This window comes from Streptomyces hygroscopicus subsp. hygroscopicus (assembly GCF_001553455.1).
Taxonomy (GTDB): domain Bacteria; phylum Actinomycetota; class Actinomycetes; order Streptomycetales; family Streptomycetaceae; genus Streptomyces; species Streptomyces hygroscopicus.
Genome location: NZ_BBOX01000158.1, coordinates 1 through 48,363, shown reverse-complemented (window position 1 = coordinate 48,363; position 48,363 = coordinate 1). Strand labels below are relative to the sequence as shown.

The following is a 48,363-nucleotide window of genomic DNA, read 5'->3' as shown; positions in this document are numbered from 1 at the left end:
CACATCGAGACCGGGACGTCCTGGCAGCGCAGCGAGAACCTGCCGCAGACCGCCGAGTTCGACCTCGGCCCCGGGAAGGTCCGGCTGTCCACCCGCACCGGCCAGGACCACGACCTGGGCTGGCTCAGGAACCGCCCCGCCGATTCGCAGGAGCCCGGTGTCACCGCCACGCTGCTGCCCGGACTGCCCGCGCTCACCCTGTTCGTGTCCCGGCCCGCCGAGGACGGGCGGGTGCATGTGGTCGTGGACGGCGCCGAGTCGCGGCAGTGGATGCTGAGCCGTGGGGACGCGCCGAAGCAGATCGCCTACGGGACCTACGAGCTGACGCTGCGGTTCACTCCCGGCAGCGAGCCACCGGCCGTCGAGATCGGCATCGCGACCGTACCGGAGCCCGCCAACCGGTACGTCCTGCCGCTGGATTCGGTCCAGGACTCCATCACGGTCGGCGGCTGGGTGGCCATCGAGCGCCCCCGCAAGGGCTCCGGCGAACCGGACGGCATCCCCGGCGACGACAAGCTCGCCCTCGTCACCACCCGGGTCACCGCCGTGCGCACCGCCGCGTACACCAACTACGGCATCACCGGCCGGGGCACCCTGCTGACCCTCGCCGACCCCTGGCTCGACGAACACGACGTGCTGCTGTCCGCGATCCGCGACACCACCGTGCACGCGGGCGGTGAGCCGCTGCGCCCGGCGGACGAGCCGATGGGCGAGGATGTGCACGGCAACGAGATCGAGCTGGCCGAGCTGTACGACGGGCTGCGGCCGGGCCGCCGGATCGTGGTCTCCGGTGAGCGCACCGACATCCCCGGGCCCACCGGGGCGACGGGGGTCCGGGGCACGGAACTGGCGGTGATCGCCGCCGTGGACCAGCGCCTCGACCCCGACCTGCCCGGCGACCACGTGCACACCACCCTCACCCTCACCGCCGACCTGGCCTTCCGCTACCGCCGCGAGACGGTCCGGATCCAGGGCAACGTGGTGCCCGCCACGCACGGCGAGAGCCGTGACGAGCCCATCGGCAGCGGCGACCCGGCCCAGGCCAACCAGACCTTCACGCTGTGGCAGTCGCCCCTGACCTGGCTCCCCGCGGACAACCCCCTGGGCGCCACCCCCGCCCTCGACATCCGCGTCGACGGGCTGCGGTGGCACCGGGTGGACAGCCTCGCCGGACGCGGCCCGCACGAGCGCGTGTACGTCACCGGCACCACCGGCGACGGGCGCACCACGGTGACCTTCGGCGACGGGGTGCACGGCGCCCGGCTGCCGGGCGGCCACGAGAACGTGCGCGCCCGCTACCGCTTCGGCACCGGCCGGGCCGCCAACGTCCCCGCGGACCGCATCACCCAGGCCCTGACCCGGCCGCTCGGCGTCACCGCCGTCACCAATCCGCAGCCCGCCACCGGCGGCGCCGACGGCGACGGCCCGGGCCTGACCCGCCGTACCATTCCACTCGCGGTCTCCGCGCTCGACCGGCTGGTCTCCCTCCGGGACTACGAGGACTTCGCCCGCTCCCGCGCGGGTATCGGCCGGGCCGCCGCCCGCGAACTGTTCGACGGGCGGCGCAGGGTGCTCCATGTGACCGTGGCCGGAGTGGACGACGCGCCGATCGGTGCGGACTCCCAGGTGCTGCGCGCCCTGCGCGCCTCGCTGGCCGCCTACGGGGACACCCGGCTGCCGGTCAGGGTGGATGTGCGCGAGCTGGTGCTGCTGGTGCTGGTGGCGCGGGTAAAGGTGGCGCCGGACCACTCCTGGGAGCTGGTCGAGCCCCGGCTGCGTCAGGCGCTGCTGCGTGAACTCGGTTACCCCGGGCGGGAGTTGGGTCAGCCCGCCGTGCTGTCCGAGGTGCTGGCCACCGCCCAGTCGGTGCCCGGTGTGGACTATGTGGACGTGGACGCCTTCACCGGTGTCCCGGCCTCCGCCACCCCGGGGGAGCTGGCCGGGCTGACCGGCCGGCTCACCGAGCCCGGCGCCGTGGTCCCGGCCCCGCCCGCCGCGTACGCCGAGGACACCTACCGCGTCACCGCACCGGACGGCGAGACCCTCACCGACGTCGCCGGGCGCCACGGCATCCCGCTCGCCGAACTGCTGCGCCTCAACCCCGATATCACCGACACCCGACGGCTCCCCCGGGGCCGCACGGTGTGCGTCTTCCGCGGCATCCGCCCGGCGCGGCTCGCGCTGTTCTCGCCGGACGTCCCGGACACGCTGATCCTTACGGAGGTCACCTCATGAGCAGGGAGCCGGACGGGCTCGCGGAGCTGCTTCCGCAGTGGCATCGCCTCAGGGACGCCGAGGCGGGCGAACCCCTGCGCGCCCTGCTCGCCGTGATCGCCGAGCAGGCCGACCGGATCCGCGACGGGGCCGGGCGCAGTTACGACGACTGGTTCGTGGAAACCGCCACCGCGTGGGTGCTGCCCTACCTGGGCGACCTGGTGGGCTACCGCCCGCTGCCCGGCTACGAACGCGTCCTGGCCACCGGACTGCGCGACGGCGGGCCGCCGGACACGTCCCGGCTGCGGCTGGCCGAGGCGCTGGCGCCGCGCCGCGACGTGGCCGCCACCGCCGCGGCCCGGCGGCGCAAGGGCACGCTCGGGCTGCTGGAGGAGCTGTCCGCGTCGGTGGCCGGATGGCCCGCCCGCGCCGTGGAGCTGTCCCGGCTCACCGCGCACCATCAGCCGGTCCGGCTGTACGGCGGGACGGGCGGCGCGGCGGCGGACATCCGGCGGCTGTCCCGGGGACGGCTCGCCGATCTGCGGGACGGTGCGGCCCTGGACCTCGCGGGCGGGCCGTTCGGGACGGTGGCGCGCTCGGTGGACGTACGGCGCGCGGGCTCCCGCCGCAGACCGGGCGGCCACACCCCGGCCGGGGTCGGGCTCTACGTCTGGCGGCTGAGGCCCTACCACGTGACCAGGGCGCCCGCGTACTGCGTCGACCGGGCCCGCAACCTGTTCACCTTCTCCATCCTCGGCAACGACACCCCGCTGGTGACCCGCCCCGAACCCGAGCCGTCCGCGGCGCACACCGCCGCGCCGGACAACGTGCCCGGCTACATCCGCCGCCGGCAGCTCGCGGACCGGCTCCTCGACCACTACGGGCCCGGCAAGTCCTTCACCGTCTGGCGGGACGGCCATGACGAGCCCGTGCCGCCGTCGGACATCGTGGTGGCCGATCTGACGGACTGGCGCTACCGCGCCCGGCGCGGCCAGGTGGTCATCGACCCCGAACTCGGCCGGATCGCCTTCGGCTCGCGCACCGCCCCGCGCCACGGCGTATGGGTCACCTACCACTACGCGTACGCGGACGACCTGGGCGGCGGGGAGTACGAGCGGGAGGACCGCGAGACCTCCCCGGCCGCGGCGGTCTACCAGGTCGGGCCGGGCCGCGCCCATCAGCGGATCATGGACGCGTACCGGCAGTGGCGGCACGACCGGCGGGCTGGGCGGTGCGGCCCCGAGGGCGTCATCGAGATCACCCACAGCGGCGCCTACCAGGAGCAGCTGGACTTCGACCTGGACCCGGGCGACCGGCTCGAACTGCGCGCCGCCGAGGGGACCCGGCCGGTGATCCGGCTGCTGGACTGGTACAGCAACCGCCCCGACGCGCTCAACATCCGGGCCCGGGAGGAGCACGGGAACACCGGTGGCGAGGCGCCGCGCATCGTGCTGGACGGGCTGCTGATCGCCGGGCGCGGCCTGAACGTCACCGGACCGGTCGGCGCCGTGGCGCTGCGCCACTGCACCCTCGTCCCCGGCTGGTCCCTGGAGCCGGAGTGCGCGCCGCGCTCGCCCGACGAGCCGAGCCTGGTCCTGGAGCGCACCACCGCGTGCGTCCAGATCGAGCGCAGCATCCTCGGCACCATCGAGGTCATCGGCGAGGAGGTGCACACCGACCCGCTCGCCCTGCACATCCGCGACTCCATCCTGGACGCCACCGGACACGACCGTCCGGCGCTGTCCGCCCCGGACTGCCGCCACGCCCACGCCGTGCTGTACGCCCACCGCACCACCGTGATCGGCGAAGTGCGCGCGCACGCCGTCGAGTCGGGCGAGAACAGCATCTTCACCGGGCGGATGCACGTGGCCCGGCGCGGGGTCGGATGTCTGCGGTTCAGCTATGTGCCGCCGGGCTCGCGCACCCCGCGCCGCCACCGCTGCCAGCCGGATCTGGTGGGGGCCGAGGAAGCGTGGCGGGTGCGGCCGAGGTTCGGCGGCGAGCGCTACGGCACACCGGCGTACGGGCAGTTGGCGGCCGGATGCGCGGAGGAGATCCGCCGGGGCGCGGAGGACGGCGCCGAGATGGGCGCCTTCCACGACCTGTACCGGCCACAGCGCGAGGACAGCCTGCGGGCGCGGCTCGCGGAGTACACGCCGGCCGGCACGGACGCGGGAGTCATCGCCGTGACCTGATCCGACGCGACACCGGCACCCCAGTCCGCCCGCCCGCGCCCGCAGACCTTCCGAACCTTTTCGAGGGGGACCCCTTCCATGCACGCCGATCTCTCCCGTGTCACCTTCCGGCCCGGCCGGCACTACTCCGCCGTCGTCGCCCAGCAGGGCCGGGCGCAACTCGACGCCGACGCCAACGAGCAGACCGCCATCCAGCTCCACCAGGTCCGTACCCTCGCCGCCGATCTGATCGGGCAGCACGGCGGTCCGGCCGCGGACGCCGGCTTCCACATCACGTTCCAAGGCGGCAGCCGCGACCTGGACGACCTGACCATCGGGGGCGGCCGCTACTACGTCGACGGCATCCTGTGCGACGCGACCCGGCCGCTGCCCGGTGCGGCGGTCGGTGAGGAGGCGCCGGAAGGAGCCCCGGGCGACGAGGGCGAGGCGGACCCGCCCGGACCGGACGAGCCGCCCGCCACCTGGACCTACTGGGACCAGCCCGATGCCTACCGGGACCCGGAGCGGCCGGGCGACCGGCTGCCGGAGCGGCGTCCGTTCCTGGTCTACCTCAAGGTGTGGGAGCGGTCGGTCTCCGCGACCGAGGATCCGGCGCTGCGTGAGGTGGCCCTCGGCCCGGCGATGCCGGACACGGCGGCGCGCGTCAAGGTGGTCTGGCAGGTGCTGCCGCTGGAGGGGTCGGCCCTGGAGCTGGAGGACCCGGAGGGGGCGACCAAGGAGCAGGTCGGCAAGGCGTTCGGCGCGTGGGCGCGGAAGGCGGCGGCGCCCGCGTCCCGGCTGGCGGCCCGTGCCGAGCGGCCGGAACACGCGGACGAGGACCCCTGCCTGGTGCGGCCGGACGCCCGCTACCGGGGGCCGGAGAACCAGCTGTACCGGGTGGAGATCCACGAGGGCGGCACGGCGCGGGAGGCCACCTTCAAATGGTCCCGGGAGAACGGTTCGGTGGTCTTCCCGGTCGACGAACTGGACGGCACCTGGGTGGAGTTGGCTTCCCTCGGCGGTGACGACAAGCTGGATCTGAACGTCGGGGACCGGGTGGAGTTCGTGGACGCCGCCTACACCGGCCGCGGTGAGCCGCTGCCGCTGCCGCGGGTGGAGGAGGTCGATCTGCCGGGGCGGCGGGTGCGGCTGTCCGGTGAGCCGGCGCCCGGCGTCGGGCGCCGCCCCGAGCTGCGGCCCTTCCTGCGCCGCTGGGACCACCGGGAACCCACCCGGCGGCCGCGCAAGGGAGCGGCGGCACGGCCCCGGCACGGCGCCCTCGCGGTCGAGGAGGGCCGCTGGCTGCCCCTGGAGGACGGTGTCGAGGTGTACTTCGCCCCCGGGGGCACCTACCGCCCCGGGGACCACTGGCTGATCCCGGCCCGGACCGCCACCGGCGCCGTGGAGTGGCCGGTGAACACGGCCCGTCAACCCCTGCTCCAGGCCCCGGCCGGGATCCAGGTGCACTACGCGCCCCTGGCGTGGGTGACGGCCGAGCAGGCGGAGCTGGATCTGCGGATGGTGTTCGGGCCGCTGGCCACGCCCGCCCCGGCGGCGGACGCGGAGGCGCTCGCGGCGGAGGCCGCAGCGGAGGCCGAGGCCCGGGCCGCGGCGGAGGCGGAGCCGGAGGGGTAGGCCGGGTGCGGGGCCGATTGAGCTCCGCGCCCCCCGTATCCGTACATCACCGTGCCTCATCCTTAAAGGAGTACATCACCATGGCCACACCTCTCACCGCCGGCCGTCTGCTCAAGGCGCTTCGCGACGAGGGACTGGACGTCCGTGAGTACCGCGACTGGCGCACTCACAACCGCAACGCCAAGGGCCCCTGGGGCCCGGTCAACGGGGTGATGATCCATCACACCGTCACCCAGGGCACGGCCTCCTCCGTGGAGCTGTGCTACGAGGGACACGCCTCGCTGCCGGGGCCGCTGTGCCACGGGGTCATCGACAAGTCCGGCGCGGTCCACCTGGTCGGCAACGGCCGCGCCAACCACGCGGGCCTCGGCGACGGCGATGTGCTCAGAGCCGTCGTCGACGAAACCGCGCTGCCCGACGACAACGAGGCCGACACCGACGGCAACCGCCACTTCTACGGCTTCGAGTGCGTCAACCTCGGCGACGGCGAGGACCCCTGGCCGGAGGCGCAGAAGCTGGCGATCGAGAAGGTGTCCGCCGCCATCTGCCGCGCCCACGGCTGGACCCAGCGCTCGGTGATCGGCCATCTGGAGTGGCAGCCGGGCAAGGTCGACCCGCGTGGCTTCTCCATGGACACCATGCGCGGCCGGATCGCCAAGCGGCTCGGCGCGGGGCCGGACGGCCCGGCCCCCGAGCCGCCGGCGTCCTATGAGCCGTTCCCGGGGGCCGGCTTCTTCCGGGCCGGCCGCGAAAGCAAGATCATCACGGCGATGGGCAAGCGGCTGGTGGCCGAGGGCTGCGGACGCTACGAGGAGGGACCGGGCCCGGAGTGGACCGAGGCGGACCGGAAGTCCTACGCGGCCTGGCAGCGCAAACTGGGCTACTCCGGCGATGACGCGGACGGCATTCCCGGCCGGACCAGCTGGGACAAGCTGCGCGTGCCGGACGTGTAGCCGCCGCCACGCCGGCTGGTCCCGCTGCCCCGGGGCCGGAACGAGAAGAGGGTCAGTGGCCCTCGCCGCACTCGTTTCCGGCCTCGGGGCAGCCCGCGTTCAGCAGCGGGTCCAGACTCGCCCGGAGATAGCGCAACAGCGTGTCGTGCGACGCGGAGGACAGCGCCGGTGAGCGGATGGACAGGCGCATGAGCGTGACGCCCATCAACCACGCGCCCAGCAACTCGGCCCGCACCTCGGCGTCCTCGCCCTCCAGACGCCGGGCGAACCGCTCCGAGAACACCTCGGCGATGTCCTCGCGGAGCCGCCCCAGGCTCTCCTCCCGGTTGGAGGAGCGCAGCTTGGTCAGCAGCGGATGCGGGGCCTGCTCCTCGGTGGGGGCCTTGGACACGATCTCGCAGATCCACTCCGGCACCTCGTCCAGCGGCAGGTGGTCCAGCGGTTCGAACACGCTGATGGTCTTTCCCGACACCGCGTCGAACAGCGCCTTTTTTGAGCCGAAATAGCGGTAGACCAGGGCGGCGTCCACTCCGGCGTCCTTGGCGATGTCGCGCACACCGCAGCCGTCGTAGCCGTACCGCGCGAACCGCAGCGTCGCGGCACTCAGCAGCGCGGTGCGGGTGCCCGCCGCGTCGTATTTGCGCACGCGTGAGGGGAGTGCGTCGCCCCGTTGTCTGTCGTTTGCTGGGTTCACCTGTCGTACCTCCGCCTGGACCGTGCCCCCCATGCTGCCGGTTCAGCGCCGCATGTCCAGAAGTCATCCCTTGTTGTCATCACATGTTGACCAAGATCGGATCCAGCGCGTTATGTTTTGTCAACGCTTTTGTCAACGCGTGGTGACTTTGGCTACCCGCATCTGACCCCCAGCAGAAGTGGTGATCCCCCTTGCAGATACAACGCGTCGCCGTGGTCGGCACCGGTTACGTCGGACTGACCACCGGCGCCTGTCTGGCCACCCTCGGCCACCGGGTGGTGTGCGCGGACACCGACCGCCACAAGGTCGAACGGCTCCGCCAGGGACAGGTCGACATCCTCGAACCCCGCCTGCCCGAACTCGTCCGGGAAGGGCTGGACAACGGACGGCTGGAGTTCGTCCAGGACACCCGGGCCGCGGTCGCCGAGGCCGACGTGGTGTTCCTGTGCCTGCCGACCCCGATGGGCGTCGGCGGCGCCGCCGACCTGGCCGCCGTCGAGGCCGTGGCGGACGAGATCCGCGGCGATCTGCCGCACGGCAGCGTGGTGGTGAACAAGTCCACCGTGCCGGTGGGCACCGCCGAGCGCGTCGCGGCGCTGCTGGACCGCCCGGATGTGACCGTGGTGAGCAACCCGGAGTTCCTCCGGGAGGGTTACGCGGTGCGCGACTTCCTCAACCCCGACCGCATCGTGGTCGGCGCCGCCGACCGGGACGCGGCACGGCGGGTGGCCGACCTGTACGCCGATCTCGACGCCCCGCTGGTGCTCACCGACGCGGCGGGCGCCGAACTCGCCAAGTACGCGGCCAACTTCTTCCTGGCGATGAAGCTCTCCTTCGCCAACAACCTCGCCACCCTGTGCGAGCACTTCGGCGCCGAGGTGGACGATGTGCTCACCGGCATCGGCCACGACCCGCGCATCGGCTCGGCCTTCCTCAAGCCCGGCCCCGGATGGGGCGGCTCCTGCCTGCCCAAGGACACCCACGCGCTGCTGACCATCTGCCAGGAGTCGGGGGTGGAGTTCCCGCTGCTGCGGGCCACCATCGAGACCAACGTCGAGCACCAGCGGCGGCTCGTGGACCGGGTGGTGGCCGGATGCACCCCGGGCGACGGCTCGCTGCGCGGCGTACGGCTGGCCGTGCTGGGTCTGGCCTTCAAGGCGGGCACCTCCGATCTGCGCGACTCGCCGGCCCTGGCCATCGCCCGGCTGCTCAAGGAACAGGGCGCCGAACTCCACGCCTACGACCCCGCCCTCAGCGAGTCGCGCCCCGACCTCAGCGATCTGCTCACCCTCGCGGACACCCCCGAGGAGGCGGTCCGGGGAGCCCGCGCCTGTCTCGTCCTCACCGAGTGGCCGGAGTTCCGCGACCTCGACTGGGAGCGTGTCGCCGGGCTGCTGCAGGCCCCGGTCGTCTACGACTTCCGCAACCTCCTGGACCCGGACGAGCTGCGCCGGGCCGGACTGACCTGTGAGGGCATCGGCCGCTCGCTCGCGATGGCGAGCTGACCGGACCCGCCCCTTCCTCGCCGTACGAGAACCTTCCACAGAAAGGCCCCTGCGTTGCGGGTTCTGTTCACCACGCTCGGCAGCCCCTCCCACGGCCGCGCCCAGCTCCCTCTGGCCCGCGCCCTCGCGGCGGCCGGCCATGAGGTGCTGGTGGTCACCACCCCCACCCTCGCCCCGGTCTTCGAACGGGACGATGTGCGGGTGACCGCGGGCTTCGACGACCTCAACCCCGGAACATTCCTCGGCTCCGCGATGGCCGAGGAGGCCGGCCCGGACGGTCCGCCGGACCTGAACGCCATGGACGAGCAGGAGCGCCAGGAGCTCCTGTCGCGCGTCCTCACCAAGGTGATGTCCGGCCCGATGGCCTCGACGCTCCTGGACGCGCTGCTCCCCGCGGCACGCGACTTCCGCCCCGACCTCATCCTGCGCGACGGCATGGACCTCGGCTCCTGTGTCGTCGCCGAAAGCCTCGGCGTACCCCAGTTGTCCACCCCGTCCGGGAGCGCCAACTCCTACGACCCGGCCGTGCTGCTGCCGGGCCTCAACGTCCTGCGGGAGCGGCACGGAGTGGCCACCTCCGACGACCCGGGCTCGCTCGTTCCGCACGGGCGCATCGACTACGTACCGCCGGCCTTCACCTTCGCCAAGTACCTGCCGGCGTCCTGGTCCTACCGGCAGACGGTGGACGTGGACCGCGGTGCCTCGCTGCCGCGCTGGGTCGCCGAACTGCCCACCGACCGGCCGCTGGTGTTCGCCGCCATCGGCACCGCGATCCCCATGCTCCGCGACCAGGCACAGGACGCGGGCGCCGCCGCCACGCCGCTGCCGATGCCGGATCCGGAGGACACACTGCGCGCCATGGTCCAAGCGGTGTCGCGGCTGGAGGACTGCACCGTCGTCCTCGCCACCTCGGGCATCCCCGTGGACACCGACGGGGTGCCCTCCCATGTGCGCCTGACCGATCGGCTGCCGCAGCCCCTGCTGCTGGAATCCGTGGACCTCTTCCTGACCCACGGCGGCTTCAACAGCATCCGCGAGGCGATGCGCACCGCGACCCCGATGGCGGTGCTTCCCCAGTTCGGCGACCAGCCCGGCAACGCACAGCGGGTCCAGGAGCTCGGTCTCGGCCGGCACATCACCGACACCACACCGGACGGCATCGTCGCCGTCTGCCGTGAGGTGCTGGCCGATGACGGCATCCGGGCCACTGCCCGCCGGGCGCGGCTGGAGATGCTGGCACTGCCGGAGATCGGCAGCGCCGTCCCCGACCTGGAGAAGATCGCCGGGTAGCACCCGTTCCCGGAGCCCGGCGCCCCGCGCCCGGGCGCCCCGTTCCCGGAGCCCGGGCCGCCGCGCCCGGGCTCCGCTCTCCCCCCGCTCTCCCCGGTCCCCCGCGCGGCAGAAAAGGTTCGCAGGTACGTATGCCGTCCTCATCCACCACCACCGAGCCCGAGGCCCCCACCCGGCTGACTCACCGTCAGGTCGTCACCGTGCTGTCCGGGCTGGTGCTCGGCATGTTCCTCGCCGCGCTCGACCAGACCGTGGTCTCCTCGGCGCTGCGCACCATCGCCGACGATCTGCACGGACTCACCGCCCAGGCGTGGGTGACCACCGCCTATCTGGTCACCGGCACCATCGTCACCCCGCTGTACGGGAAGCTCTCCGACATCTACGGCCGACGGCCGGTCTATCTGTGCGCGATCGTGCTGTTCACCTTCGGATCGCTGCTGTGCGGATTCGCCACCTCGATCCACCAGCTCGCGGCCTTCCGGGCGGTCCAGGGCCTCGGCGGCGGCGGGCTGATGTCCCTCGCCATGACGATCATCGCGGACATCACCTCGCCCCGGGAGCGCGGCCGCTACCAGGGCTACATCACGGCGGTGTTCGCCGCCTCCAGTGTGGTCGGCCCGCTGGTGGGCGGGGTGTTCGCCGAGCGCGCCAGTCTGCTGGGGATCGCCGGATGGCGCTGGATCTTCCTGGTCAACGTACCGCTGGCGGCCCTGGCCATCGTGGTGATCCTCCGCGTGCTGCACGTACCCCACCAGCCCGTACGGCACCGGCTGGACTACGGCGGGGCGCTGACCCTCGCGGTCGGGATCGTGCCGCTGCTGGTCGTCGCCGAACAGGGGCGCAGCTGGGGCTGGGGCTCGCCCCAGGCGCTGGTGATGTACGTGGTCGGGCTGGTCGGCCTGGTCTGCTTCGTGCTGCTGGAGCGGCGGATGGGGGACGCCGCGCTGCTGCCGGTCAGGCTGTTCCGCATCCGGGCGTTCCGGCTGGGCACGGTGCTGCACTTCACCGTCGGCATCGCCATGTTCGGCGCCATGACCACGCTTCCGCTCTACCTCCAGCTGGCCAAGGGCATGAGCCCGATGGGGGCGGGCCTGGCCACGCTGCCCACCGTGGCGGCGAACGTGACGGTGACCCTGGTGGTGGGCCGGCTGATGTCCCGGACCGGCCGGTTCAAGGTCCACCTGGTCGCGGGCGTCGGCTCGCTCACCGCCGCCATGCTGGTGTTCGCCACGCTGAGGGACGACAGCCCGCTGTGGTACGTCGCCATCGGCATGGTGTTCATGGGCGCGGGCCTCGGCGCGTCGATGCAGACGATCACCACCCTGTCCCAGTCCGACGTGCCCCGCCGGGACATGGGGGCGGCCACCGCGTCGGTGAACTTCTTCCGCTCCAACGGCGGCACGGTGGGCGCCGCCGCCTTCCTGTCCATCCTCTTCTCCCTGGCCGGGACGCGGATCAGCGAACGCGTGGCCGCCGCCTTCCACGAGGCGTCGTTCCGCCGGCTCGCCGAGGAACCGGCGAACGCCGACGCGCTGAAGGGCGTCCTGCGGGCCGACGGCGGGGTGAACCTGGAGGACTCCGCCTTCCTCCGCCACCTCGACCCGGGCGTGGCGCAGCCGTTCCTGGAGGGATACGTCAGCGCCATGCGCGTGGTCTTCCTCACCGGCGCCGCGGTGGCCCTGCTCGCCTTCGTCATCGCCGCCTGGCGGGTGCCGAACACCCAGCTCTCCGCCGACTGACCGGTCGGCGGGAGCGGGCGGGGACGGACACCAGGGTGGAGGCCCGCGCCGGGCCGCGGGACGCTTGGTGTTACCGGGCCGCCGGATGCCCGGCGCTACCGGGCCGCGGGACGCCTGGCGCTACCAGGCCGCCGGTGTGCCGTCCCAGGAGAAGAACCCGCCGGTGGGCCCGGTGTCCGGGAGGAGCGCCAGCCGGACCGCGCCCGCCGCGCCCTCGGCCGGGTCCCCGTCGCTCGCGGCGGCGCGGGCGTTCAGATCGGTGGACCGCAGCCCGGGGGCCAGGGCGTTGACCTTGAACCCTTCCGGAGCCAGGGTCTGGGCGTAGAACAGGGTGAGGGCGTTCAGGGCGGTCTTGGACGAGCGGTAGGCCGCACCCGCTCCGGCGGAGACGGCGAACTGGTGGCCCGGGTCCGCGCTCCAGGTCAGCGAGCCGGTGCCGCTGGAGACATTGACGATCCGGGGCGCCGCCGAGCGGCGCAGGGCCGGCAGAAAGGCGTTGGTGACGGCGAGGACGCCGAAGAGGTTGGTCTCATAGGTCCGGCGGAAGCCGTCCAGGTCCGCCTCCGGCGCCGTACGGCCGTCCACCATGATGCCCGCGTTGTTGACCAGGACGTCCAGCCGTTCCACCTGTGCCGCGGCCGTGGCGACGCTGTCGGCGTCGGTCACGTCGAGCACCAGGAGCCGGGCGCCGCCGCCGATCTCCTGGACGGCCCGCCGCCCCCGTTCGGCGTCGCGGGAACCCACGTGGACGGTCAGGCCCTCGGCGACGAGCTGGCGGGCGATTTCCTTGCCGATGCCCTTGTTGGCACCGGTGACCAGTGCTGTGCGATCGTTCATGACAGCAACGATTCCCCGTCCCCTGACGCCCCCGCCAGGGACAAGCTGTACCAGGCAGCCGGAGGAAACAGCCGAGGGAAGCAGCCGGGGGAAGCAACCGAAGGAGAACCCAAGGAGGCAGCATGGCGAGGCAGGAGCTGGCCCGCTTCCTGCGGGACCGCCGCGAGCGGCTGCGCCCCCAGGACCTCGGTCTGCCCGACGACCCCCACCGCCGTACGCCGGGTCTGCGGCGGGAGGAGGTCGCGGAGCTGGCCCATATGTCGGTCGACTACTACGTCCGCCTCGAACAGGCCAGGGGACCCCGGCCCTCGCCGCGCATCCTGGACGGGCTGGCGCGGGCACTGCGGCTCGCGCCCGCCGAGCGCAGCCATCTGTTCCGGCTCGCGGGGACGAGCGCGCCTCCCGATGTCCGGGCGGAGCGGCGGGTCCGCCCGCAGGTGGCCCAGTTGCTGCGGCGGCTGCCCGACACCGGGGCGATCGTCACCGACGCCGCCTATGACGTGGTCGCCTGGAACCCGCTGGCGCAGGCGCTGCTCGGCGACGACCTCGGGCGGCACCCCAACCTCGCCCGCCGTCGTTTCCTGGGTCAGGGCCACGCCTATGAGAGCTCCAGTGCCGAGGAGTTCGGACACGTCGTGGTCGCGCGGCTGCGCCGGGCCGCCGACCGCTACCCGCACGACGCCGCGCTCGCCGGGCTGCTGGGCGAGCTGCGCGCGGGCAGTGAGGAGTTCCGGCAGATCTGGGAGGAGCGTCCGGTCCACGCGCCGGGGCACCGGACCAAAACCGTCGAGCACCCGGTGGCCGGGCCGCTCCGGCTCAACTGCGATGTGCTGCTGGTCCCCGAGGACGACCAGGAGGTGGTCCTGATCACAGCCGACCCCGGGTCCCCGTCCGCCCGTACCCTCCGCGGGCTGGCGGGCGCGGCAGTACCCTGACGGCCCGGCGTCCGGCCAAGGCGCGGGGCGGGGTCCGGGGCGTTGCCGCGGGGGCCGCGCCGTCAGTCCCGTGAGTGGCCGAACAGGATCCGGTACACGACCAGCAGGACGAAGGAGCCGCCGATGGCCGCGCCCCAGGTGGTGAGGTCGAAGAACTCCTTCTGGACCGGTCGGTCGAAGAACTTCGCGGAGATCCACCCGCCCACGAACGCCCCCGCGATGCCGATGAGCGTGGTGCCGATCAGCCCGCCGGGGTCACGTCCCGGCAGAATGATCTTGGCAATGACCCCGGCGAGCAGGCCGAGGATGATCCAGCTCACGATACTCACGTTGGCGTTCCCTTCGTTGTACAGGCGTCATGGAAGACGCCGCTCGGCCGGTGGCGGTTGCCGGCCGGTTTGATCTTCGGATGCCCGGGGTGCGGCATGCCATGCCTGTCGGCCGGTCCGCGGGTCCGCAGGGCGGGAGCCGGGGCTCCGGCCTTGCGGACCGCCACCTGGCGAGGGGATCAGCCGATGGCGGGGACGGGCGGCTCACGGGACGGCCGCGTGGTCTTCCCGGGAGCGATGTCCGTAGCGGTGTCGTCGGGGGTGAAGGGCAGCTCCCCGCGGAACACCGCAGGGCCCGGGCGGTGCCCAGCTGCCCTCCCAGCGGGCCACGGCCAGAGGGGCGACACCCACCGTTGCCGACCAGGCCGGGCGTGGCCCCGGCCTTGGCCGTGGCCTGGCCTCGGGCCCGGCCCCGGGACTGGCCTTGGCTCCAGGCCTGGCCCTGGCCCTGGCCCCGGCCCTGGCCTCGGGCCCGGCCCCGGGCCCGGCCTCGGGCCTGGCCCTGGCCTTGACCCCGGGCCCGGCCTCGGGCCTCGGGCCTCGGGCCTTGGCCCCGGCCCGGGCCTGGCCCGGCCCCGGAGGGCATCCGTCCGCACCGGTGCGCCGCATCCTGCTGGTGCGCATGGCCGACCACGCCCTCACCCCGGCTGCCGGGGCGGTCACCGGTTCGCTGCGCGCGAGCGCCGCGGCCCCGGCGAACCGGCGCGGGGGAACGAGCGGACCGCGTGTCATGACGATCCGTCAGGCGGCGCGTCCTGGATGGCCGGTCACAACGAGGAGATCACCCGCCCTCGGTCCTCCATGGCCCGGCGCGCCAGCACCGAGGCGGGGGCGAGACGATCGAACTCGTGGACGGCCCCGCCGCGGACGTGCAGTTCGACGGGGATGCCCGCGCCGGCGAGCCGCTGGGCGTGCACAACGGCCTCGGCGCGGAAGATGTCCAGCTCGCCGACCTCGACATAGGCGGGCGCCAGGCCCTCGACGGAGGCGACGCGGGCCGGGGCCGCCGCCGGCGGGACGTCGTCGGTGCCGAACGCCCCGCCGAGCAGGGCGTGCCAGCCGGTCCAGTTGTCGTCCCAGGTCCAGGCCACATAGGGCAGCAGCCGTGGGTCCGGGGCGAGGTTGCGGTCGTCGAGCATGGGATACAGCAGGATGTGGCGGGCGAGCGGAACCCCCCGGTCGCGGGCGAGGACCGCCGTGCCCGCGGCGAGTCCGCCCCCGGCGCTGTCCCCCATGACGGCGATGCGCCGGGGATCGACCCCGAACTCAGCCGACCGGTCGCGCAACCAGGCCAGCGCGGCGAACACGTCCTCGACCGGGCCGGTGCCGGTCGCCCCGTCGGGAGCCAGGCGGTAGTCCACCGACAGGAACGGCACCCCGGTCGCCTCGACGTACCCGGCGACGACGGAGTCGTAGAGGTCGACACCGCCGGAGACCATCCCTCCGCCGTGGGCGAAGACGACCGCGGAACCCGGCGCGGAATCGGCCTTCTCGTACCAGCGGACGAGGATCTCCGCCCCGCCCCGGGACCGCACGGTGTGCGAGGCCGCCTTCACCAGGGGGTAGCCGGAGGGAAAGGCCGGGAGCTGGGAGGCCATCCACTCCATGGAGGCCGTGCCCCGGGCGCGCAGCGCCCGCCAGTCGTCGCGCTTGGGTGGGGGAGGAGTGGGGCCGCTCCGCCCGGCGAGCGCCCGCAGCACCGCGGCGAGTTCGGGGTCGAGCGTATAGGCCATGGTCGACTCCGTTCGAGGACGGCGGGGCGGGTGCCCCGACTGTCCTCACAGCCTCCTGTGCCGCGCTCGAGCGCCGGTACACCAGCCCTGCGGCGCGAGGCCCCCAGCCCTGCGGCGCCTGCCCCCGGGGGCAGGCGCCCCTTCGCCCCGGTGTGCCCGGCCCCGGCTGCGGCTCCGGGCTCTCCCGGTCACCGTTTTCCCTGCGTCTGGTGCCGTTTCGCGGAGCGGTTTGGGGCCACCGGGCCTGTCCCCGGCTGCCCGGCGGGCCGAGGAACCGCCGCCGCTGCCCGGAGCCTCCCATCGGGCTGGTGGCCGGACGGTGGGACGGGGCGCGGCCAAACCCCGTGGACGGGTTCGTGGATAAGTCCGTGGACGGGTTCGCCGACCGGTGCTCCCGGTCTCCCCGTCAGGCCGGTCCTCCGCACGGCGACCGGGCACCGGGACGAGACCCTCAGCCGGTGGACGGACACCGCCGTTCCACCACGGCGCCCGTCCGCTGGGACATGCGGTACGAGGGGGCCAGGTCGCGCACCTCGACCGTGCAGAGCACACCGGCCGTGGCGGGGCCCGCGGGCAGGTGCCGGTGCAGCAGGGCGAGCACGGCCTCGGACAGCCGCTCCTTGAGCCGGCCGGTGCGCCCCGGCAGCAGCCCCACCTCGACGTGCACGAACGGAGTCTGCCCACCGTTCCGCGGCCCGACGTAGGTCTCGGCCGCGGGACGCAGGAACGTCTTGCACACCCCCTGGGAGCGCGCCGCCTCGATCACCATCGCGTGCAGTTCCGCCACGAGGGAGGGCCCATCGAAGACGTCGGCCAGCTGGGGGGAGTAGTCGATGGTGAGGTGCGGCATGCCGTTTCCGTAAGTCTCGTCGGGCGGCCCCGGAGGGTCGGATCGGTGTGCGGGGGCCTGGGCCGGCGCTGGCCACTTCCCCACTTTTATAGGTAGCCTAACTATAAATTATCGACCGATAGGGCCGAGCCATGGACGAGTTGACGGACGAGACTCGTAAGAGACTGCTGCGGATCAGCCAGGCGATCCGACGCGACGCGGCCGGTCTGCCGGTCACGACCGCGCAGGGCGCCGTGCTGAGTCTGCTCGGCGGCGGCCCGATGAGCGTCGGTGAACTCGCCCGCGCCGAGGGCGTCCAGCCGCCCAGCATGACTCAGCTCGTCAACCGCATGGAGGCGGCGGGGTGGGTGGCCCGTTCCGGACCCGCCCGCAAGGGCAGCACCGTGCGGATCACCGCCCTCGGGCGACGGATCGCGGCGGACGTGTGCAAGAGCCGCAACGAACTGCTGGAGGAGCGGATGGCCGAGCTGACCGCCGAGGACCGTGAAGCCCTGCTCGCGGTCCTGCCCGTCTTCGACAAGATGTTCGGCCCGCCGGTTCCCGGCGCGGCGCCCGGCCCGCCGGTCGGTGACGGGCCGACCGGGGGCCATGACGCCGGTGTCCGGCGCCCGGCGCCCGGCGCGACGCCCAGTGGGGTCAGCGGGCGAAGCTCCGGCTGATGACGAGGCGCTGGATCTGGTTCGTACCCTCGAAGATCTGCATGATCTTGGCCTCGCGCATATAGCGCTCGACCGGGAAGTCGCGGGTGTAGCCGTAGCCGCCGAGAACCTGGACGGCGTCGGTGGTGACCTTCATGGCGGCGTCGGTGGCGACGAGCTTGGCGACGCTGGCCTGCCGGCTGTAGGAACGGCCGAGGTCGCGGCGGCGGGCGGCGTCGAGGTAGGTGGCGCGGGCGGAGTCGACGGCGGCGGCCATGTCGGCCAGCAGGAATCCGAGCCCCTGGTGGTCGATGATCTTCTTGCCGAAGGTGGTGCGCTCGTTGGCGTAGTCGACGGCGGCGTCGAGGGCGGCCTGGGCGAGCCCGGTGGCACAGGCGGCGATGCCGAGCCGGCCGGAGTCGAGCGCGCTGAAGGCGATCTGCAGACCCTGGCCCTCGGCGCCGATGAGGCGGTCGTGGTCGATCAGGGCGCCGTCCCAGTGGGCGGTGGTGGTGGGGATGGCGTGCAGGCCCATCTTCTCCTCGGGCTTGCCGAACGACAGGCCGTCGGCCCGGCCGGGGGCGAGCAGGCAGGAGACGCCGTGGCCGCCCTCGCTGGTGCGCGCGAACAGCGCGTAGAAGTCGGCGCGCCCGCCGTGGGTGATCCACGCCTTGGTACCGGTGATCCGGTAGCCGTCGGTCTCCTTCTCGGCGCGGCAGGTCAGGGCGGCGGCGTCGGAGCCGGCCTGGGGCTCGGAGAGGCTGTAGCCGCCCACGGCCTCACCCGCGAGCATCCCGGGCAGCCACCGCTGCCGCTGCTCCTCGGTGCCGAACGTGGCCAGGGGGAAGCAGGCGAGGCCGTGCACGCTGGTGGCCACGGCGACCGCGGCCCACCGGGCGGCCAGCTCCTCGAGGACCTGGAGGTAGACCTCGTACGGCTGACCGCCGCCGCCGAACTCCTCGGGGTAGGGCAGGCCGAGCAGACCGGCCTCGCCCAGGATCGAGAACAGTCCCTCCGGATAGGTCTCCTGGCGTTCGTGCTGGTCGACCCGGGTGGCGAGCTCCTTGTCGGCGATCTCGCGGGTCAGCGCGATCAGGTCTTCGGCCTCTTGGGTCGGAAGGAGTCGGTCGACGCTCACGGAAGCCTCCTTATCGGTACCGCCATCGGTACTGACGTATTGATAAGAGTACCGTTAGCGGGTGGCCGGCGTCCATGGAGACGGATGTTCAGGGGAAGAAAGGCCCGGTCGGGGCCGTGAGAAGATCGGAGGGTGACCAGCACTACCCCTGTCCGCCGGGGGGAGGCCCGCCGCGCCGAGCTCGAGAACGGCGTCGTGCGGCTGATCCTCTCCGAAGGCTTCGCCCAGCTGACGCTGGACGACGTCGCCGCGCGCCTGCACTGCTCGAAGCGGACCCTCTACACGCTCGCCGGCAGCAAGGAACAGCTGGTCCGCGCGGCCGTGGTGCGGTTCTTCCGCTTCGCGACCGAACGGGTCGAGCGGGCCGTCGCGGCCGACGGCCTGTCGCCGGCCGCCCGGATCACCGCATACCTGAACGCGGTCGCGGCCGAACTCGCCGTCGCCTCACCCCGGTTCTTCGACGACCTGGCCTCGTTCGCGCCCGCCGCGGAGGTCTACGAGCGGAACACGCGGGCCGCGGCCCGCAGGATCGGCGAACTGATCGACCGCGGGGTCAGCGAGGGCGCGTTCCGCGACGCGCACGCCGGATTCGTCGCCGACCTGGTGGCGGCGCAGATGGTCCGCATCCAGCAGCGCGCGGTGGCCGCGAGCACGGGTCTGTCCGACAGCGAGGCATACGCCGAGCTGGCCGCCCTGGTCACGGCCGGACTGAGCCATCCCGCGTGACGGTGCCGCTCAGGTGCGGGACGCGGCCCGGAGCCGGGTGACACGGCGATCGGCCGGGCGGGCGGTGGCCGTACGTGGTCGCCCCTCGCCTGCGGTGGACGTTCGCCTCCGCCTGTGGTGGACGTGGGGCGCTCCTCGCCTGTGGTGGACGTTCGCCGTTCCTGCCCGCGGTGAACGGGGTCGCCTTCCCGCCGGTGGTGGACGTGGCCACCACTCGCCTGTTGCGTACGTTCGCCCCCGCCTTTAGCAGACGTGGCCACCGCCCTGCCTGCGGCAGACGTGGCCACCCCTCGCCTGTGGTGGACGTCCGCCCGCCCTGCGCGCGGTGAACGGGGTCGCCTTCCCGCCGGTGGTGGACGTGGCTACCCCCTTGCCCGTGGCAGACGTCCGCCCGTCCTGCGCGCGGTGAACGGGGTTGCCTTCCCGCCTGCCGCAGACGCGGCCACCTCCTCGCCCGTGGCAGACGCGGCCACCCCCGCCCGCGGCGGACGTGGCCACCACCCGCCCACCGCAGACGCTCACGGGCCCACGCGCCGGTTCTTCACCCGGCACCGGTCAGGTCATCGCCGTCCCCGGGCACCGGCGGGCCCGTCCCGTCTCACTGTTCCCCGGGGCGGCGTGCCGGAGGCGGCGGGGGCAGGGCCTCGCCCGAGGTGAAGCGGCCGGGCCGGAAGTCCGACAGCAGGGGGGACTCGTCGCCGTACAGCTCGTCCGCGACCAGGCGGCCGAGCAGGGGGGCCAGGGTGATGCCGCTGTGGGTCGCCACCACGTAGAACGGGACGTCGGTGGCGGCGAAGCCCGCCACCGTGAAGCCGTCGCCCGGCATGGCCCGCCGGCCGACCCGGACCTTCTCCATCACGGCTCCCTCGGTGCCGGTCAGCACCTCGGGCAGACGGGCCAGGAGTTCGGTGGCGATCCCACCGTCGGGCGGGTACGACTCGGCCGGGTCGGCGGCGGCGTCCAGGTCCAGGGCCTGGAGCAGCAGGCGGCCGCCGCCGTCGGGGCGGGCGTTGAGCCGTGGGCCGGTAAGAACGCGGGACAGGCGCGCGGCCACCGGTGCGGTGGTGGCGAGGAAGCCGACCGTCGCCGAGCCGGCCAGATCCGGGTCCACCATGGGGATGTGCGCACCGGCCAGTTCGGCCACTCCCCGCGTCCACCGGCCCACGCAGCTCACCACCGTGTCCGCGGTGTGGCGGCCGCCGTCGGCGCAGATCACGGTGGTGCCCGCCGGGCCGTGCTCGATGGCGGTCACCCGGGCGCCGCCCACCACCGTCACGCCCAGGTCCTTGGCACCGCCCAGCAGCCGGGACAGCAGCAGCACGGGCAGGGTGTACGCCTCCTGGGGGAAGAAGGCGAACCGGGCGTGCGACGGTGCCGCCGCGAGGTCCGGCTCCAGCTTCCGGGCCCGTTCCGCGGTGATCCACTCCACCGGGTAGTCCCTCTCCCGGAGCCGGGCCACCCGCGCGGCGAGCACCTCCTTGTGCCGGTCCGTCACCGCCCACTCCAGGTTCCCGGTGGGGAAGAACCACGGCGCGCCGCCCCCGGCGAACTCGTGGTGGGCCCGCATTCCCGCGTGGTTGAGCGCGAAGTACGGCTCCGGCTCCTTGTTCGCGCTGTTGACCCAGGCGAACGAGGTCGCGGTGGTGCCCGCGCCGGGGTGTTCCGCCTCCAGCACGGTGACGCGGGCGCCGCGGGCGGCCAGTTCGGCCGCCACGGCCGCGCCCACCACTCCGGCTCCGATGACCACAACTCGCAAGGCAATCCTCCTCAGTCTCCGGTGCACGCGTCTTCGGGCACGCCGGAACAGGGCCTGGCCCGGGAACGTCGTGCGGGAACGGTGTGTGCGCACGCTGCGCACGCACGGTGGGTGCGCACGCTGTGCACGCACGTTGTGTGCGCACGGTGGGTGCGCCACGTGCGTGCGGCGGAGCACGGGGTCAGCGCTCGGGGTCGGCCCCGAAGAGATGGGCGACACCGACGATGCGCTCGATGACGACGACGACCACCGCGGCGAAGAACACCATCACGGTGCCCACGGCGGTCACGGTCGGGTCGTAGTTGTACTGGAGGTAGTTGAAGATCCGCACCGGCAGGGTCTGCATGTCCGTGGTCACCACGAACAGCGCGATGGTCAGGTCGTCGAAGGAGGTGATCAGGGCGAAGAACGCCCCCGCGACCATCGGTCCGCGCACGGCGGGCAGCGTCACGTGCCAGAACACCCGCGGCGCCGTCGCGCCCAGACCGGCGGCGGCCAGCTCCGCCGACCGGTCCAGCCCGGCGAGCCCGGCCAGGACCAGGCGGACGGTGTACGGGACGGTCAGCACCAGGTGTGCCAGCAGCAGGGTGAGCGGGCTGGAGGCCATGCCGAGCTGGGCGTACCACTGGAGCAGTCCGATGCCGAGCACGATCGTCGGCACGGCGAACGCGCTGGAGAACAGCCTGTCCAGCACCGACTTCCCCGGGAACGGATAGCGGTGGATGGCCAGCCCCGCGGCGAGCCCGAGCGCCGTGGACACCACCGCCGCGCCCGCCGCCACGCCGATGCTGATCAGGAACGAGTCCAGGAACTCGGGCCGGTTCAGCAGCTCCGCGTACCAGTGCAGGGTCAGCCCCTTCGGCGGGAAGGTGACATAGCTGGTGGTGGTGAGCGACGAGGCGATGGTCACGAGCACGGGAGCCATCAGGAACAGGCCGACCAGCGCGGCGAACGCGGCTCCGAGCAGCCGCCCCGCACGCCCGCCCACGCCCGTGGCGGCCGGTGTGCCCACCGGCGTGTCCGCGGCCTTGCCCGCCGCCCCGCTCCCCGTGGTCGCCGCCCCGCTCCCCGTGGTCGCCGCCCTCATGCGAACACCTCCTTGCCCCCGCGCCCGCGCAGCAGCCGGGCGTACCCCGCCGTCAGGACGGTCGTCACCACGATCAGGACGAAGCCGATCGCCGCCGCGTACGGCCAGTTCAGATTGGATGTGGCCTCGGTGTAGACGAAGTACGGCATCAGCTTCACCGTGGGCCCGCCCAGAATCGCCGGGGTGACGAAGCTGGAGACGGTCAGGCTGAACACGATCAGCGAACCGGCGAGCATGCCCGGCAAGGACAGCGGGACGGTGATCCGCCAGAAGCACGTCCAGCCGCCGGCCCCCAGGCCCTTGGCCGCGGGGGTGAGGGCCGGGTCGATCCGGTCCAGGCTGCCCATCAGCGGCAGCACCATGTAGGCGAGCATCACGTGCACCATGCCGACGACGACCGCGGTGTCGTTGTACAGCATCTTCGGCGCGTCCAGGCCCACGGCGTGGAACGCGTCCGCGACCGGCCCCTTCGGCCCGAGCAGCACCAGCCACCCGTACGCCCTGGTCACCATGGAGATGAGCAGCGGGGACAGCAGCACGAGGGAGAGGTAGTTGCGCGCCCTGGGAGAGCGCCCGCGCAGATAGACGGCGAACGGGTAGCCCACGACGAGGCAGCCGAGCGTGGTCAGCGCGCCGATCCACAGGGTGTGCCACAACACGCCCCGGTAGAAGGAGTCCCCGAGGAACCGCGTGTAGTTGTCCAGGGTGGGGGCGCCCGCCTGGGTGCGGAAGCTGTTGTACACCAGCATGAACAGCGGTGCGACGAAGAGCAGGGCGAGGACGGCGATGGCCGGGGAGGCCAGCAGCAGACCGGTGCGCCAGGGGCCGCGCCGCCTGACCGGCCCGGTAGCCGGCGGCGCCGGCGCGGAGCCCTCGGGCGTCAGGGCCGGGCCGCGAGCGACGCGTGCTGTGGCTGCCATGCGCAGATCACCTCCTCGCCCAGACCGGGCACGTCGGAACCGAACGGCATCGTGGCCTCCACACGTCCCGCGGCCGTGGCCACCGCACAGCGCACGCGGGTGCCGAGGAAGCGGGTGGCCTCGACGGTGCCGGGAAGCCCCGGCTCCGCGGTCCGGCCGGCGGATGTGCCGTCCGCGCGGCCCTCCCCGGGGCCGGGTACGGGCAGCACCCGCACGGCCTCCGGCCGCACATAGAGCCGTACCTCCTCGCCGTCGTCCGGCGTGGGGCCGACCGGCGTCGCCGTGACCAGGTGGGTGCCGATCCGGCAGCGGTGGCCGTTGGCGGCCGTCCCCGCCGCGATGCCGTCGAGCACGTTCACCTCACCGACGAACCGCGCCACGAAGTCCGTGGCCGGACGCAGATACACGGCCTCGGGGTCGTCCAGCTGGTGGATCGTCCCCTCGGCCATCACCGCGATCCGGTCCGACACCGCCAGTGCCTCGTCCTGGTCGTGGGTGACCAGGATCGTGGTGGTGCCCACCCGGCGCTGGAGGGCGGCGACCTCCTCGCGCAGGCGCACCCTGAGCTGGGCGTCGAGGTTGGAGAACGGCTCGTCGAGCAGCAGCAGATCGGGTTCCACGACCAGCGCCCTGGCCAGGGCCGTGCGCTGGCGCTGCCCGCCGGAGAGCTGACGCGGGTACCGCTCGCCCATGCCGTCGAGTCCCACCAGCTCCAGGGCCTCGGCAGCCCGGTGCCTGCGCCGGGCTGCCCCCACCTTGCGCATCCGCAGGCCGAACGCGATGTTCTCCGCCACCGTCATGTGCGGGAAGAGCGCGTAGGACTGGAAGACCATGCCCATGGCCCGCCGGTTCGCCGGAAGCCGGGTGATGTCGCGGCCGTCCACCTCCACCGCGCCCGAGTCGGGCAGCAGATGGCCCGCCACCATGTTCAGTGTGGTGCTCTTGCCGCATCCCGAGGGCCCGAGCAGGGTGAGGAACTCCCCGGGCTCCATCGTCAGATCGATGCCGCGCACGATCTCCTTGCCACCGAGGGATTTGCGGATCCCCTTGAGGACCAGCCGCCCCCGGGCGCTCCCGGTCCGTCCGGCGGTGTCCGGCCCGGTGGCCGCGCCCGCCACGCCCACGGTTCCCGTTCCCGCGCTCACTTGCTCTCCACCCGCTTGTTCCACGTGTCGGTCCAGGCCGCGCGGTTCTTGTTGATCGTCTTCCAGTCGAGCTTCAGCAGGGAGTCCACCTTGTCGGCGCTGACGACCTTGTTCTTCAGCGCGGGGTCCTCCTTGACGCCGCGGACCACCGAGCCGTCATAGGTCGCCTTGGCCAGCGCCCGCTGGACGGACGGCTCCAGCAGATGGGCGACGAACTTCTGGGCCAGCTCCTGATGCGGTGCCTTCTTGACCACGTTCGCCGTGGTCACCAGGGCGATGGCGCCGTCCTTCGGGTAGACGAAGGCGATCGGGAAGTCCTTGTCCGCCAGCGTCGAGGTCCGCGACACCCCCCACACCGAGGCGGCGGCCTGGCCCTGGAGGAAGTAGTTGGACACATCGGCGGTGGTGTCGAACGTGACCGCGTTCCCGGCGATCTCCCTGACCGCCGTGAAGCCGGGGCCGACGTCCCGCTCCGAGCCGCCGTTCGCCCGGGACGCGCCGACCAGCAGCCCCACCCCGTAGGTGTTGGTGATCGACGGCAGGACCACCTTGTCCTTCAGCTTGGGGTTCGCCAGGTCCTCCCAGGTGGTGGGCTTGGGGACGCCGTGTTCCGCGAACCACTCGGGGTTGTAGGCGATGCCGGTGGCGGTGAGCCCGAAGCCCACCCCGGAGTCGTTCTCCATCCGGGCGATCTTCACCACGTCGTCCACGGGCACCACCTTGGTGTCGATCGACGCGAGCAGTCCGGCCTCCAGCGCCTGCGCCTGGGGGCCGTCGTCGACCAGTGCCACGTCGATCTGCGGGTGGGCGCGCTGCGCCTTGAGCTTGGCGACGGTGTCGGTGGAGGAGCCGGGGATGTAGGTGACCTTGCAGCCGCAGCTCTTCTCGAACGTGGGCAGCACCGAGTCGTGGAACGCCGTCTCGAACGAGCCGCCGTAGCCGGCCACCACCAGGGCACCCCCCTTTCCGCCCCCGGCGGAGGCGGTGGGGGAGCCGCAGCCGGTGACGGCGACGGTGAGCGCGAGGGCACTTGACACGGCACACAGGGCGGGCAGGGCTGATCGGTGGGAATCCATGGCTACCTCCTGCGATGAGGGATGGAAGTGCCGTTCCCGCGACCGGAGGAGGCGGGAGGGAGGGGAAGACGATGTGGGGGCCGAGGGGTGGTGGAGGAGCGAACGGCGGGAGCGGAGGAGCGGGGGAGCGGATCGGGGGGGCGAACGGATCAGCGGAGGATCGGGGGGCGAACGGATCAGGGGAGCGGACCGAGGAGCGAAGTCTCCACGTAGAAGCGGGATGTGCCGGTCGGCAGGATCATCTCGAGATGTTCGACCACCTCGTCGTTCTCCGCCCAGGTGACGCGCAGCCAGCGGAAGACCGCGGCACCCGGTTCCAGGCCGAAGAGCTCGGCGTGCTCCTCGTCCAGGGCGTACGGCTCCACGTAGAGCCGCGAGCGGCGCAGCGGCACTCCGCGGTCCCGGAGGTACATATGGCTCGTGATGGTGACCAGGTCCTGATCGAGCAGGTCGGGGGCGAACCGGAAGGGCAGCACGGCGAGTTCCGTGCTGGTCACGCGGGTGCCGTCGGCGCTCAGCTTGTGGCGTTCGAGCTGTACGACGGCGTCGTTGTCGTCCAGGCCGGGCAGCCGCAGGGCCGCGCCGCCCGCGGGCAGCACCCTGCCGTCGACCACCCGGTGGTCGCCGTGGGTCTCGGGCCCGCTGGTCAGCACGCCCGCCGAGCGGAGCAGGTTCTCCTCGTCGGCGGTCTGCGCGACGAACGTGCCGTGCCTGCGGTACCGGACGACCAGCCCGGCGTCCGCGAGTTCGCGCAGCGCACGCTGCACGGTGATCCGCGAAACACCGAACTGGGCTCCGAGTTCGGCTTCGGTGGGCACCCGGGTTCCGGGCTGCCACCGGCCGTCCCGGATGTTTCCCTCCAGCTCCCTGCGGATCTGCTCGTAGAGCGGGAGGTCACGTTCGGCCATGGATCGAGAGTGATCTGAGCCATTTGATATGTCAATACGTTGGATGGATATGACCCACGCCCGTAACACATCCTCCCGCCGGACACGGCCGGGTAACCTCCCCGCCCCACCCCGGCGCCCGGCCGCATGCCTCTCCGGGCACCCGGCCGGCCACCGGGGCGTGAGCGAGGCGGCGCCGAGCGGACGGGCTCGGTCGCCGCGCACACGAATCCCCGGCCGTGCAGCCGTCCGCACACCATGAGGTGGGACCGGCCGGATCCCGGCGGCGGTCGCGCTGGGATACTCCGGTCGACAGTGCGCACGAGCCGGGCGGCCGTGCCGACGAGGCGGCGGCCACTGACCGCGGAATCAAGAGGGAACCGTGAGCACGACCGACAAGGCGGGCGAGCCGGACACACCGGCAGTCCCACACCACCGGCCGGCCCGATGCCTTCGGCCGCGAGGCGTGGTCGACCTGCGCGGGCGCGCCGCCCCTCCCGCCGTCCTGGCCTATCCGGCCGACGCCGTGGTGGTCGTCTCCGGTCTGCCCGGAAGCGGGAAGAGCACGGTGATGGAACGCTGGTCGAAGGCCGCGCCCGCCATCGATCCCAGGGCGGCCCACCTCGCCTGTGAGGCGGTCATGCCCGCGTGGCTGCCGTACGGGGTGTACCGGCCCTGGGCGCGGCTGAGGCACTTCCGGTGGCTGTGCCGTCAGATGCGCCGCACCTCCCCGGTGTTGGTGCACGACTGCGGCAGCCGGGCCTGGCTGCGCCGGTGGCTGGCCCGGTATGCCGAACGGCGGGGCCGCGAACTGCACGTGGTGCTCCTGGACGTGGGGGCGGACGAGGCGCTCGCGGGGCAGGAGGCCCGGGCCCGGTGGGCCTCGCCACGCGTCTTCGCCCGACACCGGCGGGGACTCGACCGCCTGCTGCGCGCGTTACCCGGGCCCGGCGCGGCACACCCGGCCGGCGCCGTGGTCCCCGTGCCCCGACCGCTGGCCGAAACGGCCTCGATAGTGCTGCTCGACCGGATATCGCGAGAACACGTGGCGGCGGCGACGTTCGGCCGTCTGCCCTAGCCGTATTGCCCTCTTGCCCCGTGCGGCCGGGGGCGCGGGCCAGGTCCTCCGGGCGGACGCCATGGTCCGCGCGCCCGCCCGGACACGGCGGCGCCGCGCACGATGACTGGAACCTCTTCGACGTCGCCGTGGTGGTGCTCGCGTTCCTGCCCATCGCCCGCGAGAACGCCACCGTCCTGCGGCTGCTGCGCCTGGCGCGCGTGCTGCGCGCCGCGCGGTTCCTCCCGCAGGTGCGGATCGTCCTCGCGGCCATCGGCAAGAGCATTCCGGGCATGCTGAGCTTCGTCCTGGTGGGCACGCTGCTGCTGTACGTGTACGCCATGGTCGGCTGGGTGTTCTTCGCCGACGACGACCCGGAGCACTACGGCTCGATCGGCCGGGCCGTGCTGACCCTCTTCCTGCTCATCACCCTGGACGGGCTGGGCGACGCGGTACGCGCGGGACTGGAGATCTCCCGCTGGACCATCGTCTACTTCGGCTCGTTCGTCCTCTTCGGCTCCTTCGTCCTGGTGAACCTGCTGATCGGCGTCGTCATCAACTCCCTCGAGGAGGCGCGCCAGATGGAGAGCACGCCGGCGGGCCGTCCGCCTGCCGCCCCCGCCGGGCCCGGCGGGGAGGTACTGCCCGGCGGGGAGGTACTGCGCGACCGCGTCGAGACCGCCCGCCGAGCCCTTGACGAGCTCCAGAGCGCTCTCGACGCGGCCGACGGGACATGCGTCTGCGGGGCGGTGGAGGGACGGCGGGAACCCCAGGTGACCGGGGTGTCCAGCGGGTAGGCACAGAGGGCCGGGCCCGGAGTCGTCCCGAGGGACGCGGCGGACACGGTGGACGTGGCGGACACGGCGGAGCCACGGTGGTGTCCGGCCCCGGACGCCCGTGTCTTCCGGCGCCGGGCACCGTCCGCGGAATCCGGGGGCCGGGTGACGCCGCGACCCGTCGTTGGGGCGCGCCGCTGCATGCGCGGATACTGGGCCGCATGCGTATCGACTTCGATCCCGAGGCCATGGGCCGCACGCCGTTCTACAAGCTGCTGACCTCCGTGGTGGTGCCGCGGCCGATCGCGTGGGTGGCCACGGTGTCGGCGAACGGCACGGCCAACCTCGCCCCGCACTCGTTCTTCACCGTCGCGTCCGTAGCTCCTCCGATCGTGCAGTTCACCTCCGTGGGGCGTAAGGACTCGCTGCGGAACGTCGAGGACACCGGGGAGTTCGTGGTGAACTTCGCTCCCGAGGGGCTCTTCGAGCAGATCAACGCGACCGCGACCGACTTTCCGCACGGGGTGAGCGAGTTCGAGGCGGTGGGGGTGGCGCAGGAGGCGAGCGCGCGGGTGAAGCCGCCCCGGGTGGCGGGGGCGCCGGTCGCGCTGGAGTGCGTGGTGCACAGCACGCTCGGGCTCGGCGACGCGACGGTGGTCTTCGGAAGGGTGGTGCACGCCGCGATCGACGAGGAAGTGCTGGTCGACGGGCACGCGGAGATCACCAGGCTGCGGCCGCTGGCCCGGCTGGGCAAGGACGAATGGGGCACGGTCGGCGATGTGCTGGAACTCGCCCGCGTCCGGTACGCGGACTGGGAGGGCGAGAGGCCGGGCAAGGGGTGAGCGCCGCGGGCCACAGGGGCAGGGGGACGCGATGATCCAGAGCGTGGTGTTCGACGTCGGCTCGACCCTGGTCCGGGAGGACCGTTACTGGGGCTCCTGGGCCGACTGGCTCAAGGTGCCCCGGCACACCCTGTCCGCGCTGGTGGGGGCCGTCGTCGCGCAGGGGCGGGACGACGGGGACGCGATCCGTCTGGTGCGGCCGGGCACGGACGTCGAGGCGGAGCGGCAGGCACGGGAGGCGGCGGGGCGGGGGGAGTGGCTGGACGAGACCGATCTGTACCCGGATGCGCGGTCCGCGCTCGGCCGGCTGCGGGAGTCGGGGCTGCGGATCGCGCTGGCCGGGAACCAGTCGCTGCGGGCGGGCGAGCTGCTGCGCGGACTGGAGCTTCCCGTCGACGCCGTGGCGACGTCCAGCCAGTGGGGGGTCCGCAAACCCGATCCGGAGTTCTTCCGGCGGGTGCTGGAACTCGGCGGCGCCGCGCCCCGGGACACGCTCTACGTGGGCGACTATCCGGCCCTCGACATCCGGCCGGCGAAGGCCGCCGGGCTGCGGGCCGCGCATATCCGCCGGGGGCCGTGGGGGAATCTGTGGGCCGGTACGGCCGATGCGGCACAGGCGGACTGGCGGATCGACTCGCTGGATGAGCTGGTGGAGATCGTCACCGGGCCGTCGGCGTAGCCCGGCCCGGTCGGCTTCGCGGTGTGGCGGCTGAGGGGAGGGGAGCGCGCTGGGAGGGAAATTCACACCGGGCGCGATGCGAATGCTTGCATATATCTACCGCACACCCTTCCCAGGCGCCCCGTATGGCGATTGACTCGTCCCATGCCGCTCAGGGGGCGCCAGACCTGAGCGAAGGGGCCGCCGGACTCCTCCCTCCTCGGCCGGCGGCCCATCCCCCTGCCTTCCGGGCCCGGTCGTCTTCCGCGCACTCCGGCAAGGCAGGTGGGGGGAAGTGGGAGATGACGGGGGGATGACCGGGGGGATGACGGGGGGATGGGAGAGGCGCGGGAGGCGCGTCAGCCCGCCGACTCGGCCGCGTGGGCGCTCAGCACACCGAGGCCGACCAGGGCGAAGAGCGCGATGCCCAGCAGTACCCGGTAGATCACGAACGGCATGAAGCTCTTGCTGGAGATGAACTTCATGAACCATGCGATCACCGCGTAGCCGACCACGAACGCCACCACCGTGGCCAAGATCGTCGGACCCCAGGCCGTATGCCCCTCGGACGCGTCCTTCAGCTCGAAGACGCCCGAGGCCAGCACCGCCGGCACCGCGAGAAGGAAGGAATAGCGGGCCGCCGCCTCGCGGGTGTAGCCCATCAGCAGTCCGCCGCTGATCGTCGCGCCCGACCGGGAGACACCCGGTACCAGCGCCATCGCCTGGCATACGCCGAATATGAGGCCGTCCCGGATGCTCAGCTCCCGCAGCGTCTTGCGCTGCTTGGCGACACGGTGCCGGCCGCCCGTCTCGTCGCGCGCCGCACGCCGGTCCGCGAAGCCCAGGACGAGGCCCAGGACCACGAGGGTGGTGGCTATCAGCCGCAGATCGCGGAACGGACCCTCGATCGCGTCCTGCAGCGTGAGGCCGAGCACACCGATGGGCAGGGAGCCGACGATCACCAGCCAGCCCATCTGGGCGTCGTGGTTGCCGCGCCACTCCTTGCTGAAGAGCGAGCGGAACCAGGCCGACACGATGTTGATGATGTCCTTGCGGAAGTAGATGAGCACCGCGAGCTCCGTGCCGATCTGGGTGATCGCGGTGAAGGCGGGCCCAGGGTCGGTCCAGCCGGCGAACGCGGCCGTGAGCCGCAGATGGGCGCTGGAGGAGATCGGAAGAAACTCAGTCAACCCCTGGACCAGCCCGAGGATGAGTGATTCAAACCACGACATTGAGTCTTCGCTATCCAAAGGCTGATCGTGCGCTGATCGGTACATGGCAAGGCATGCCCGACGCAGGCGGGGTGGTCAATGGGAAGGCCGGCGGCCGAGGATCGACTGCCGGTTGTGGGGCAGCGTAGCGTCCCCGGGCGCACGGCCCATCAAGGGCCCGGTCCGAGCATCGGTTCATCGTATTGACCTTGGGTACTCGCCCGGCGGCGGCCCGGCCCCGGGCGCCATGCCGAGGACCAGCCATGGACAGCCGAGGACAGCCGAGGAGCCGAGCCGTATGACCGCGAGCGGGCACGACGGAGGACAGGGAGGCCGAGAAGAGGCGGCCGGCGGGACGATCACCACCAGGGTCCCGGCGCGGCTGGACCGGCTGCCCTGGTCACGCTGGCACTGGATGGTCGTGATCGGCCTCGGCACCGTATGGATCCTGGACGGTCTCGAGGTGACCGTCGTCGGCAACATCGCCAGCCGCCTCTCCGAGCCCGGCAGCGGTCTGCAGATCACCGACGCACAGGTCACCGGTGTGGCGGCGGCCCTCTATGTGACCGGGGCCTGCACCGGAGCGCTGGTCTTCGGCTGGCTCACCGACCGCTACGGCCGCAAGAAGCTCTTCCTCATCACGCTCGGCGTCTACCTGGCCGCCACCGCGCTCACCGCCATCTCCTTCTCCGCCTGGTGGTTCTTCCTCTTCCGCTTCCTCACCGGCTTCGGTATCGGCGGGGAGTACGCGGCCATCAACTCCGCGATCGACGAGCTGATCCCCCGTGCGTACCGGGGCCGCGTCGATCTGACCATCAACGGCAGCTTCTGGCTCGGCGCGATGGGCGGCTCGCTGCTCTCCGTGCTGATGCTGAACACGGACTTCTTCGCGCTGAACGTCGGCTGGCGGCTCACCTTCGCCCTCGGCGTCGTCCTCGGCCTGGCCATCCTGCTGGTCCGCCGGAACGTCCCGGAGAGCCCGCGCTGGATGTTCATCCACGGCCGGGCGGCGGGCGCCGAGGAACTGGTCGCGGACGTCGAACGGCAGGTCGAGGCCGGGACCGGGCGGCCCCTGCCCGAACCGGACCGGGCCATCACCATCAGGACGCGGAAGAGCACCGGTTTCGTCGAGATCGCCCGGACCCTCTTCCGGAGGTATCCGCGCCGTGCGCTGCTGGGGCTGTCCCTCTTCATCGGGCAGGCGTTCTTGTACAACGCCATCACCTTCGGGTTCGGCTCGATCCTGGTGACCTTCTTCGACGTGCCCACCGGCCACACCGGCTACTACTTCGTGGTCATCGCCTTCGGCAACTTCCTCGGGCCGCTGCTGCTCAGCCGGCTCTTCGACACGGTCGGCCGCCGCCCGATGATCTCGGGGACGTATCTGCTCTCCGGGGCGCTGCTGTTCATCACCGCCTGGATGTTCGGCAACGGCTGGCTCAGCGCGACCACGATGACCGCCTGCTGGTGCGTGGTCCTCTTCTTTGCCTCGGCCGGTGCGAGCGCCGCGTACCTGACCGTCAGCGAGGTCTTCCCGATGGAGACGCGCGCCCTGGCCATCGCCTTCTTCTACGCCATCGGTACGGCGGCCGGAGGCATCAGCGGACCGCTGATCTTCTCGGACCTGACGCAGAGCGGAGTCGTCGCCGATACCGTGCTGGCCTTCTCCGTCGGGGCGACGCTCATGGTCGCCGCCGGACTCGCCGCCGCCTTCCTCGCCGTCCCGGCCGAGCAGCGCTCGCTCGAGGACGTCGCCGAGCCGCTGTCCGCCCGCGCCGCGACCGCCTCCACCCCGGGACGGGCCGACGGCTGAGTGGTCAGGGGACTGAAGGGTGGGCGCTGGGGGCGGGGGCTGGCGGGTCGGCGGCGGCGGGGTGTGCTGAAGGGTGGGCGCTGGCGGGTCGGCGCTGGCGGGGCGTGCTGAAAGGTTGGCGCTGGGGGCCGGGGGCGGGGGGCCGGGGGCTGGCGGGCTGTGGCTGGTTGGTCGGTGTTGAGGGGCTGTGGCTGGTTGGTTGGCGCTGGGCGGCGGCCGGGGGCTGACCGTGGCCGGGGTTGCCTCGCCGGGCGTTGGTTGGTCGGCGCTGGGCGGGGCGGGGCTGACTAGTCGGGGCTGGGCGGGGCCGGGGGGCTGACCGTCTGGTATTGCCCTGCCAGGGGCTGACCGGTCGGCCGCTTCGGGACCGCCGTCGCGGGCCGAGCGTCTCGGGGACCGTCGCCGGAGGCCGACCGTCGCGGGTGCCCGCCGCCGGTCGCCCGCCGTGCGCGCTGGCCGTCAGGCCCGCGGCGGCGTCCCGTCCCCGGCCGCGTCCTCCCCGAGGCGCGCGGTCCGCATACGGCCGCGTTTGCGCCAGGCCACCAGCGCCCCGGCGACGGCGGGCACCGCGATGAAGGCCAGTGCGAGGAGGAAGACGGGCGAGGTGGGGGTGGTGGCGTGGCTGCCCGCGACCACGTACGCGGCGGTGTTCGGCACACTGCCCAGCCCGGTGGCCAGCAGGAACGAGGGCCAGCCCATCCGTGAGACGGCCGCGCAGTAGTTGGCGGCGGCGAACGGCACGCCGGGGAACAGCCGGATCGCCAGCATGGACCGGAACCCGTGGTGGCTCAGCTGCCGGTCCGCAGCCGTCAGCCAGCGGCCCCGCAGCAGCGGACGCAGCGCGTCCTGCCCGAGCAGTCGGCCCAGCCCGAAGGCGATCCCGGCGCCGATCACCGTGCCGCCGACGGCCGTGGCCAGCCCGGTCTGGACGCCGAAGAGCGCGCCGGCCGCCAGATTCAGCAGCGGCCGGGGGACCAGCGCGGCGGTGCCCACCCCGTACGCGGCCGTGAACAGCACCACGGCCGTCGCGCCCGACAGTTGCGGCGGCCAGCCGTGGGTCAGCAGCCGCTGCGGCTGCCACAGCCAGACCGCGACCGCGGAGCCGGTCAGGAGCGCGGCGAGCAGGGCCAGCCGCGACCACGGCGAGAGCAGCACCGCGCGGGCGCGGCGCGCGGCCGGTTTCGCGGGCGGAGCGGCGACATCGAGCATCGGTGGAGCGTAACCGACCGGGCCGGGCGGACGCCGCGATGTCGCCGGGTTGTCTTGCGATTGTCGGCAGACCGTCGACATACGGTCGTCGGACCGTCGGGTAACCGGTCGGCTGGTTCCGTGCCGGACGTCCGGAGTGAGCGGGTCGGCGCCCCGGCCAGCCATCCTGCCAAGAGACTGCCGCCATACGGTCGTCGGACCGTCGGGTAACCGGTCGGCTGGTCCCGTGCCGAACGTCCGGAGTGAGCGGGTCGGCGCCCCGGCCAGCCGCCCCGCCAAGAGGCCGTCGGCATGCGGTCGTCGGACTGCGGGGATCCGGTTGGCCGGTCCCGTGCCGGTCGTCCGCAGCGAGAGGGCTGGCGCCCTGGCCAGCCGCCCCGCCAAGAGGCCGTCGATATGCGGTCGTCGGACGGTCGGGTATCGGGTTGGCTGGTCCCGTGCCGGACGTCCGGAGCGAGCGGTTCGGCGCCCTGGCCAGCCGCCCCGCCAGCACCACGGATTCGCCCCCGGACCAACGGCCCCACCGACCCCGCACGCAGCGAAAACCATTCGACGCGGACCGTACGGTGCGCGAAGATCACAGCATGTTCCGGCTCGCCTTCCTCACGCCGACGTCCGCTGTCGCGGACGCGCGGAAGGCTGCCGTCCTCTCCCTCGCTCCGGCCGCGGTCGCCGCCCTCACCACGGATCCGCCCGCCGCCGCCGTTCCCGCCGCCTGCCTCGACGGCGCCCGAAGCTGACCCTCCTCGGACAACTCCGACGGATCCCCCAGGGGGAGGGTCGGCCAGGCACTTGGGGTCCGCACTCCCACCGCCGCTGACGAGGAGAGACCGCCGCATGTCCAAGCAGAGGTACGTGCGCACCAAGCCGCATCTGAACATCGGCACCATGGGCCATGTCGACCACGGCAAGACCACCTTGACCGCCGCCATCACCAAGGTGGTGAGCGAACGCGGCACCGGCGGCGACTACGTGCCGTTCGACCGCATCGACCGGGCGCCGGAGGAAGCCGCACGCGGCATCACCATCAACATCGCGCACGTCGAGTACGAGACCGACACCCGCCACTACGCGCACGTCGACATGCCCGGCCACGCCGACTTCATCAAGAACATGGTGACCGGCGCCGCCCAGCTCGACGGCGCGATCCTGGTCGTCTCCGCGCTCGACGGCGTGATGCCGCAGACCGCCGAGCACGTGCTGCTGGCCCGTCAGGTGGGGGTCGACCACATCGTGGTGGCTCTCAACAAGGCCGACGCGGGCGACCCCGAGCTCACCGACCTGGTCGAGCTGGAGGTGCGCGAGCTGCTCTCCGCGCACGGCTACCCCGGCGAAACCACACCCGTCGTACGGGTCTCCGGACTGCGGGCGCTGGACGGCGACCCGCGCTGGACCGGGGCGATCGAGGCGCTGCTGGACGCCGTGGACATCTATGTGCCGACGCCCGTACGCCACACCCAGGCGCCGTTCCTGCTGCCGGTGGAGAACGTGCTGACCATCACCGGACGCGGCACGGTGGTCACCGGTGCCATCGAGCGCGGCACGGTACGGGTCGGCGACCGGGTCGAGGTGCCCGGCGCGGATGTGGCCACGGTGGTCACCGGGGTGGAGACCTTCGGCAAGTCCATGGAGGTGGCCGAGGCGGGCGACAATGTCGCGCTGCTGCTGCGCGGGGTGGCGCGGGACGCGGTGCGCCGCGGCCATGTGGTGGCCGCGCCCGGCAGCGTCGTACCGCGGCGCCGCTTCACCGCGCGGGTGTACGTCCTGTCGGCGGCCGAGGGCGGCCGGCGGACGTCGGTGGCCACCGGCTACCGCCCGCAGTTCTATCTGCGCACGGCCGATGTGGTCGGCGCGGTGGACCTCGGGGCCGCTGCGGTGGCGAGCCCCGGTGACACCGTCACCATGACCGTCGAGCTGGGCCGTGCCGTACCGCTGGAGCCGGGCCTCGGCTTCGCCATCCGCGAGGGTGGCCGCACGGTGGGCGCGGGCACGGTGACCACCGTTCTCGACCGGCCCTGACCAGGAGCGGCCCCGCCCGTCCCCAGCCGGGCGGGCGGGGGCCGCCGCCCCGTGACGGCACAATGAGAGGGTGAACGAGCCGATACCCGTCACCCGGAACGAGCCGATACCCGTCACCCGGGCCGTGGACGGCGGCACCGCCAAGCTGATGCCGGACCTGGACCGTTCGCGCGCCTGGCTGCTCACGGTGGACGGCGCCCCGCAGTCGTACGTCGACCTGGACGATCCGGCCCATCTCGAATTCGAGTACGCGCGACGGATCGCCCACGTCCTGGACCTGACCGCCGATCCCGGCGTCCCGCTCGACGTGCTGCACCTGGGCGGCGGGGCGCTGACGCTGCCCCGCTATCTGGTCGCCACCCGCCCCGGTTCGCACCAGATGGTGATCGAGGCCGACCGGGGGCTGCTCGAACTGGTCGCGGAGTACCTCCCGCTGCCGTCCGGGACGGGCGTGACCGTGCGGCCGGAGGACGCCCGGAGGGCGCTGGAGGCGGTGCCCGAGGGGTCCGCCGACGTCATCGTGGCCGATGTCTTCGGCGGCTCGCGGGTGCCCGCGCAGCTGACCTCCGTCGAGTACGCCCGCGCCGCGGCCCGTGCGCTGCGGCCGGGCGGGCGGTACACCGCGAACCTGGCCGACGGGGCGCCGTTCGCCTTCCTCCGTTCCCAACTCGCCACCTACCGAACGGTGTTCGCCCACCTCGCACTGATCGCGGAGCCGTCCGTGCTGCGCGGTCGCCGGTTCGGCAACGCCGTGCTGGTGGCCTCCCAGTCCGAACTGCCGGTTGCGGCGCTGGCCCGCCGCACCGCGGCCGACGCCTTCCCGGCCAGGGTCGAGCACGGGGAGGCCCTGGAGCGCTTCACGGGCGGGGCGACGCCGGTACGGGACGAGGAGGCCACGCCGTCGCCCGAGCCGCCGAGCGGGGCGTTCAGCGTGGGCTGACGGGCTCCGGTGCGGCGTCCCCAGTGGCGCCCGGTCCGTCTTTGGTGGCGCCCGGCCCGTCCTCGGCGGGGTCCGATCCGTTCTCGGTGGTGCGCGGTCGGTCCTTGGTGGCGGCGAGCGGGGCGTTCAGCGTGGGCTGACGGGCTCCGGCGCGGCGTCCCCGGCGGCGTCCGGTCCGTCTTTGGCGGCGCTCGGTCCGTCCCCGGCGGTGCCCGGTCCGTCCCTCACGGCGCTCGGTCCGTCCCCCACGGCGGCCGGTCCGTCCCCGGCGAGCGGAGTGGTCCCGCGCCGCCGCAGCCGCCGTACGTCCGGGACCGTCAGCACCGCCAGCGTCAGCGCCAGGATCAGCGCCGAACAGCCCCACAGCGAGGCCGACCGGCCGAACGCCCGCTCGGCCGGGCCCGCGAGCGCCGTGGCGAGCGGCAGCATGGCGACGGAGCCGAACCAGTCGTACGCCGAGACCCGCGACAGCTTGTCCTCGGGGATCTCCTGGTGCAGCGCGGTCAGCCAGGACACCCCGAACACCTCGATGGTCACCCCGACCAGGAACATCACCGCGATCAGCGCGGGAACCGGCACCGGAACGGCGAGCGCGGCCGACGGCAGGGCGAGCGGCAGGACGCACAGGGAGCCCGCGAGCAGCAGCCGCTGCGGCCGCCAGCGCATCATCAGCAGCCCGCCCAGGATGGTCCCCGCGCCGAACGCCGCGAGCGCGAACCCCCACGGCCGTGCCCCGCCCAGATGGTCCTCGGCGACCAGCGGGCCGAACACCGCCTCGGCCGCTCCCACCACGGCGTTGACGACGGAGAACTGGACGACGATCGACCACAGCCAGGGGCGGTCGACGAATTCGCGCCAGCCTTCGCGCAGATCCCGCAGCATCCCGCCCCCGGGTTCCCGCGGTGGGACGGCTCGGACGTCGAGCAGGGCGCGCAGGGCGCCCGCGACCGCGAACGCGGCGGCGTCGACGGCCAGCACCCACCCGGGTCCGACCAGCGCGATCAGCGCGCCGCCGAGCGCGGCACCGCCGATCTGCGCACCGTTCATCCCCATCCGGAACAGTGCGAAGGCGCGGGTGGCCTGTTCACCGGTGACGCTGGAGAGCAGCATGCCCTCGGCGGCGGGGGAGAAGAACGCCTGCCCGGTGCCGCCGAGCGCGGAGAGCACGGCCATCTGCCACAGCCGCGCTTCACCGGACAGGACCAGCACGGCGAAGACGCTCTGCGACACGCAGTTGAGGGCGTTCGCGGCGACCATCACCCGGTGCCGGGGCAGCCGGTCCGCCAGCGCGCCGCCGATCAGCAGGAAGACGACCAGCGGAAGCGTGCGCGCCGCCGCCACGAGCCCGACGTCGCCGCCGTCCCCGCCCGCCTCCAGGACGGCGAACGCCGCCGCGATGAGGGCTCCGGCGTTCCCGAGGCCCGTCACCACGGCGGCGGCGGTCAGCAGTGTGTAGTTGCGGCCGGCCCACGCGGGGCGGCGCGGTCGGAGGCGCGGGGCGGGAGGAGTCGTCACATCGGGACTATCCCTGGGGGCGTGCCCCGGCGTCCAACCGGAATCCGGTCGCTGTGACCGGGTGGTCAGGGGGTCAGAAGCCCTCGGCCTTCAGCGGCCGGAGCGAGCTCATGATCTTCTTGATGGTGGAGTCCGGAACCTCTTCCTTGGTGCCCTTGACCGAGTACAGCACCCAGGTGGCGAAGTCCCCGTTGGTGTCCGTGTAGGTCACGGTGACGGCCTTGCCGTCGGTGGTGCACTTGTTGGTCTTCTTCACCCCCGTCACGGTGGCCGACGCGGTGTAGCCCTTGAGCCCGTGGTCGCTGGTGAACTTCTTGGCCTCGGTGACCTTCCGGGTCCCGGTCTGGTCCTGGTCGAAGGCGGCGAAGACCCAGTTCTCGGCCTCGATCTTGGCTGCCGACGCCTCGCTCTTGGCGCCTTGCGCACCCTTCGAGCCCGCCCCGGCGGCATGGCTCTTGTCGGTGTAGCCGTCCTTGTCCGTGACCGAGCAGTAGTCCTTCTTGTACCGGGCCGGAGCGGACATGACAACGAGCGGCTTGCCCTTGTCGTCCTCGAAACCGGTGCTCAGCCCCGGCGATTCGACCGTCCAGTCCGGGGGGACGTCGAAGGCGTTGTGCCGCTTGGCGCTGACCACGGTCTTCCAGCCGGGTATGACCGCCTTGACGTCGGTGGCGTCGCCACCGGCGCGCGGATTGTCCGCGTCGCCGCCGCCGGCCGGGTCCTCGGTCGGGTCGGCGGAGGCCGGGGCGGAGGCCGAGGCGGAGGGCGTCTTGTCCTTCCCCTTCGACTCGTCACCGTCGTCGCCGCCGTCCTTGCCCAGGACCACCGCACCGGTGATGGCGGCCGCCGCGACCACCGCGGTCGCCGCGACGATGGCGATGGTCTTCGTCCGCTTCTTGGTGTCCCGCGGCGGCTGCGGTGCGCCGGGCGGGCCGGACGGAGCGCCCCACTGCTGGCCGGGCGGCTGCGGCGGCCCCTGTGGCGGTCCCTGGGGCGGTCCCTGCGGAGGGCCGCCCTGCGGCGGGCCGTAACCGGGCTGCTGCGCCGACTGGCCGGGCTGCCCAGGCTGCTGCTGCGGTGGCTGCTGATAGGGATTCGGCTGCTGGTACCCCGGCTGCTGATAGGGGTTCGACTGGTTGTATCCCGGCTGCTGGTACCCCGGCTGCTGATAAGGGTTCTGATCGTGCGGATGGTTCTGCTCGCCCCCGGGCGGCTGCTGTCCTGGCCACATGGCCAGTAACGATAGAGGGGGCCGGGGACGGCTGCTACGTCCGGCCCGTCGGCCGCCCCTTCCCCCGCTTCCTACTGGGTGGTAACTTCCGGGTCATGTCAGAGACCCTGCCCTCCGTCGGTGAGATGCTCGCCGCCACGGTGCCCATGGTGCGCACCCTGAACCTGGAGTTCGTCGAGGCGTCGCCCGAGCGCGCGGTGCTGCGCCTGCCGGACCAGCCCGACTTCCACAACCACGTCGGCGGCCCCCACGCGGGCGCGATGTTCACCCTGGCCGAGTCCGCGAGCGGCGCCGTCGTACTGGCCGCGTTCGCCGATCAGCTCGGCCGTGCCGTACCGCTGGCCGTGCGCGCCGAGATCGGCTACAAGAAGCTCGCCAAGGGACCCGTCACCGCGACCGCCACCCTCGGCCGCCCCGCCGCCGAGGTGATCGCCGAACTGGACGCGGGACAGCGGCCCGAATTCCCGGTGAACATCGCGATCACCCGGGAGGACGGCGCGGTCACGGGCGAGATGTCGATCGTGTGGACCCTGCGCCCCCAGACCTGACCGGCTCCTCCCCGCGCGGGAGCCGACGCGAACGAGAGCACGACCTGGGGATGATGGCGACCGCGCGCCGATTGAGTAGGCTTCCCGGCGTGCGCCGCCTCCTGTCCGGCGCACGCCGGGAAGCGGTCGCCACATGGGGAGGAACCGGCGTTGCATATCGAGGAATGGCTCGAGACCGTACCCGCGGTCAGCGTCTATCTGCTCGTGGGTCTCGTGATCGGCCTGGAAAGCCTGGGAATCCCGCTTCCCGGTGAGATCGTCCTCGTCAGCGCGACGCTGCTGGCGGCCTCCCAGGACCACATCAACCCCTACGTGCTGGGGGCCAGCGCCATCGCCGGCGCGGTGATCGGCGACTCCATCGGCTATCTGATCGGCCGCAAGGGCGGACAGCCGCTGCTGACCTGGCTGGGCCGTAAATTCCCCAAGCACTTCAGCGCCGACCACGTGGCGACCGCCGAGCGCTCCTTCCAGAAGTGGGGCATGTGGGCGGTCTTCGTCGGCCGCTTCATCGCGCTGCTGCGCATCTTCGCCGGGCCGCTCGCGGGTGTGCTGCGCATGCCGTACTGGAAGTTCCTCATCGCCAATGTGCTCGGCGGCATCGTCTGGGCCGGTGGCACCACCGCGGTCATCTACTCCCTGGGCAAGGTCGCGGAGGACTGGCTCAAGCGTTTCTCCTGGCTCGGACTCGTGCTGGCCCTGCTCTTCGGCCTCGGCTCAATGCTCGTCATGAAGTGGCGCTCCAAGAAGGCCAAGTCCGCCACGGCCGCGGCGACCGGTACCGAGACCGCCGAGCCGGAGCCGGTCCCGGCCGGCGACTAGCGCGGCCGACCGGCCCGACCGGCCCGGCCCTGGGGCGACCGGCCGGGCCCTGGGGCGACCGGAGCGACCATGGCGACGACGGCGACGAGGCGAAGAGGACACCAGGTGGGAGAGGCAGTGCGCGCTTTGATCTTCGGCATCGGCGGAAAGGAGCCGCGGATCGACCCCGAGACGTTCGTGGCCCCCACGTCCGTGGTGATCGGCGACGTCGTGCTGGCGGCGGGATCGAGCGTCTGGTACCAGACGGTGCTGCGCGGGGACGGCGGCCCCATCGTCCTCGGCGCGGACAGCAACATCCAGGACAATTGCACTGTGCACGTCGACCCCGGTTTCCCGGTTTCGATCGGCGAGCGGGTGTCCGTGGGGCACAACGCGGTCGTGCATGGCTGTACCGTCGGGGACGACGTGCTCATCGGGATGGGGGCCACGGTCCTCAACGGCGCCCGGATCGGCGCGGGGTCCCTGGTCGCCGCGCAGGCCCTGGTGCCCCAGGGAATGGAGATACCGCCCGGTTCGCTGGTGGCCGGGGTACCGGCGAGGGTGAAGCGCACCCTCACCGACGAGGAACGAGCAGGCATCAAGCTGAACGCCCAGGTGTACGTGGACCGGGCGAAGCAGTACCGGGAAGCACTCCGGGGCGGCGAGCACCCGATGTGAGCGGATGGTGGTCATGGACTGGGAAGCCTTCGCCGAGCGCATGGCCACCATGGCGCGGGACCTGCTGGCACAGCGGTCCGTGGACGCCACGCTGGAGCGGATCACCGAGTCCGCGGTGGAGATCGTGGAGGGCTGCGACGCGGCCGGCATCCTGATGCTCCACGGCAGCCGGGTGGAGACCCTCGCCCCCACCGAGGGGCTGGTGATCCGCTCCGACCGGCTCCAGGAGCGGCTCGGCGAGGGGCCCTGCTTCGACGTCGCGGCCCGGGTGAACGATGAGCGGGTGTTCCGGATCAGGGACTTCGGCCGGCCACCGGAGCAGTGGCAGGGCTACGTCAGCCAGGCCCGCGAATTCGGCATCGGCAGCATGATGGGATTCCTGCTCTACACCGAGCGGGAGAACCTCGGCGCCCTCAACCTCTACTCCCGCCGCCCCGCCGCCTTCGGCAAGGCCAGTGAGACGGCCGGCTGGCTGCTCGCCTCGCACGCCGCGGTCGCGTTCTCCAGCGCCCGCACCGCCGATCAGCTCCAGAAGGCGCTCCAGACCCGGCACACCATCGGGGAGGCCATGGGCATCCTCATGGAACGCCTCCGGGTCAGCGAGGACGACGCCTTCGCGATGATGCGTCGGGTCTCGCAGGAGCGCAACGTCAAGCTGCGCGACATCGCCCGGCAGATCTGTGAGAGCGGCGGTCTTGAGGGCTGACGCACCGGCCACGCACCGGCCGGGACGGTGAGGCGGCTCCTTCCGGCCCGTGGTCTGGACCGGAAGGGCCTGACCATCGAGTTCCCCCGGGGGTGACGCCGATGGCTTGCGCGGCGGGTACCCAGCGACACCGGGTTCACAACACCTCTCGCCTCTCCGGATCGCCAATGGCCCGCGGCTCGGTCGCCCGGGCGTTCCGCGACCGGGTGCGGACGTCCCTCGCGCCGGCTCCCGGGAGTGCGGTGCGACGACGTGGGCGAACAGCGAACCGGGGAGCGGGAAATGGGTTCCACGTCGGCTTTCCGCATCTCGCCGGGCCGGTCCGGCCGGGACCAGCCGGGTCCGGCCGAGTCGAGTCGGGTCGGGTCCGGCCGGGTCCAGGCGGGTGCGGCCGAGCGGAGTCGGGTCGGGTCCGGCCGGGTCCAGGCGGGTGCGGCCGAGTGGAGTCGAGTCGGGACCAGCCGGGTCCGGCCGGGGCCAGCCGGGCCTGGCCGAGTGAAGCCGAGTCGGGTCCGACCGGGTCCGGCCGGATGTGCCCGAGTCGAGTCGGGCACACCCGGCCGGACCGGGCCGAGTGGGGTCCGGTCCGGCCGAGTCGGGACGGGCCGGGGCCGGGCGGGGCCGCCGTCAGGCGGCGGTGACGGTGAACAGCCCGCCGTCGGGGTCGCGCAGGGTCGCCTCGCGGCCCGTGGGGGAGACGGTCGGCGCGAGGGCGACGGTGCCCCCGGCGGCGCGCGCCGCCGCCACGGCGGCCGCCACATCGGGGACCCGGAAGTGGACATACCAGCGCGGCCGGACCCGGGGGTCCGGGGCCTGCTCGACGGCGCCGCCGCGGACCACGGCCAGCTTGCGCCCCGCCTCCCGCACGATCACCTCGTCGTTCTCGTACTCGACGGAGCAGGTGCTCTCCGGGGCGGCCCAGCCGAAGACCTCGCCGTAGAAGAGGGCGGCGGCGAACGCGTCACGGGTCCGCAGCTCCAGCCAGGCGGGGGCGCTGTCCGGGCCCGAGGGCCAGCCGGGGAGCGCCTCCCCCTCCCAGAAGCCGAAGACCGCGCCGTCGGGGTCGGAGGCCAGCGCGGCGCGGCGCCCCGGGCCGAACGGGAGCGGGCCGACCCCGACGGTGCCGCCCCGCTCATGGATCCGGGCCGCGGTGGCGTCCGCGTCCGCCACCGCGAAGAACGGCGTCCAGGCGACCGCGCCCCGGAGGCTGTTCGCCAGTTCTCCGACCCCGGCCACCGGCGCCCCGCCGAACAGCGCCGTACGGAACTCCTCGTCCAGCCCGGTGGGACGCCAGGTCCATCCCAGTACCGCGGTGTAGAACTCCTGCGCCGCCTGGAGGCTGCGGGCGGTGAGACTCACCCAGCAGGGGAATCCCGGCCGTGCCTGGCCGACCGGCTTCATGGGCACCACTCCTCGTTGTCCGCCCCGACCCGCGCGGGGACGGCAGCGGTGTACCCCGTCGGCGCGGTGCTATGCCTCAGTGGTGCCGGGAGTGGTGCCGGGCCAGTCGTCCGGGGCCAGGTGATACCAGATGTTCTGGGCCTGGATCAGCAGGGTGCCCAGGACGGCGATGGTGGCGGTGGAGACGCTTCGCTCGTCGGTGAGCTGCTTGTGCAGGGCCGAGTGGCGCCGCTCCACGGAGTCCAGCGCCCGGTCCAGCGCGGCGTGCGCGTCCCTGGGCTCGGAGGACTGACCGATCTGGATCAGGTCGGCCCGCGCCGCGCAGGCGGCCGCCAGGTCGGCCAGTAGCCGGCCGTAGTCGCACAGCGGCTGCCGGTCCGGGGCGGAGATGGCGCGGTTCTCGTCCGCGATGTCCGTCAGGGTGTCGGAGACCGCGCGGACCTGGGCCACGATCGAGCCCCACCGCTGGTCCTCGCTCTCGGCGGGGAGCAACGGCATCTTCGCCCGCGAACTCCACGGCAGCCTGGCAGTGAGCCGGAGGCTCTCATGGCTCCACTGCCGTGCGGACCGCAGGCTCTCCTGCCGCTGCGCGAGGGAGTGGGACAGCCGTCGCCACTCGGAGGCCGCCTCGTCGGACCAGTCCTCCTCGGTCAGCACCTCGGCCATGCGGGTCAGGGCGTCCTCCGTGGCGCGGGCCAGACCGCTGAGGTTCTCCCGTACGTTCCGCAGGTGGACCGGTGGCAGGATCAGGGCGTTGACCGCGATGCCGATCGCGGCCCCCAGCGCGGCCTGGAGCAGCCGGTGTGACACGGTCAGGCTGGACACCGGGCTCGAGGTGAGGGTGAACAGGGCCGTGGTGGGTCCGTAGATGCCCTGGTCGCCGAGGCGGGGCCAGTTGCTGAGCAGCATCACGACCGGCAGCACCAGGGCCACCGAGACCAGGGTGTTCCCCGTCATCGCCTCGGCTCCCGCGGCCAGCAGCGTGCCGACGGCGATGGCCACCAGTTGCTGCAACCCCTTGAACAGCGAGCGGTAGACGGTGGCCTGGACCAGCACCACCGCCACCCAGGGCGCCATCAGCGCCACCGGGTCCTTGAGCCACCACCCCGAGATCGCCCAGGCGAGGGTGGCCGCCCCGGCCGCCTTCAGGGACTGCACGAGCAGGTCCCGTTCGCGCCCTGGTTCTCGCCACGCCCGGAGGGCCGCGTCCCCGATTCCCCGGCCTTCGGCTTGTATCACACGCAGCTTCTCGATCAGGTGCCCCATGGCGTAGTGGGTTCCTGAGAGCCGCTGGCTTATGCATGGCCGGGTGCGGCCGGACTGGGCCGGGCCGGGCTGGTGTGGCGTGGGCCGGGCTGGGCTGGCGTGGGCCGGGTTGGGCCGGGCTGGTGTGGGGCCCCGGGCGCCGGCGGGGTCGTGCTGCGTTCCGGCCCGGCGGCCTCACCCGGTGGCCAGCAGCAACGTCCCGACCAGGGCGAGCCCGGCGCCCGTGGCCTGGACCACGCGCAGCCGCTCGCCGAGCAGTCCGCGGGCCGCGAGGGCGGTCACCACGGGGTAGAGGGAGGCGAGCACGGCGGCGATGGTGACCGGGCCGTGGCGGGCGGCGAGGCTGTACGTGCCGTTCGCGGCCACATCGGCGAGGCCCACGAAGGCGAGCGCGGGCAGCGACGCCCACACCACGCCCGTCCCGCCCTCGGGCAGCCCGGGGGCACCGCGCCGTACGGAGACGAGCAGCACGGTGCCGCCGACCGCCACATTGCACACCCGCTGGACGAACAGCGCGAGGAACAGGCCGGTCAGCGTGGTGGACGCCTCCGCGATCAGCGCCATCACCGAGCCGAAGCCCAGCGCGGCGACCGCGGTGAGCAGCAGCGTCTGCCGGTGGACGGGGGCGCCGCCGGTCTGCGGGCCGCTCGCCAGGACCACGCCGGCGACCGCCACCACGATCCCCGAGACCTGGAGCAGCCCGGGCCGCTCGCCGAGCACCAGCGCGACGCAGAGCGGCACGACGACGCCGCCGAGCGCGCCGAGCGGAGAGACGACGCCCATCGGGCCGAGCGCCAGGGCCCGGTAGAAGCACAGCATCGCGGCCGGGCCCACCACCCCGGCCGCGGCGGCGAACCACAGCTGCGGCCCCGCCTCGGACCATCCGCCGGTGGCCACCACGATGGCGCCGAGGACGGTGACCGCGATGGTCTGGGACACGACGACGACGGTGAGCGCGGGGGTGCGCCGGGTGAGCAACCCTCCGCCGAAGTCGGCCAGCCCCCAGAGCAGGCTGGTGGCAAGAGCGAAGAGGGCGGACATGGTGAACCTCGCCGTACAGTGTGGTGGACGTGGGAGTACAGCCCACGGTAGTTCAGTCTGCTCTACTACGCCATTCAGAATATTGGACGGACCTGACCGTGACGGACCTCGATCAGCTCACGCAGTCGCTCGCCCGCAACCTCAAGCGGTGGCGCAACGAACGCGGCTTCACCCTCGACGCCCTCGCGGCCCGCTCCGGGGTCAGCCGGGGCATGATCATCCAGATTGAGCAGGCCCGTACGAACCCGAGTGTGGGCACCACGGTCAAACTCGCCGACGCGCTCGGCGTGAGCATCACCACTCTGCTCGACTACGAACAGGGGCCGCGGGTGACCTTCGTCCCTCCCGACCAGGCGGTGCGGATGTGGTCCACCGAGGCGGGCAGCTACACCGCGCTGCTCGTCGGCACCGAGGCGGACGGCCCGCTGGAGATGTGGGGATGGCGGCTGATGCCCGGCGAGGGCAGCGCCTCCGATCCGCATCCGTCCGGCACGGTCGAGCTGATCCATGTGACGGCGGGCGAACTCACCCTGGAGGTCGGCGGTGAGGCGCACACCGTCCCGGCCGGCACCTCCGCGGCGTTCGAGGCGAACACCCCGCACGCCTACCGTAACGAGGGCGAGGTGCCGGTGGAGCTGACCATGGCGGTGTCGGTGCCCCCCGCCCGCTGAGACCGCCGGGCACGGCTGGGTCCGCCGCGCCCCGCCGGGCCGGCCCGGACTGCTAGTTTGTCGGCATGAGTACGCCGATGGATGCCTTCGACGAGGTCCGTCCCGCCGTCGAGTGCCTGGACCTGCTGACCGCTCCCGTCGCCGAGGCGCTGCGCACCTGGCGCGGCTCGGAGCCGGTGGAGCAGGTGCTGTTCGTGGACACGGACCCGGACAAGGCCGATACCGCCGTACTCGTCGAGAACTACGGCTCCTGGCTGCTGGAGCAGTCCGCGAACTGTGTGGTGGTCGCGGGCAAGCGCGGTGGCGAGGTCACCCTGGCCGCCTGTCTCGTCCTGGCCCACACCCGCGCCGATGTCAACGGCGTCGTGCGCCGCCATCTCGGCGCGCGCAAGGCGTCGTTCGCCCCGATGGACACGGCCACGGGCGAGAGCGGCATGGAGTTCGGCGGCATCACCCCGATCGGGCTGCCCGGGAGCTGGCCGATCCTGGTGGACGCCGCGGTGGCCGACATCCCCCACGCGGTCATCGGCAGCGGCAGCCGCCGCGGCAAGCTCATCGTCCCGGGCAAGGTGCTCGCCGGGCTGCCGGGCGCGGTCGTCCTGGAGGGCCTCGGCGTCTGAACGACCCCCGTACACCAGCCCCCGCCGGGATCATCCGGCGGGGGCTTTTGCGTCGGTCACGACGCAGAGGAAAGAAGCTCCCGAACTGCGCCGTGATCCTTGTGGGGTTTGAACTTCGCCAGCATCGCGGCGATTTGCGCGTCTGTACGTCGGGACGCAGTGCTCCGAGATAGCGTGACAGCGCGTTCCGCGGAGTGGACTGCCCTGTCGACGTCCCCGGCGTCGACACATGACCCCGCTATCCAGCACTCGTAAAGGGCTACCTCGCGGGCGTGCGTGTCGTCGTACGGAGCCGTCACCTCTTCCAGAATGGGAACCGCTCGGCGTGGACGGCGCAGTTCGGCCCAGCATCTGCCAGCCATGATCTGAGACTCATCACGGTTGATCCAGTACACCGTGTCAGGCTCCTCCACGGCCTTTGCGTCTCGTTCGTCGTGCGCAGACTCCGAGAGACCTAGCGCACGGTCCACGCCGGATTCGTCCCCGACGCGAGCGCACGCCCACGCCAACCGGTCGGCCAGAACGACGCGGACGACAGGCAGTACATCGGCGGGAGCGTTCGCCAGGCTGGCGCGAGCCATAGCCACCCCTTCTGACGGCTCCGACGAGGACGCCGTCAGGTACGACAATTCAGACAGCGCTGTCGCAGCAAGGGTTCGGTCGCCTGCCTGATTCGCTGCGCGGGCGGCCGTCACGGCGAGCTGCTTGGACTGCGCCAATCGTCCCGCGTCAAACGCGGTCCAACTGGCAAATTGGAACAGTTCTCCAAGCGTCGACAGAAGTCCGCGGCCGACGGCTTCCGTGTATGAGCCTGTGGACGCCAGGGTTGAAAGCCTGTTGATCTCGTCCGCAGCCAGCGGGAAGACGCTCGATCCGCCTGTGTAGTCATCAAGGCGCCGCAGATCTGCCACGCGCTGACGGAATCGCTCCACGTCTGAGCGGCCGAGACGACGCCCTTTGGCTACGGCTGCGGGGGCACCGGCACCTAGCGTCACTCCAACGAGTGCACCGGCCCCAACGAAATTGCGTCGCTCCACTGGATCAACCTCCACCGCAGTGATACCCGCTGATGCCGGGCTCTGACCACGGTAGCTGGACAGGT

44 protein-coding genes are annotated in these 48,363 nt (G+C 72.8%); 24 read left to right on the top strand and 20 right to left on the bottom strand.

Translation table 11 applies throughout. The annotated features are described in order from the left end of the window. The 4 genes from AXW62_RS18030 to AXW62_RS18015 all read left to right on the top strand — a co-directional run. Positions 1-2,235: putative baseplate assembly protein (locus AXW62_RS18030; RefSeq protein ID WP_063817607.1), on the top strand; the 2,235-nt coding region annotated here is incomplete at its 5' end. Continuing rightward, entirely contained in the window at positions 2,232-4,409 is a 2,178-nt protein-coding gene (locus AXW62_RS18025) for a hypothetical protein (protein ID WP_060945429.1), read from the top strand. The genes AXW62_RS18030 and AXW62_RS18025, both read left to right, overlap by 4 nt. 78 nt (positions 4,410-4,487) lie before the next feature. Continuing rightward, positions 4,488-6,023: a DUF6519 domain-containing protein gene (locus AXW62_RS18020; protein ID WP_060945428.1), complete on the top strand. Its 1,536-nt coding sequence runs from the start codon at positions 4,488-4,490 to the stop codon at positions 6,021-6,023. An 80-nt stretch (positions 6,024-6,103) separates the two neighbouring features. After that, a complete protein-coding gene (locus AXW62_RS18015; RefSeq protein WP_060945427.1) occupies positions 6,104-6,976 on the top strand; it encodes a peptidoglycan-binding protein in 873 nt (290 codons plus the stop codon). Between the two features lie 52 nt (positions 6,977-7,028). On the opposite strand, the gene AXW62_RS18010 is transcribed toward AXW62_RS18015, so the two are convergent. Continuing rightward, positions 7,029-7,622 (bottom strand): TetR/AcrR family transcriptional regulator, encoded by a 594-nt coding sequence (locus AXW62_RS18010; RefSeq protein ID WP_236259206.1) that lies wholly within the window; start codon positions 7,620-7,622, stop codon positions 7,029-7,031. Between the two features lie 239 nt (positions 7,623-7,861). Between AXW62_RS18010 and AXW62_RS18005 the strand changes: the two genes are divergently transcribed. From AXW62_RS18005 to AXW62_RS17995, 3 genes are all read left to right on the top strand, one after another. Then, complete coding sequence (locus AXW62_RS18005; protein WP_079105867.1) at positions 7,862-9,175, top strand: UDP-glucose dehydrogenase family protein; 1,314 nt, start codon at positions 7,862-7,864, stop codon at positions 9,173-9,175. Positions 9,176-9,229: 54 nt separating this feature from the next. After that, positions 9,230-10,465 carry a glycosyltransferase gene (locus AXW62_RS18000; RefSeq protein WP_060945425.1) on the top strand — a complete coding sequence of 412 codons (1,236 nt, stop codon included), beginning with the start codon at positions 9,230-9,232 and terminating at the stop codon, positions 10,463-10,465. Between the two features lie 131 nt (positions 10,466-10,596). Further along, a complete protein-coding gene (locus AXW62_RS17995; RefSeq protein WP_060945424.1) occupies positions 10,597-12,204 on the top strand; it encodes an MDR family MFS transporter in 1,608 nt (535 codons plus the stop codon). A gap of 120 nt (positions 12,205-12,324) precedes the next feature. On the opposite strand, the gene AXW62_RS17990 is transcribed toward AXW62_RS17995, so the two are convergent. Next, the gene (locus AXW62_RS17990; RefSeq protein ID WP_060945423.1) at positions 12,325-13,041 is read right to left on the bottom strand and encodes an SDR family oxidoreductase; all 717 of its coding nucleotides are present in this window, start codon (positions 13,039-13,041) and stop codon (positions 12,325-12,327) included. 122 nt (positions 13,042-13,163) lie between these two features. On the opposite strand from AXW62_RS17990, the gene AXW62_RS17985 reads away from it, so the two are divergent. Further along, entirely contained in the window at positions 13,164-13,976 is an 813-nt protein-coding gene (locus AXW62_RS17985; RefSeq protein ID WP_060945422.1) for a helix-turn-helix transcriptional regulator, read from the top strand. A 62-nt stretch (positions 13,977-14,038) separates the two neighbouring features. On the opposite strand, the gene AXW62_RS17980 is transcribed toward AXW62_RS17985, so the two are convergent. The 3 genes from AXW62_RS17980 to AXW62_RS17970 all read right to left on the bottom strand — a co-directional run bounded on the left by AXW62_RS17980 (position 14,039) and on the right by AXW62_RS17970 (position 16,888). Then, positions 14,039-14,305: a GlsB/YeaQ/YmgE family stress response membrane protein gene (locus tag AXW62_RS17980; protein WP_030830657.1), complete on the bottom strand. Its 267-nt coding sequence runs from the start codon at positions 14,303-14,305 to the stop codon at positions 14,039-14,041. Positions 14,306-15,072: 767 nt separating this feature from the next. Beyond that, positions 15,073-16,038, bottom strand: coding sequence for an alpha/beta hydrolase (locus AXW62_RS17975; protein WP_060945421.1), 966 nt, complete (start codon positions 16,036-16,038; stop codon positions 15,073-15,075). Between the two features lie 451 nt (positions 16,039-16,489). After that, positions 16,490-16,888, bottom strand: coding sequence for a tautomerase family protein (locus AXW62_RS17970; RefSeq protein WP_051886198.1), 399 nt, complete (start codon positions 16,886-16,888; stop codon positions 16,490-16,492). 131 nt (positions 16,889-17,019) lie between these two features. On the opposite strand from AXW62_RS17970, the gene AXW62_RS17965 reads away from it, so the two are divergent. After that, positions 17,020-17,547 carry a MarR family winged helix-turn-helix transcriptional regulator gene (locus AXW62_RS17965; RefSeq protein WP_060945420.1) on the top strand — a complete coding sequence of 176 codons (528 nt, stop codon included), beginning with the start codon at positions 17,020-17,022 and terminating at the stop codon, positions 17,545-17,547. Here AXW62_RS17965 and AXW62_RS17960 read toward each other — a convergent pair. Then, on the bottom strand, positions 17,525-18,664 hold the full coding sequence (locus AXW62_RS17960) for an acyl-CoA dehydrogenase family protein (protein ID WP_060945419.1): 1,140 nt from the start codon (positions 18,662-18,664) through the stop codon (positions 17,525-17,527). The genes AXW62_RS17965 and AXW62_RS17960 overlap by 23 nt on opposite strands. Positions 18,665-18,796: 132 nt before the next feature. Between AXW62_RS17960 and AXW62_RS17955 the strand changes: the two genes are divergently transcribed. Further along, a complete protein-coding gene (locus AXW62_RS17955) occupies positions 18,797-19,390 on the top strand; it encodes a TetR/AcrR family transcriptional regulator (protein ID WP_030830642.1) in 594 nt (197 codons plus the stop codon). A gap of 598 nt (positions 19,391-19,988) precedes the next feature. Here the strand turns inward: AXW62_RS17955 and AXW62_RS17950 are convergent. The 6 genes from AXW62_RS17950 to AXW62_RS17925 all read right to left on the bottom strand — a co-directional run bounded on the left by AXW62_RS17950 (position 19,989) and on the right by AXW62_RS17925 (position 26,282). Further along, the gene (locus AXW62_RS17950) at positions 19,989-21,137 is read right to left on the bottom strand and encodes an NAD(P)/FAD-dependent oxidoreductase (protein ID WP_252368643.1); all 1,149 of its coding nucleotides are present in this window, start codon (positions 21,135-21,137) and stop codon (positions 19,989-19,991) included. A gap of 190 nt (positions 21,138-21,327) precedes the next feature. Beyond that, positions 21,328-22,233 carry an ABC transporter permease gene (locus AXW62_RS17945; protein ID WP_079115670.1) on the bottom strand — a complete coding sequence of 302 codons (906 nt, stop codon included), beginning with the start codon at positions 22,231-22,233 and terminating at the stop codon, positions 21,328-21,330. Beyond that, positions 22,230-23,153, bottom strand: a complete 924-nt coding sequence (locus AXW62_RS17940) for an ABC transporter permease (RefSeq protein WP_060945417.1) — start codon at positions 23,151-23,153, stop codon at positions 22,230-22,232. The genes AXW62_RS17945 and AXW62_RS17940 overlap by 4 nt, the downstream gene beginning before the upstream one ends. Further along, on the bottom strand, positions 23,114-24,298 hold the full coding sequence (locus tag AXW62_RS17935) for an ABC transporter ATP-binding protein (RefSeq protein WP_060945416.1): 1,185 nt from the start codon (positions 24,296-24,298) through the stop codon (positions 23,114-23,116). Before AXW62_RS17935 ends, AXW62_RS17940 begins: the two co-directional genes overlap by 40 nt. After that, positions 24,295-25,374 carry an ABC transporter substrate-binding protein gene (locus AXW62_RS17930; RefSeq protein WP_030830628.1) on the bottom strand — a complete coding sequence of 360 codons (1,080 nt, stop codon included), beginning with the start codon at positions 25,372-25,374 and terminating at the stop codon, positions 24,295-24,297. The genes AXW62_RS17935 and AXW62_RS17930 overlap by 4 nt, the downstream gene beginning before the upstream one ends. 176 nt (positions 25,375-25,550) lie before the next feature. Continuing rightward, positions 25,551-26,282, bottom strand: a complete 732-nt coding sequence (locus AXW62_RS17925; protein WP_060945415.1) for a GntR family transcriptional regulator — start codon at positions 26,280-26,282, stop codon at positions 25,551-25,553. A gap of 445 nt (positions 26,283-26,727) precedes the next feature. Here AXW62_RS17925 and AXW62_RS42925 point away from each other — a divergent pair, with 445 nt between their 5' ends. The 4 genes from AXW62_RS42925 (at position 26,728) to AXW62_RS17905 (ending at position 29,615) form a co-directional block, all read left to right on the top strand. Next, positions 26,728-27,339: an AAA family ATPase gene (locus AXW62_RS42925; protein WP_107406310.1), complete on the top strand. Its 612-nt coding sequence runs from the start codon at positions 26,728-26,730 to the stop codon at positions 27,337-27,339. 5 nt (positions 27,340-27,344) lie between these two features. Then, positions 27,345-28,115 carry an ion transporter gene (locus AXW62_RS17915; RefSeq protein ID WP_252368642.1) on the top strand — a complete coding sequence of 257 codons (771 nt, stop codon included), beginning with the start codon at positions 27,345-27,347 and terminating at the stop codon, positions 28,113-28,115. A gap of 200 nt (positions 28,116-28,315) precedes the next feature. Continuing rightward, positions 28,316-28,936 carry a flavin reductase family protein gene (locus AXW62_RS17910; RefSeq protein WP_060945413.1) on the top strand — a complete coding sequence of 207 codons (621 nt, stop codon included), beginning with the start codon at positions 28,316-28,318 and terminating at the stop codon, positions 28,934-28,936. A gap of 31 nt (positions 28,937-28,967) precedes the next feature. Continuing rightward, positions 28,968-29,615: an HAD family hydrolase gene (locus AXW62_RS17905; protein ID WP_060945412.1), complete on the top strand. Its 648-nt coding sequence runs from the start codon at positions 28,968-28,970 to the stop codon at positions 29,613-29,615. Positions 29,616-29,953: 338 nt separating this feature from the next. Here the strand turns inward: AXW62_RS17905 and AXW62_RS17900 are convergent, their stop codons facing one another. Beyond that, the gene (locus tag AXW62_RS17900) at positions 29,954-30,826 is read right to left on the bottom strand and encodes an undecaprenyl-diphosphate phosphatase (RefSeq protein WP_030830574.1); all 873 of its coding nucleotides are present in this window, start codon (positions 30,824-30,826) and stop codon (positions 29,954-29,956) included. Positions 30,827-31,103: 277 nt separating this feature from the next. Between AXW62_RS17900 and AXW62_RS17895 the strand changes: the two genes are divergently transcribed. Next, a complete protein-coding gene (locus tag AXW62_RS17895) occupies positions 31,104-32,618 on the top strand; it encodes an MFS transporter (protein WP_060945411.1) in 1,515 nt (504 codons plus the stop codon). Between the two features lie 459 nt (positions 32,619-33,077). Here the strand turns inward: AXW62_RS17895 and AXW62_RS17890 are convergent, their stop codons facing one another. Then, positions 33,078-33,827 carry a TVP38/TMEM64 family protein gene (locus AXW62_RS17890; RefSeq protein ID WP_173669724.1) on the bottom strand — a complete coding sequence of 250 codons (750 nt, stop codon included), beginning with the start codon at positions 33,825-33,827 and terminating at the stop codon, positions 33,078-33,080. Between the two features lie 584 nt (positions 33,828-34,411). On the opposite strand from AXW62_RS17890, the gene AXW62_RS44500 reads away from it, so the two are divergent. The 3 genes from AXW62_RS44500 to AXW62_RS17880 all read left to right on the top strand — a co-directional run bounded on the left by AXW62_RS44500 (position 34,412) and on the right by AXW62_RS17880 (position 36,786). Then, on the top strand, positions 34,412-34,567 hold the full coding sequence (locus AXW62_RS44500) for a hypothetical protein (RefSeq protein WP_169808145.1): 156 nt from the start codon (positions 34,412-34,414) through the stop codon (positions 34,565-34,567). Between the two features lie 97 nt (positions 34,568-34,664). Continuing rightward, positions 34,665-35,846, top strand: a complete 1,182-nt coding sequence (gene tuf / locus AXW62_RS17885) for an elongation factor Tu (RefSeq protein WP_060945410.1) — start codon at positions 34,665-34,667, stop codon at positions 35,844-35,846. 148 nt (positions 35,847-35,994) lie between these two features. After that, entirely contained in the window at positions 35,995-36,786 is a 792-nt protein-coding gene (locus AXW62_RS17880) for a spermidine synthase (RefSeq protein WP_060945431.1), read from the top strand. Between the two features lie 126 nt (positions 36,787-36,912). On the opposite strand, the gene AXW62_RS17875 is transcribed toward AXW62_RS17880, so the two are convergent. Together AXW62_RS17875 and AXW62_RS17870 are read right to left on the bottom strand one after the other, a co-directional pair. Continuing rightward, a complete protein-coding gene (locus AXW62_RS17875) occupies positions 36,913-38,301 on the bottom strand; it encodes an MFS transporter (RefSeq protein WP_079115669.1) in 1,389 nt (462 codons plus the stop codon). A gap of 73 nt (positions 38,302-38,374) precedes the next feature. Further along, positions 38,375-39,532: a DUF8017 domain-containing protein gene (locus tag AXW62_RS17870; protein ID WP_060945409.1), complete on the bottom strand. Its 1,158-nt coding sequence runs from the start codon at positions 39,530-39,532 to the stop codon at positions 38,375-38,377. Between the two features lie 95 nt (positions 39,533-39,627). Between AXW62_RS17870 and AXW62_RS17865 the strand changes: the two genes are divergently transcribed. The 4 genes from AXW62_RS17865 (at position 39,628) to AXW62_RS17850 (ending at position 42,262) form a co-directional block, all read left to right on the top strand. Beyond that, a complete protein-coding gene (locus AXW62_RS17865; RefSeq protein ID WP_030841896.1) occupies positions 39,628-40,080 on the top strand; it encodes a DUF4442 domain-containing protein in 453 nt (150 codons plus the stop codon). A 150-nt stretch (positions 40,081-40,230) separates the two neighbouring features. After that, positions 40,231-40,899, top strand: a complete 669-nt coding sequence (locus AXW62_RS17860; protein ID WP_030841898.1) for a DedA family protein — start codon at positions 40,231-40,233, stop codon at positions 40,897-40,899. Between the two features lie 69 nt (positions 40,900-40,968). Further along, positions 40,969-41,556 carry a gamma carbonic anhydrase family protein gene (locus AXW62_RS17855; RefSeq protein ID WP_063817606.1) on the top strand — a complete coding sequence of 196 codons (588 nt, stop codon included), beginning with the start codon at positions 40,969-40,971 and terminating at the stop codon, positions 41,554-41,556. A 13-nt stretch (positions 41,557-41,569) separates the two neighbouring features. Beyond that, positions 41,570-42,262 carry a GAF and ANTAR domain-containing protein gene (locus AXW62_RS17850; RefSeq protein ID WP_060945430.1) on the top strand — a complete coding sequence of 231 codons (693 nt, stop codon included), beginning with the start codon at positions 41,570-41,572 and terminating at the stop codon, positions 42,260-42,262. Positions 42,263-42,889: 627 nt separating this feature from the next. Here AXW62_RS17850 and AXW62_RS17845 read toward each other — a convergent pair. The 3 genes from AXW62_RS17845 to AXW62_RS17835 form a co-directional block, all read right to left on the bottom strand. Further along, positions 42,890-43,663: a glyoxalase/bleomycin resistance/extradiol dioxygenase family protein gene (locus tag AXW62_RS17845; RefSeq protein WP_060945407.1), complete on the bottom strand. Its 774-nt coding sequence runs from the start codon at positions 43,661-43,663 to the stop codon at positions 42,890-42,892. Positions 43,664-43,732: 69 nt separating this feature from the next. After that, a complete protein-coding gene (locus AXW62_RS17840; RefSeq protein WP_060945406.1) occupies positions 43,733-44,929 on the bottom strand; it encodes an FUSC family protein in 1,197 nt (398 codons plus the stop codon). Between the two features lie 174 nt (positions 44,930-45,103). Then, on the bottom strand, positions 45,104-45,970 hold the full coding sequence (locus AXW62_RS17835; RefSeq protein ID WP_030841909.1) for a DMT family transporter: 867 nt from the start codon (positions 45,968-45,970) through the stop codon (positions 45,104-45,106). 98 nt (positions 45,971-46,068) lie between these two features. Here AXW62_RS17835 and AXW62_RS17830 point away from each other — a divergent pair, with 98 nt between their 5' ends. After that, complete coding sequence (locus AXW62_RS17830; protein WP_060945405.1) at positions 46,069-46,641, top strand: helix-turn-helix domain-containing protein; 573 nt, start codon at positions 46,069-46,071, stop codon at positions 46,639-46,641. 65 nt (positions 46,642-46,706) lie between these two features. Next, a complete protein-coding gene (locus tag AXW62_RS17825; RefSeq protein WP_060945404.1) occupies positions 46,707-47,261 on the top strand; it encodes a YbaK/EbsC family protein in 555 nt (184 codons plus the stop codon). Positions 47,262-47,317: 56 nt separating this feature from the next. Here AXW62_RS17825 and AXW62_RS43990 read toward each other — a convergent pair whose 3' ends face one another. Beyond that, positions 47,318-48,322, bottom strand: a complete 1,005-nt coding sequence (locus tag AXW62_RS43990) for an NsdA family TPR-like regulatory protein (protein ID WP_502688777.1) — start codon at positions 48,320-48,322, stop codon at positions 47,318-47,320. Between the last annotated feature and the right edge of the window lie 41 nt (positions 48,323-48,363).

Excerpts from the sequence above, each read along its gene's own strand:
- AXW62_RS18025 (WP_060945429.1), top strand. The coding sequence starts at position 2,232 with ATGAGCAGGGAGCCGGACGGGCTCGCGGAGCTGCTTCCGCAGTGGCAT.
- AXW62_RS18020 (WP_060945428.1), top strand. The coding sequence starts at position 4,488 with ATGCACGCCGATCTCTCCCGTGTCACCTTCCGGCCCGGCCGGCACTAC.
- AXW62_RS18015 (WP_060945427.1), top strand. The coding sequence starts at position 6,104 with ATGGCCACACCTCTCACCGCCGGCCGTCTGCTCAAGGCGCTTCGCGAC.
- AXW62_RS17995 (WP_060945424.1), top strand. The coding sequence starts at position 10,597 with ATGCCGTCCTCATCCACCACCACCGAGCCCGAGGCCCCCACCCGGCTG.
- AXW62_RS17990 (WP_060945423.1), bottom strand. The coding sequence starts at position 13,041 with ATGAACGATCGCACAGCACTGGTCACCGGTGCCAACAAGGGCATCGGC.
- AXW62_RS17985 (WP_060945422.1), top strand. The coding sequence starts at position 13,164 with ATGGCGAGGCAGGAGCTGGCCCGCTTCCTGCGGGACCGCCGCGAGCGG.
- AXW62_RS17975 (WP_060945421.1), bottom strand. The coding sequence starts at position 16,038 with ATGGCCTATACGCTCGACCCCGAACTCGCCGCGGTGCTGCGGGCGCTC.
- AXW62_RS17970 (WP_051886198.1), bottom strand. The coding sequence starts at position 16,888 with ATGCCGCACCTCACCATCGACTACTCCCCCCAGCTGGCCGACGTCTTC.
- AXW62_RS17965 (WP_060945420.1), top strand. The coding sequence starts at position 17,020 with ATGGACGAGTTGACGGACGAGACTCGTAAGAGACTGCTGCGGATCAGC.
- AXW62_RS17945 (WP_079115670.1), bottom strand. The coding sequence starts at position 22,233 with ATGAGGGCGGCGACCACGGGGAGCGGGGCGGCGACCACGGGGAGCGGG.
- AXW62_RS17940 (WP_060945417.1), bottom strand. The coding sequence starts at position 23,153 with ATGGCAGCCACAGCACGCGTCGCTCGCGGCCCGGCCCTGACGCCCGAG.
- AXW62_RS17930 (WP_030830628.1), bottom strand. The coding sequence starts at position 25,374 with ATGGATTCCCACCGATCAGCCCTGCCCGCCCTGTGTGCCGTGTCAAGT.
- AXW62_RS17925 (WP_060945415.1), bottom strand. The coding sequence starts at position 26,282 with ATGGCCGAACGTGACCTCCCGCTCTACGAGCAGATCCGCAGGGAGCTG.
- AXW62_RS17910 (WP_060945413.1), top strand. The coding sequence starts at position 28,316 with ATGCGTATCGACTTCGATCCCGAGGCCATGGGCCGCACGCCGTTCTAC.
- AXW62_RS17905 (WP_060945412.1), top strand. The coding sequence starts at position 28,968 with ATGATCCAGAGCGTGGTGTTCGACGTCGGCTCGACCCTGGTCCGGGAG.
- AXW62_RS17900 (WP_030830574.1), bottom strand. The coding sequence starts at position 30,826 with ATGTCGTGGTTTGAATCACTCATCCTCGGGCTGGTCCAGGGGTTGACT.
- AXW62_RS17895 (WP_060945411.1), top strand. The coding sequence starts at position 31,104 with ATGACCGCGAGCGGGCACGACGGAGGACAGGGAGGCCGAGAAGAGGCG.
- AXW62_RS17890 (WP_173669724.1), bottom strand. The coding sequence starts at position 33,827 with ATGCTCGATGTCGCCGCTCCGCCCGCGAAACCGGCCGCGCGCCGCGCC.
- AXW62_RS44500 (WP_169808145.1), top strand. The coding sequence starts at position 34,412 with ATGTTCCGGCTCGCCTTCCTCACGCCGACGTCCGCTGTCGCGGACGCG.
- tuf (WP_060945410.1), top strand. The coding sequence starts at position 34,665 with ATGTCCAAGCAGAGGTACGTGCGCACCAAGCCGCATCTGAACATCGGC.
- AXW62_RS17880 (WP_060945431.1), top strand. The coding sequence starts at position 35,995 with ATGCCGGACCTGGACCGTTCGCGCGCCTGGCTGCTCACGGTGGACGGC.
- AXW62_RS17870 (WP_060945409.1), bottom strand. The coding sequence starts at position 39,532 with ATGTGGCCAGGACAGCAGCCGCCCGGGGGCGAGCAGAACCATCCGCAC.
- AXW62_RS17865 (WP_030841896.1), top strand. The coding sequence starts at position 39,628 with ATGTCAGAGACCCTGCCCTCCGTCGGTGAGATGCTCGCCGCCACGGTG.
- AXW62_RS17855 (WP_063817606.1), top strand. The coding sequence starts at position 40,969 with ATGGCGACGACGGCGACGAGGCGAAGAGGACACCAGGTGGGAGAGGCA.
- AXW62_RS17850 (WP_060945430.1), top strand. The coding sequence starts at position 41,570 with ATGGACTGGGAAGCCTTCGCCGAGCGCATGGCCACCATGGCGCGGGAC.
- AXW62_RS17845 (WP_060945407.1), bottom strand. The coding sequence starts at position 43,663 with ATGAAGCCGGTCGGCCAGGCACGGCCGGGATTCCCCTGCTGGGTGAGT.
- AXW62_RS17840 (WP_060945406.1), bottom strand. The coding sequence starts at position 44,929 with ATGGGGCACCTGATCGAGAAGCTGCGTGTGATACAAGCCGAAGGCCGG.
- AXW62_RS17835 (WP_030841909.1), bottom strand. The coding sequence starts at position 45,970 with ATGTCCGCCCTCTTCGCTCTTGCCACCAGCCTGCTCTGGGGGCTGGCC.
- AXW62_RS17825 (WP_060945404.1), top strand. The coding sequence starts at position 46,707 with ATGAGTACGCCGATGGATGCCTTCGACGAGGTCCGTCCCGCCGTCGAG.